Source organism: Aureimonas endophytica (assembly GCF_014642635.1).
Lineage (GTDB): Bacteria > Pseudomonadota > Alphaproteobacteria > Rhizobiales > Rhizobiaceae > Plantimonas > Plantimonas endophytica.
The window spans coordinates 1-55,720 of the sequence record NZ_BMIQ01000005.1; the positions used below are offsets into that span (position 1 = coordinate 1).

The following is a 55,720-nucleotide window of genomic DNA, read 5'->3' on the forward strand; positions in this document are numbered from 1 at the left end:
CCATGCGGATCGTGCCGACCGAGCCGACGACCGAACCGATCGTCGCTTCCAGCGCCGCGACGGAGGCGTTGAACTGCTGGCGGATCGGCTCGAATTCCGGCGCCACCTCGCGGTTCATCCGCACCGTGAGATCGCCGGCCGCGAGCGCGTCGAAGCCGGCCTCCACCGCATGGACGAAGGCCTTCAGGTCCTCCGCCTTGGCATTGTCGACGGCCGACTGGCGATCGCGCTGCGCTTCGGCGGCGCGTCGCATCTCCTCCTGGTCCTGGCGCGAGCGCTGGCCCTTGGCGAGCTCGCCGCGCACCCCTTCCAGCACCGCCGCGACCGCGCCGATCTCGTCCCGCTTGTCCGTGCCCTCGACGGCGCGCTGGTAGTCGCCCTGGCCGAGCGCCTCGACCGAGCGCGACAGGCGGGCGAGCGGGCGGACGATGAAGGCGCGGACCGAACCGAAGAGGCTGGCCAGCACGCCGAGGATGACGACGAGGCTGCCGACGACGAGGCCGGTCGCGAGGCTCCGCGCTGGGGCGGCGATCGTCGCGTCGGGCACGTCCATCACCACCGCCCAGGTGGCGCCCATGGTCTTCAGCGGAAAGGGCATGACGAAGCGGCGCAGGCCGACATCGCCGGGGCCGGAAACGGCGAGCTGCGTGTCCCTGCCGCTCGCCAGCGCGCCCTGCACCTCCGCCTTGCCGGCATCGTCGTAGAGCTGCATCCGCAGGCTCTCGTTCGGATGCGCCGCCCATTTGCCGTTGCCGGAAAGGAGCATGACCTGTCCGTCGCCGAAGGGCTTCAGCGCCCCGAGCCGCGCCGTCAGATTGTCGAGCGCGATGTCGAGGCCGGCCGTGCCGATCAGCTTGCCGCCGGACATCACGGGAAAGGCGACGGAGGTCATCAGCACCTTCTTCGTGCCGATGTCATAGGCATAGGGATCGATCATCGCCGGCTTTCCGGTCTCGGCCGGCGCGGTGTAGAAGGCTTCGGGATAGACTTGTCCGTCCTCGGCCGGCTCCATCGTCACCTTGCCGTCGAGCCGGCTCCAATAGGGCATGAAGCTGCCGGTGCTGTTGGAGCCGAGATCCTTGCGCCCGGCCATCTGCGCGTCCTTGCCGTCGAAGGCGTTGGGCGCCTCGAAATACCAGCTGCCGAGAATGTAGTCCGAGGATTCGACGTTCGAGCGCAGGATGTCGAGCGCCGTCTGCCGGTCCTTGACGCCGCGCGCATGAACCGCCGCGAGGGCCTCGGCCATCGACCGGCCGGTGGCCGCGACCTCTGTCAGCTCCGTCGCGATGCCCGTCGCCGTCGCCCGGGCCATCTCGGTGCCGTAGCGGTCGGACAGGCTCGCGACCGTGCCCTCGACCTGATGCAGCACGAGATAGGACCCCGCCAGCAGGAGGCACGCGATCGCGCCGCCGCCGATCCCGAGAAGCTTGGCGCTGATTGACTGACGAAACGACACGGGGTGACTGCCTTAACGGAACCGCTGCGAATGCCATGCTGGGAGCGAAGAGGTTAAGATCTTTGGAAAATGCCGCCGGATCAGTAGTTTCCCGCATGGAGATCCGAGCGACGGCGGCGGCAGCGCGGCATTCGGCGGCGACACGCCGCAGCCCGGCCTTTCGGCTCTGGCGCATCGGCGCGGCGGGGGCTAGACATTTCCGGGTGACGAGGCGGCCATGGGGGGTGGCGATGCCGGGATCGATCCGCATGCGGGCCATGGCCGTGTCGCTGGCGCTACTCGCCCTCGCGGGTGTCGCGGGGGCCGGCGAGCGCCGGATCGTGCCCTCGCCGGGCGCCGACTATACCGGCGGCGACTACGACATGATGCGCGGCGTCGACGCCAATCTCTGCGAGACCGCCTGTCTCGCCGACACGCGCTGCCAGGCCTTCACCTATAACAGCAAGGCGCGGGCCTGTTTCCTGAAGGACAGGCCGGGCGCGCTGAAGGCCGCCGCCAATGCCGATGCCGGCCGCGTCGTCGAGACCGCGCCGCCGGACGAGAACGCCGTCGCCGAGCGCTTCGCGACGCTCGCCTTCCTGCCGAAGCCGGCGCTCGACGCCGCGAAGGCGCTCCGCGCCGGGATCGGCGCCGAGACGCGGGACGATAAGCTCGACGCCGACCGGATCGTCACAGATGCCAAGACGGCGGTGAAGGAGAGCCGCTTCGCCGATGCGGCCGGCCTCTTCCGCGAGCGGCTGAAGCGCGAGCCCGGCGATGCGGAGGCCTGGAAGGGGCTGGCCGGCGCCGCCCTCGCCTTCCGGCCGCAGCCGAGCGAGGACGGCGCCCGCGACGAGGCGGCGGAGGCGCTCGTCGCGCTGCGCGGCCCGGCGGCGCTGAACACCTATGCCCTGGCCGAGGACACGGCCGGCGCGGCGCTGGCGCTCGATCTTCTGGCCGAAGGCTATGGCCTTGCCGAGAACTGGCGCGGCGCGATCCGGGTCTGGCGCGAGAGTCTGAAGCTCGCCGCCAATCCGGCCGTCGGCAAGCGTCTCGACGAGGCATTGGCGGCGCATGGCTTCCGCATCACCGGCAACAGCGTCGACAACAATGCCGCCGCGCCGCGCATCTGCTTCAGCTTTTCCGAGAACCTCGCGGCCTCGGTGCTGAACGGCGAGACGGCCGGCGATTTCCTGCGCGTCGAGGGCGCCGACACGCTGCCCGTCTCGGCGAGCGGCAGCCAGATCTGCGTCGACGGCGTCGAGCATGGCCGGCGCTACCATATCCTGGTGCGGGCGGGGGTGCCCTCCGAAAGCGGCGACGTCCTGGCGAAGCCGGTGGACACCAGCATCTATGTGCGCGACCGCGATCCTGCCGTGCGCTTCGCCTCCAATGCCTATGTGCTGCCGGCCGGCGGCGAGGCGACGATCCCCGTCACGACGATCAATACCGACAAGGTGAAGGCGCGGCTGCTGCGGCTCGGCGACCGCTCGCTGGCGACGACGATCGGCGCCGGCCGCTTCCTCGCGCAGATGGAGCGCTACGAGACCGAGGAGATCGCCGCCAATCAGGGCGAGGAGGTCTGGCAGGGCTCGGTCGAGGTCGCCCGCGAGACGAATGCCGAGGTGACGACCGCGATCCCGGTCTCGGCCCTCGTCCAGGATCTCAAGCCCGGCGTCTACATCCTCACCGCCCGCGCCGACAACCAGCCGCAGGAGGACTATTCGGCCGACGCGACGCAATGGTTCGTCCTCACCGATCTCGGCCTGACGAGCTTTGCCGGCGAGGACGGGCTGCATGTCTTCGTCCGCTCGCTCGGCACGGCCGAGCCGCTCGGCGGCATCGCCCTCCAGCTCGTCGCCCGCAACAACGAGGTGCTCGGCACGGCGACGAGCGACGACAAGGGCCATGCCCGCTTCGCGCCCGGCCTCCTGAAGGGCTTGAACGGCGAGGCGCCCGCCGTCCTGATGGCGGGCCGCGAGCGCGACTTCGCCTTTCTGGACATGACGGCGGCGCCCTTCGATCTCACCGATCGCGGCGTCGAGGGGCGGGCGAAGGCCGGGGCGCTCGACGTGTTCCTGACGAGCGACCGGGGCATCTATCGCACCGGCGACGTGGTGAATCTGACCGGCCTCCTGCGCGACGGGCGGGCGCTCGCCTCCGAGGGCCTGACGCTGACCGGCATCGCGACGCGGCCGGACGGCGTCGAGTTCCGGCGCGAGGTGCTGACCGACAAGGGCGCCGGCGGTCTCGTCTGGAGCCTGCCGCTTCCGAAGGCCGCGATGCGCGGCACCTGGCGCTTCGCGCTCCATACCGATCCGAAGCTGCCGGCGATCGCGTCGACCAGCGTCCGCGTCGAGGATTTCGAGCCGCAGCGCCTCGCCTTCGATCTGAAGCTGACCGGCCGGCTCGATCCGGCGGCGCCGCCGCCCTTGCCGCTCGACGCCAACTATCTCTTCGGCGCGCCGGCGCCCGATCTCGCCGTCGAGGGCGAGGCGGTGCTGCGCCCGGCGCCCGCCGTGCCGGGCTTCGAGGCCTATTCCTTCGGCCTCGCCGACGACCAGCCGACGCCGACCGTCCTGCCGATCGAAGCGGTGACGACCGACGAGGCCGGCCATGCCGAGGCGAGCCTCGCCCCCTTCGAGGCCCCGGCGACGACGCGGCCGCTCGAAGCCGCGATCCGGCTGCGTGTCACCGATTCCGGCGGCCGGCCGGTGGAGCGCGAGGCGGTGCTGCCGCTCGCCGGCACCAAGGCGCGGCTCGGCATCCGCCCGCTGTTCAGCGGCGCGGTCGGCGACGGCGACGCGGCGGGCTTCGCGGTGCTGGCGCTCGGGCCCGACGACCGGCCGATCGCCCTTCCCGGCGCGCATTGGGTGCTGAACCGCGTGATCCAGGACTATCAGTGGTATCGCTCGGGCGGGCGCTGGAACTACGAGCCGGTGGAGCGCACGGAGCGGGTCGCGAACGGCGACCTGAACCTCTCGGCCGGCGAGCCGGCGCGGCTCTCGCTGCCCGTGTCCTGGGGCGGCTATCGGCTGGAACTGACGGACGCCTCCGGCCGGGCACTGCCGGCGAGCGTCAATTTCGACGCCGGCTGGTATGTCGCCGCCCGCTCGGCCGAGACGCCGGACATCCTGAAGCTCTCGCTCGACAAGCCGCGCTACAAGGTGGGCGAGACGGCGCGCGTCCATATCGAGCCGCGCTTTTCCGGCAAGGCGGAAGTGCTCGTCATGGACGACCGGGTGGTGCAGACGGCCGAGGTCGAGATCCCGGCGACGGGCGGCGACGTCGCCCTTCCCGTCACCCGCGACTGGGGACCGGGGGCCTATGTCACGGCCGTTCTCTACCGGCCGATGAACATCGCCGAGAAGCGCATGCCGGGCCGGGCGATCGGCCTCGCCTATGCCGGCGTCGAGCCCGGCGAGCGGGCGCTGGACGTCGCGATCGAGGCGCCGGCCCTGGTGCGCCCGCGCGGCGTCGCCGAGGCCGTGGTGAAGGTCGGCGGCATCCAGCCGGGCGAGACCGCCTATTTGACGCTTGCCGCCGTCGACGAGGGCATCCTCAACATCACCGATTTCCGGCCGCCCGCGCCGAAGGACTGGTATTTCGGCCGCAAGCGGCTCGGCGTCGACATCCGCGACCTCTACAGCAAGCTGATCGACCGCATGCAGGGCGCGCCCGGCGCCGTGCGCTCCGGCGGCGATGCCGGCGCCTCGCTCGCCGCGCCGCCGCCGATGGACGAACTGGTCTCGCTGTTTTCCGGCCTCGTCAGGGTCGGTTCGGACGGCACGGCGCGCGTGCCGCTCGACCTGCCGGATTTCGAGGGCAAGCTGCGGCTGATGGCCGTCGCCTGGTCGCGAAGCGGCGTCGGCGAGGCGAATGCCGAGATGGTGGTGCGCGACCCGATCGTGATGCAGGTGAGCCAGCCGCGCTTCCTCGCGCCGGGCGACACGTCGCGCATCTCCGTCGACGTGACCCATGTCGAGGGTCCGGCCGGTCCCGTCGCGCTGGCGCTGACGGGCGGCGCCGGCATCGTCGCGATCGAAGATAAGGGGACGAGCGCGATCGACCTCGCCGAGAAGGGCCATGGCCGCGTGCTGGTGCCGATCCGGGCCGACCGGCCGGGCGAGGCCGCCTTCGATCTGGCGCTGACGGCGCCGGACGGCACGGTGCTGCGCAAGAGCTTCAGCATTTCCGTGCGCTCGCTGGCGCCGGAGGTCCTGAAGAAGAGCCGCTTTCCGCTCGCCGCCGCGACCGGCCGGCTGACGCTCGGCGCCGACGCGCTCGCCGATTTCGTGCCGGGCACCGGCCGCGTCGCCCTCACCGTCACCGGCAATGCCGGCTTCGACATCGCCGGGCTGGTGCGCGCCCTCGATCGCTATCCCTATGGCTGCACGGAACAGCTGACGAGCCGCGCCCTGCCGCTCGTCTATCTCGACCGGACGATCGTCGCGGCCGGGCTCGGCGAGGCGCGCGCGTCCGACGTGAGGGAGCGTGTCGAGAAGGCGGTGGCCGGCGTTCTCGCCAACCAGTCCGCCTCCGGCGGCTTCGGGCTCTGGGCGCCGGGCGACGGCGATCTCTGGCTGGATTCCTATGTCGCCGACTTCCTGACGCGGGCGCGCGAGGCAGGCTATCGCGTGCCGGAGGAAGGGCTGACGCTCGCCCTCGACAACTTGCGCAACTCGCTCGCCTATCTGCCGGAAAAGCCGGACTGGGGTCCGGTCGCCTATGCCTATTACGTCCTCGCCCGCAACGGCCGGGCGGCGATCGGCGACCTGCGCTACACGGCCGACAACCAGCTCGGCGAGTTCCCGACGCCGCTGGCGAAGGCCCAGCTCGGCGCGGCGCTGGCGCTCTATGGCGACCGGGTGCGGGCGGAGGCAGTGCTGCGCGCCGCCGTCGCCGGGGCCGCCAAGGGCGAGGGCGACGCGGCGACCCGCACCGATTACGGCACGGCGCTGCGCGACGGCGCCGCCGTGCTCACGCTGGCGCTCGAGACCCGCGTCGAGGGCGTCGACCTGGAGCCGCTCGTCGCCAAGGTCGGGGCGGAGCGCGCCGCCGCGCGTCCTTCCTCGACGCAGGAAGACGCCTGGTCGCTGCTCGCCGCCCATGCGCTGGTCGGCGGCAAGCCCTTGCGGCTCACCGTCAACGGCGCGCCGAAGAGCGGCAGCTATGTCGCGAGCTTCGACGCGGCCGCGCTGGCGACGCCGCTCGACATCGCCAATCGCGGCGACGCGCCCGCCTATGCCGAGCTGACCATCGCCGGCGTGCCGAGCGTGACGCCGCCCGGCGAAAGCGCCGGCTTCGAACTGTCGGTCACCTATTACACGCTCGACGGCAAGGAGGTGGATGTCGCGACGCTCGGCCAAGGCCAGCGGATCGTCGCCGTGGTCGAGGCGCAGCCCGGCGACGACAGGCCCGGCCGCCTGATGCTCGACGTGCCGCTCGCGGCCGGCTTCGAGATCGACAATCCGGCGATCCTGAAGGGCGGCGATGTCGGCTCGCTCGACTTCCTCGACCTGCCCGAGAGTTCGGCCCATGTCGAGTTCCGCGCCGACCGCTTCCTGGCGGCGGTGGACAAGCCGAGCGGCGACCAGTCCGCCTTGCGCTTCGCCTTCATCCTGCGCGCCGTCTCGCCCGGACGCTTCGCCGACCCCGCCGCCAGCATCGTCGACATGTACCGCCCCGAACGCCGCGCCCGCACCGAGGCGGGGACGGTGACGATCCTCGGCGCCAGGCAGTGAGGGAACGGCCGACATCTTCGGAGGGGATCGGAAGGGGCTCCCTTCCTCTCACCTGCGGGGAGAGGGGTCCGAAGGACGGGCGAGACGAGTGGCTCGCCCCGGACGACCGCGCAGCGGGCCGGGTGAGGGGCACGCGGCGATGGCGATTGGCGACTGCGGCAGATCGCTGCGCGATCCCCCTCATCCCGCTGCCGCGACCTTCTCCCCAAAGGGGAGAAGAAGGCGGTGGCGAAGGCGGATGCGTTCTGGATCACCGGAAGAGGCGTCGCGCTAAAACAGCCGTGCTCTGCGGCATAACAAGATGACGGACGAGCAAGTCCACCCCGCGAGTTCCGAGACTAGCCTGATCTCCCCCCTTGAGGGGGAGATGCCGGCAGGCAGAGGGGGGTGCGAAGGCGTCAGCCTTCGAACCGCGCGGCGGTTCCGATTCAGCTTCGCCGTCCTCGCGCTCCTTTTCTGCCTCGGGCTCACCGGCGCCGGGTGGCGGTGTTTCGAGCGGGCGGTGGCGGCGGCCGAGGAGCGGCTGCGCGAGCCCGATACCGGCACGCTGGTGGTCGATCGCGAGGGCGCGATCCTCAGGGCCTTCGCGGCGCCGGACGGGCGCTGGCGGCTGGAGGCCGGCGTCGAGGCTGTCGATCCGCGCTACCTCGCAATGCTGCTCGCCTGGGAGGACAAGCGCTTCTTCGCCCATGGCGGCATCGACGGCCGGGCCGTGCTGCGAGCGCTCTGGCAGTCGGCCCGGCATGGCCGGGTGGTCGCCGGCGGCTCGACGCTCACCATGCAGGTCGCCCGGCTTCTGGAGCGGCTGCCGACCGGCAGCCTCGCCGCCAAATGGGATCAGGCGGTCGGCGCGGCGGCGCTGGAGCGGGGGCGCACGAAGGAGGACATTCTCGGCCTCTATCTCCGCCTCGCCCCCTATGGCGGCAATCTGGAGGGCGTGCGCGCGGCGAGCCTCGCCTGGTTCGGCAAGGAGCCGCGCCGCCTGACCGCCGGCGAGGCGGCGCTGCTCGTCGCCCTGCCCCAGGCGCCGGAACGCGTCCGTCCCGATCTCTATCCGGGCGCCGCCAAGCGGGCGCGCGACCGGGTGCTCGCGCGGATGGCGGAGCTCGGCATCCTCGCGCCCGAAGAGGCGCGGCGCGCGGCGGCCGAGCCGCTGCCGGCGGGCCGCCGGGCGATGCCGAGGCTCGCGGCCCACGCGGCGGAGCGGGCGCGGCAGGCGCATCCCGAGGCCCGGCGCATCGCGCTGACGCTCGACGCCGCGCTCCAGGCGCGGGTCGAGACCTATGCGCGGGCGCGCGTCGCGGCCATGGACAAGCCGCTGAGCCTCGCCGTCCTCGTCAGCGATCACGCGACGGGCGAGGTGCTGGCGGCGCTCGGCTCGCCCGACCTCCTCGACGCCGGCCGCCAGGGCCATGTCGACCTGACGCGGGCGCCGCGCTCGCCCGGCTCGACGCTGAAGCCGCTGATCTACGGCCTCGCCTTCGAGCGCGGCGTCGCCCATCCCGAAAGCCTCGTCGACGACCGGCCGACCGGCTTCGCCGGCTATGCCCCGCAGAATTTCGATCACGCCTTCGAGGGCGTCATCACCGCGCGCCGCGCCCTGCAATTGTCGCGCAACCTGCCGGCGATCGCGCTGCTCCAGGCGGTGGGACCGTCGCGGCTGGTGCAGCGGCTGCGCCGGGCGGGCGCCGCGCCCGAGCTCGGCGACCGCAGCCTGCCGGGCCTCGCCATCGGTCTCGGCGGCCTCGGCCTGTCCTTGCGCGATCTCGTCGCGCTCTACGGCGCCATCGCCGATGGCGGCGTCGCGCGCCCGCTGCGCGAGGAGGCGGGGGCGGCCCCGGCGCTCGCGCAAGGCGCCGGCGCCCGCGTCCTGTCCCCGCAGGCGGCTTGGTACGTCACCTCGATTCTCGCCGGCGGCTCGGCGACGGTGAAGGCCTCGCCCGGCACGATCGCGCACAAGACCGGCACGTCCTTCGGCTATCGCGACGCCTGGAGCCTCGGCTATGACGGGCGCCATGTCGTGGGGGTCTGGATCGGCCGGCCGGACGGCGCGCCGGTGCCCGGCCTCGTCGGCCAGGACGCGGCGGTGCCGGTGATGCGCGACGTCTTCTCGCGCATCGGGCCGGAAACCCGCCTGCCCGGCCCGCCGCCGGGCATCCTCGCCGTGCCGAACGGCGCGCTGCCGCCGCCGCTGCGGATGTTCGGCCAGCCCGCCGGCATGGCCCTGGCCGAGACCGCCCCGCGCCCGGAAATCGTCTTCCCGCCGAACGCGACGCGGATCGATCTCGGCCTCGCCGAAAATGCGGGGGCCGAGCTCGCCCTGAAGCTGCGCAACGGCACGCCGCCCTTCACGTGGTATGTGGACGGCGCGCCGGTGGAGCGCGGACGCTACGACCGGCAGGCCGCCTATCGCCCGGCGGAGCCCGGCTTCCTCGACATCTCCGTAGTGGATGCCAAGGGTGCGGCCGCGAGCGCCCGCGTCTTCGTCGATTGAGGATGCGCCCCCAGCCTCAGACTCGAGCGTCTGAGTTCATCCTTGCTGCCTCCGTTTCAGCTTCGTCGTCCCGGGCTTGACCCGGGACCCATGCCTCTGCGGACCCGCATGGATGACGTCGGAGACGGGCACCCTTCCGTATCGCTCCTACCTGCCGTCACCGGCTTGGCATGGGTCCCGGCTCAAGGCCGGGACGACGAAGCGGTGCGGAGAGCGGATCTCGGCAAAGGCGCGGCCCGCCTCAGACCCGCGCCTCGCCCTCGGCGCCCTTGGGCGTTCCGGCGGGCGCGGTCAGGCCCGCGCCGGTGCCGGCGCCCGCCTCGTCGAGACCGCCGGACGAATGGAGGCGGCCGGACTCGGTCGCCTCGATCGTGCCGATCGCCGGGATGTGACAGGCGAAGCCGCGCGCGACCAGTTCCTCGGCGGCCTCCTGGTCGAAGACGGCGACGGAGGGATGCGCGCGCAGCTGGTCGAGCAGGGCGCCGGCGGCCGGGGACAGATCCAGATGGGACATGACGTTTCTCCCGTTCGTTATGGTTTCTTTCCCTCAACGCCGCGGATGCCGGCCCGGGTCCATGCCGCTACGGAAAACGGTTAACCATCGGTAGACCGCTCATAGTCCCGTCTCCCGATCTCGGCGCGATACGGAGACAGCGAAGCTCTTCGCGCGGACTCCTCGCGCCGGAGCGGGCATAGTCGGCGCGAGGGGGCCGTTCGGAGGATTCCGGATGCGGGACGGGGGAATGCAGGGGCCGAGCGCCGTCGAGTCCTCCGGCTCCGGCGGCCCGACGCCGCGCGTGCTGATCGTCGAGGACGACTATTTCGCCGCCAAGGACACGGCGCAGGCGTTGCGCGCCGCCGGCTACCGGGTCGTCGGGCCGGTGCCGGACACGGAGAACGCGCTGCGCATCCTCGCGGAGGGCGGCGTCGACGCGGCGCTGCTCGACATCCGCCTCGGCGAGGGCAATTCCTTCGGTCTCGCCAAGGCGCTGAAGCGGCAGGGCGTGCCGGTGGCCTTTCTCAGCGGCCTCGCCAAGCGCGCGCTGCCGCCGGATCTCGCCGACCTGCCGGTCTTCGACAAGCCGGCGGACCTCCAGGCGGTCGCCGGGATCGTCGCGGCGATCCTGCGCCGCGACACGCCCGCTCAGGCGATCATGTAGCCGCCGTCGACCGGCATCGACAGGCCGTTCACCATCGCCGACTCGTCGGAGAGGAGGAACAGGATCACCTCGGCCACGTCGTCCGGCTCGGCGAAGCGGCCGACCGGAATGCGCGTCATCATGCCCGCTGCCTTCACCGGGTCGCTCCAGGCCTTCACGGCCATCGGCGTCAGCGTCACGGTCGGATGCACGCCGTTGACGCGGATGCCCTGCGGCGCCAGCTCCTTGGCCATGACGCGCGTCACGCCGTCGAGCCCGGCCTTGGAGGCGCAATAGGCCGTGTGGTCGGGAATGCCGACGAAGGCCGCGACGCTGGAGACGTTGACCACGGCGCCCTTGGCGCCCTTGGCGATCCGGTCGCGCGCATATTCCTGGGCGACGATCATCGGCGCGCGGGTGTTGACCGCGTGCAGGAGGTCGAAGGCCTCGACCGTCGTGTCGAGAAAGGACTGGAGCTCGGTCGTCCCCGCGCAGTTGACGAGGAGATCGGCCGGCATCGCCCGCCGGGCAGCGGCGCGCGTCGCCTCGGCATCGGCGAGATCGACCGCGATCGATTCGCAGCCCGTCTCCTGTTCCAGCGTCTCCAGATCGGCGGCCGAGCGTGTCAGCGCCACCACCTTGGCGCCGCGCCGCGCCAGCATCAGGGCCGTCGCCCGGCCGATGCCCTTGCCCGCGCCGGTCACTACGACGCGCTTGCCGGTGAAATCCACGGCTTCCTCCCCTGTCTCTCCCGCCCGCTTCTCAGAGCCGGGCCGTGCTCTTGCCGTCGAAGATATGCGCCCGGCGCGGATCGATCCGGAACGGCACCTCCTCGCCGGGCCGCACCGATAGCCGATCCTTCACGACGGCGTCGATCGTGTCCTCGCCGATCTTGGCGAAGACCTGCGTTTCCGAGCCGGTCGGCTCCAGCACCGAGACGCGCACCGGAATGCCGCCCGGGCCGATGTCGATATGTTCCGGCCGGATGCCGTAGATCACCGGCTGGCCGTTCTCCGCCTTCACGTCGCCGACCGGGAACCTCGCGCCCGATTCCGAGACGAAGCTCGGCCGGCCCTCGGCCGCGTCCATCCGGCCCTTGATGAAGTTCATCGAGGGCGAGCCGATGAAGCCCGCGACGAACGTATTGCCGGGATTGTCGTAGAGATCGAGCGGCGCGCCGATCTGCTCCACCCGCCCGTCCTTCATCACCACGATCTTGTCGGCCATGGTCATGGCCTCGATCTGGTCGTGGGTGACGTAGACGATGGTGGTGCGCAGGCGCTGGTGCAGTTCCTTGATCTCCACCCGCATCGCGACGCGCAGCTTGGCGTCGAGATTGGACAAGGGCTCGTCGAACAGGAAGACCTGCGGATCGCGCACGATGGCGCGGCCCATGGCGACGCGCTGGCGCTGGCCGCCGGAGAGCTGCTTCGGAAAGCGGTCGAGCAGCTTGCCGAGGTCGAGAATGCCGGCGGCCTTGCCGACCTTCTCCTCGATCTCCGCCTTCGGCCGGCCCTTGATCTTCAGCGAGAAGCCCATGTTGTCGCGCACCGTCTTATGCGGATAGAGCGCGTAGGACTGGAACACCATGGCGATGTCGCGCTCCTTCGGCGGCACGTCGTTGACGACGCGCCCGCCGATGGAGATCGTGCCGCCGGAGATCGCCTCCAGCCCGGCGATCATGCGCAGCAGCGTGGACTTGCCGCAGCCGGACGGCCCGACGAGCACGACGAACTCGCCGTCCTTGATGTCGACATTCACGCCGTGGATGACCTCAGCGCCGCCATAGCGCTTGACGACGTTCTTGACGCTGACCTCAGCCATTGCGCGTCCTCCTCATTGCGGCAGCTCGATCTGCATCTTGACTTCCCCCGGCGGCGCCGAGGCGGCGATCTCGAAAGCGCGGACGCTGTCGGCGAAATCGAAGCGGCGCGTGATCAGCGGCTTCACGTCGATCGCGCCGGAGGACAGCATCGCGACGCAGCGCGCGAAGACATGGGCATAGCGAAAGACGTGCTCGACCCGCGCCTCGCGCACCATGGCCTTGCCGACATTATAGGCGACGTCGCCCTGCTGCGAGCCGATGAAGACGACGCGGCCGGACGGGGCGAGCGGATCGAAGACCCCGGCCGCCGCCCGCGCGTTGCCCGAGCATTCGAAGACGATCTCGACGCCCCAGCCCTCGGTTTCCTTGAGGATCGCGGCTGTCGCGTCCTCGCGCGACACGTTGATCGGCGTGATCGGGCCGAGCCCGGCGGCGAGCGCCAGCTTGGTGTCGTCGACATCGGCGACGAAGACGCGGGCGCAGCCGGCGGCGAGCGCGGCCAGCGCCGTCACGAGCCCGATCGGCCCCGCGCCGATGACGAGCGCGTTGTCGCCGGGCTTCACGTCGGCCTTGATCGCGGCATGGACGCCGACGGCGAGCGGCTCGACCATCGCCCCTTCCGCGAAGGAGACGTTGTCCGGCAGCTTGAAGGTGAAGGCGGCGGGATGGACGACGCTCGGCCGCAACACGCCATGGACCGGCGGCGTCGCCCAGAAGCGCACCGCCGGATCGACATTGTACTGCCCCATGCGCGTCGCCCGGCTCTGCGGATCGGGAATGCCCGGCTCCATGCAGACCCGGTCGCCGACCTTCAGCGTGGTGACGGCGCCGCCCGTCTCGATCACGGTGCCGGAGGCCTCGTGGCCGAGGATCATCGGCGCCTTGACCTGGAAGATCCCGGCCCCGCCATGGGTGTAGTAATGGACGTCCGAGCCGCAGATGCCGACCGTGTGCAACTTGATGCGCACGTCATGCGGCCCGACCGTCTCCTCGCGCTCGATCGGAAAATCGCGCAAGGAGAGCCTCAGCTTCTCCTCGAGAACCAGCGCCTGCATCGGCCGCCCTCCCCTTTCCTCAACCCTTCCAGATGATCAGGACGCCGAGCACCAGCGCCAGCACATGGGCGCCGGTGAGCGGGATCGCCTGTTCCAGGAAGCGCATCCATAGAAGCTCGATCGCGACGAAGAGGTAGATGCCGATGAACAGGCGGTCGAACCAGTTGGTGACGATGGGCAGGAAGCCCTGGCGCTTCGGCGCGGCCGCCACGCGGGCGGCCTCCTCGTCGGCCGCGTCGAGATCGATGAGCTGATCCATGGCTCTACTCCTTGACCGCGCCGAAGGTGAGGCCGGCCACGATATGCCGCTGCACGACCGCGAAGATGATGAGCGCCGGGATGAGCGTGATGATGGCGATGGAGGCCATCGTGCCCCATTCCGTGCCGGTGGAGGTGACGTATTCCGACAGGCCCGTGGTGATGGTGCGGGCGTTGAAGCTCGTCAGCGTCGCGGCCAGCAGGAACTCGTTCCAGGCGAAGACCCAGGTGAGGATCAGCGTGACGGCGAGGCCCGGCCGCGCCAGCGGGAAGATCACCTCCCGGATCACCTGCCAGGTGGAGGAGCCGTCGACCGTCGCCGCCTCGTCCAGCTCCTTCGGAATGCCCTCGATCGTCGGCCGCAGCGTCCAGATGGCGAAGGGCAGGTTGAAGGTGCAGTAGAGGAGGATCATCCCGATCCGCGTGTCGTAGAGCTTCCAGTCGCCGATGGTGAAGACCTGGGTGAAGAGCAGGAAGAACGGCAGGAGGAACACGGCGGCCGGCGCCATGCGGTTGGTGATCGTCCAGAAGAAGATGTTCTCCTTGCCGCCGAGATCGTAGCGCGACAGGGCGTAGCAGGCCATGAAGGCGAGCAGCGTCACCAGCACCGAATTGCCGGTCGAGATGATGATCGAATTGATCATGTAGCGCCGCAGGGTCTCGTTGGTCAGCACCTCGGCATAGTTGTTCCAGTAGATCGCATCGAGGATGACGTTCGGCGTCGTGAACAGATCCACCGCCGGCTTCACCGAGATGACGAAGAGCCAGTAGATCGGAAACAGCGTCGCGAGGCTGAGGAGCGTCCAGAGGACGATGGACAGGATCGGGCGATCGCGGCGCATCAGGCTTCTCCCTTCCGGGCGCGTGGCGCGACGAGGCCGACATAGAGCAGCCAGCACATCACGAGCGTGAGATAGAGGACGATGATCGAGATCGCCGAGCCGTAGCCGTAATCGGTCTTCGGGAAGACGACCTTCCAGATATGCAGGCCGATATAGCGGGTGGCGGCGCCCGGCCCGCCGCCGGTCAGCATCCAGACCTCGTCGACGGTGCGCAGCGCGTCCATCAGGCGGATGAAGACGGTGGCGAGGATCGCCGGCCGGATCATCGGCAGCGTGATGTGCCAGAAGATCTGCCAGCGGCTGGCCCCGTCGATCTCGGCCTGTTCGAAGGGCTCCTTCGGCAGGGAGACGAGGGCTGCGAGCAGCGTCAGCGTGACGAGCGGCGTCCAGTGCCAGACGTCCATGATCACGGTCAGCGCGAAGGCGGCGCCCGCGTCGCGGCCGATATTCATGTCGTAGCCGAACCAAGCGTTCAGATAATAGGGAATGATGCCGATCGAGGGCGTCGTCATCAGGCGCCAGACCGAGCCGACGACGATCGGCGCGACGATGAGGGGCAGCGTGTGGATGGTGCGGAAGAAGCCCTTGCCCGGAAAGTCGCGCATGAAGAGCTGCGCCAGGAGATAGCCGAGCACGACCTCGCTGAAGACGGCGAAGAAGGCGAATTTCAGCGTGAACCAGATGGAGTTCAGGAATTCCTGGTCGAAGACGAGGCGGCGGAAATTGCGCGCGCCGCGAAAGATCATGTCCGGGCTCGCGCCGAACGGGTTCCACTGATGGAACGCGACATAGAGCACGTAGATGAACGGCAGGATGCCGAAGACGCCGAGAATGAGGATCGTGGGCGCGAGCAGGAGCCAGCCCACCTTGTTGGAACGCATGGAGACCCCCCTCCCAGAAGGCGTCATCGCCGAAACGATCGTTTGAAACAGTCGAACTGGCCGAGAAACCGCCGCCTCGGACCGCCGTTCGACCCGCGAACCCGTCGGCCTCGCCGCCGAGGCTTCGGGCCGGAAGCGGGGCCTCGCCCCGAACCCTTCTCAAGCCCCGCCGGCGGGCCGTTCCGCCCCGCTCGCGCCCGGCCGATCCGGGCGGGCATCTGTCCCGGTCCGATCCCGGACAAGGCAGGCGGACGGATGATCGAGGGAACGAAGACGGCCGGCGCCGGTCCTCGGCCGCAGGGTTGGGAGCCGCCCGCCGGGGCAGGCGGCTCCCGATCGCCTATTACTGGCGATAGCCGAGATTGGTCAGTTCTTCCTCGGCGGTCGCCGCCATCTTGTCGAGGCCCTCGTCCGGGCCGATCTGGCCGGTGAGGATCTCGTAGAAGATCGGCGCGGTCGCCTCGCGGACCTGGGCGTGGAACGGATAGGGCGGCGCACCGGCGAAGAGCTTTCCGTCGTTCTTCAGCATGGTGTAGTAGCCGCCGAGCTCCTTATCCATCTTCATCACGCCCGGATCGTCGTAGGTCGCGGTGTTGGTGATGCGCGGCGCGGCCACGGCCCAGCCGCTCTGCACCGAATCCTGCCCGATATATTGCAGGAAGAGCAGCGAGGCCTCGCGGTTCTTGGAGGTGACGGGCAGGCCGAAGGCGCCGCCGTCGTAATAGCCGATATAGCCCTTGCCGGCCGCGGCTTCCTCCATCACGCCCGCTTCCGTCGGCGGCAGGGCGACGCCCACCTTGCCGACCACCTTCGACTTCTCCGCGTCGGAGGCAATCCAGGCGGCGTTCTCGCCATAGACGAGCCCTTGCGCGGCGCGGCCGGCGGCGAAGGTCGTCGCGACCTCGGTCCAGGTCGAGGAGGCCGATTCCGGCGGCGCGATGTCGCGCAGGTGCAGCCAGTATTTCAGCGCCGCCTTCGACTTGTCGCTGTTCATCGTGCCGCCATTGGCGACGGAGGCCGCGTAGTTCTTGTCGGCGTTGATGCCCCAGTTGTAGACGCCGAAGGTCGGCGCGACGGATTCGAAGAACTCGTACCAGGAGGCCGGATGGCCGGTATGGGCCTGGGCCGTGGTGCCCCAGAGGTCGCCGCCGTGATCCTTGCCCCATTTGGTGAAGAATTCGGCGATCTGCGTATAGTCCTCGTGGGTCTTGGCCGGCGCCAGATCCTTGCCCGTCTCCTTCTTGAAGGCCTCCTTCACCGCCGGATCGTCGAAGAGATCCTTACGGTAGAGATAGATCTTGATGAAGGCTTCCATCGGCACGCCGAAGAGATCGCCGTCCTTGCCCTTGAAGTAGTTGGCGAAGGTCGTGAAATGCGACTCGTCGTAGCCGGGCGCCTTCAGGGACGGGTCGTCCTTCAGCGACTTCGTGATGTCGACCAGGAAGTTGCGGGCGAGATAGGCGTAGATGATGTCCTGCTCGATATAGACCATGTCATAGATGCCGGTCTTGGCCTCCATGTCCTTGATGGCCTTGTCGTACATCTGGTCCCAGGACGTGGTCTCGATCTCGACCTTGATGCCGGTCTTCTTTTCGAATTCCGGCGCGAGCACGTCCTTGATGTAGTTGGAGGGCGGCGTGCTCTCGGTGACGCCGTGCAGGGTCACGCCCTTGAACTTGGCGCCCGCATCCGACCAGAAATCCGCCTTGGCGGGCGCCAGGCCCGCCATCAGGCCCACCACCAGGGCGGCCATGCTCACTCCCAATGCGCGTCTCATGCTGGTTCTCCCGTAAAGCCGCCGATCCGAAGCGGATCGAACCCTTCCCGTCCGGTGGCCGGCTCTTGCGAGCGCGGACCGCTCCTCCTCCAAGGATGCCGGACCGGCCTCCCCGCATGCGGCGGGGGCCTCGACCCAAGTCCTAGCCGATCTTTTCCGGCCGCACAACATTTGTTGCGACAAGATTCAAATTCGGGAATTCACCTGTGCAACGATGATGGGCATAGGGCGGCCACAGCCGACGGAGGATGGCCGTGCCCGGCGCGGACGATGATCGCGCGATCCGGCATAGACGCGCAGCGCGGGCTTGGCTCCGGACGTTTCTTTCCTGGCTAAACCTCTTTCGGCGCTGCAATATTTCTCTTCGCACCCGCCGCAAGACACGCCTTTCCAGCGCCGCTACCCAGGGGCGCGTACCGTCGCGGCTATGAATTCGTGCAGTCCAAGGCCATCCGTGCCGCCACGCTTGACAAGGGCGGCGATTCGATGATTGTTGCGACCATCAACAAACAAAATAACGGTTCGGGAGGACCATCGCGATGCGTCGACTGGGCATTCATTCCTTCGTCTGGACGGGCGGCGGCACGCAGGCCGAACTGGAAACGGCGATGGAGAAGTCCGCGGAATGCGGCTTCCGGCTGATCGAGTTCGCTTACTTGCGCCCGGAGAAGTTCGACCTCGACCGGCTGGCGCAGCGCGCGAAGTCGCTCGATCTCGACATCGCGGTGACGATGGGCCTGACGCCCGAGACGGACGTCTCCAGCGAGGACCCGGAAGCGGTGAAGCGCGGCGAGGCGCTGCTCGCCGACGCGGTGAAGGCGGTGCGCGACATCGGCGGCTCGAAGCTCGGCGGCATCCTTTATTCGATGCACGGCAAGTACCGGACCATGCCGACGAAGCGCGGCTGGGAGAACAGCGTCGGCGCCATCGCCAAGACCGCCGCGGTCGCCGACGAGGCCGGCGTCGACATCGTGCTCGAGGTCGTGAACCGCTTCGAGACCAATCTCCTCAACACCACCGCGCAGGGCCTCGCCTTCGTCGAGGCGACCGGCTCCTCGTCGGTGCGGCTGCATCTCGACACCTTCCACATGAATATCGAGGAGGCCAATCCCGCCGCCGCCATCCGGCTCGCCGGCGACAAGATCGGCTATTTCCACATCGGCGAGAGCAATCGCGGCTATCTCGGCGACGGCGTCATCGACTTCGACCTGATCTTCGACGCGCTGCTCGACATCGACTACCAGCGCGACATCACCTTCGAGTCCTTCTCGAGCGCGGTGGTGGACGAAGGCCTCTCGCTCGCCTGCGCCATCTGGCGCGACACCTGGACCGACAACCAGCCGCTCGCCCGGCACGCCAAGGCCTATATCGACCTGAAGCGCGACGAAGCCGCCCGCCGCCGGGCGACGAACGCGCGGCCCTGACGGGAAGAACGGACCTGTTCCGGGAAGCCTCCCCCGTCCGCGACTAGCCTGATCTCCCCCCCTGAGGGGGAGATGGGCGGCAGCCCAGAGGGGGTGGCGAGCGTCAGCGAGGTCCCCCATCTCCACCGCCGCGCCATTCGAAGGCTATCGCCTTCGCACTCCCCTCTGCCTGCCGGCATCTCCCCCTCAAAGGGGGAGATCAAGCTCATCTCGGACGGTGGCGCCGATCGGAAGCCACCTGTCGCAAGAGCCCGCCGCTCGGCAGCCGGGAGTTGCCGGCCCGTCGCCCGGGCGGTATCACGGGCCTCGTCCCTCGCTGCGGAACGGCGCGCGGCGGACATGGAGACGCAGACGTGCAGGATCTCGCCTCGATCGCCAGCTCGCCGCGCCGCGTGCGCCAGAGCAACGAGGTCGCGGCGCTGCGGGCGCTTCACCAGTTCGGCCCGCTCAGCCGGGCGGAGCTCGCCCGCAAGCTGAACCTCAACCGTTCCTCCTCCGGCCATATCATCGCCGGCCTCACCGAGGACGGGCTGGTGCGCGAGGCGGCGCAGGACGAGCCGGAACCCGCCGGATCGGCGCGCCGCGCCGGGCGGCCCGGCATCCTCGTCCAGCTCGTGCCGGAGGCGATCTTCTTTCTCGGCGTCGAGATCGGCGTCGAGCATATCAACGTCGTCGAGCTGGATCTCGCCGCGCGCATCGTCTCGACCAGCGTCGAGGCGCTGGACGGGCCGTCGCTCGGCGTCGAGACGGCGGTAGAACGGGCGGTGCGCCAGGCCTTTCAGGCCATCCCGCAGGAGCGCTGGTCGCGCTGCGAGGGCATCGGCGTTTCCGTGCCGGCGCAGATGGACAAGAGCGGCTTCGTGCGCGTCGCGCCGCTCCTCGGCTGGCGCGACCTCCATCCCGCCGAACTCGTGCGCGGCGCCCTGCCGATCGCCGTGCCGGTCCTGGCGGAGAACGATGCCAACGCCTTCGCCATCGGGGCGACCTATGGGCGCAAGTCGCCGCTTGCCGGGGTCACCCTGTTCATCGTCCTCGAAAGCGGCGTCGGCGGCGGCATCATCGTCGACGGGACGCTGCTGCGCGGCGCGCACGGGCTGGCCGGCGAGATCGGCCATCTCCAGGTCGTCGGCGCCGAGCCGGGGCGCACGCTGGAACGGATCGTCGGCCTCGAAGGGCTGATCGCCGCCCATCGCAAGGCCTCCGGCCAGGCGGAAGCCGGCTTCGCCGCCTTTCTGGCCGAGGTGCGGGACCGCGTGCCGGGCGCCGTCGCCATCGCCGAGGAATGGGCGAAGGCGCTGGCCTTCGGCCTCGTCCAGGCCTGCCGCGTCGTCGATCCCGACCGCGTCGTGCTCGGCGGCTCGGTCGCGGCGCTCTATCCGCTGGTCGCGGCCCGCGTCGCCGCCCATCTCCAGCGCTTCCAGGCCGCGACCTTTCCGACGCCCTCCATCGAGGTCTACGAGGACGCCGCCTTCGGCGCCGCCCACGGCGCCGCCTGCATGATGCACCAGCGCTACCTCTCCATGGAAAGCCAACGCTTCGCCGAAGACCCGCCGGCTTTGTCGGCGACGGGCTAGGCCGGGCGCCCGGCGAAGGGGGTCCTGCCTGATGCCGCGCACCCACATCCGCGCCTGAGCCCGATCTCCCCCCTTGAGGGGGAGATGCCGGCAGGCAGAGGGGGGTGCGAAGGCGTCAGCCTTCGATCGGCTCGGCGTTGGAGACGGGGGACCTCGCTGGCGCTCGCCACCCCCTCCGGGCTGCCGCCCATCTCCCCCTCGAGGGGGGAGATCACGCAGCTTTCAGGTCTCGCATGTCCTGCATCCGAAGCGACGTACGGCATCGCCGCCCCGCCTCATCCCCCGCCCCTCATCGCCCATAATATGTTGCGCCTTGATACAATTCCCGTTAGACAAAGCGAGTCGGACCTTCGCGCGTCCGCGTCGGACAGGGATCTTGCCGCCTCGTCCCCCACGGGGCCGGGCAAAGGCGTCCCGTCCGCCCCGGCGCCGCCTTCGGGAGGGGCGGTGCCGTCACGGGAACAGGGAGGAGAAGCTCATGTCGCTCGGTCAATTCCGGCTCGACGGCAAGGTCGCGCTGATCACCGGAGGCAATCGCGGCATCGGGCTGGCGGTCGCCGAGATCTTCGGCGAGGCCGGCGCGAAATCGGTGCTGACGGCCCGGCGCGACAATCCGGAGGCCGACGCGCTGCTGAAGGGCAAGGGCTACGACTACGATTTCGTGTCGGCCGACGCCACCGATCCCGCGACGCCGGAGCGGCTGGTGCGGCACACGCTCGAGAAATACGGCCGCATCGACATCCTCGTGAACAATGCCGGCGTCGCCTCGCATGGCGAGACGCCCGATTTCGACGACGAGCGGCTGGAGCTGATCCTGTCGACCAATGTCGCCCAGGTCTTCCGCTTCTCGCGCGCCGCCCTGCCGGCGATGCGGCGCCAGGGCGAGGGCGTCATCCTGAATGTCGGCTCGATGTCGGGCTTCGCCACCAACATTCCCCAGCATCAGGTCGCCTATAACGGCTCGAAGGCGGCGGTCCACATGATGACCAAGAGCCTCGCCAGCGAGGTGGCGGCGGAGAATATCCGCGTCAACGCCGTGGCGCCGGGCTATATCGACACCGAAATGTCGCGCGGCGGCTTCACCAATCCCGAATGGGACCCGGTCTGGCGCAACGCCACGCCGATGGGCCGCTACGGCAGCGCGGAGGAAGTCGCGAACTGCGTGCTCTTCCTCTGCTCGCCGGCGGCGAGCTACGTTACCGGCTCGGTGCTGCTGATCGACGGCGGCTACACGACGCGCTGAGCGCGAAGCGAACGACGGCCACCGGCGCCTTGAGGAGAGCGCCGGGCGGCCCGCATCTCGGCAAACGAAGGGAGGATGAACATGACGGAACATCTGGCGGACAAGGTCGTCGCCATCACGGGCGCGGCCTCCGGCATCGGCCTCGCCTGCGCCGAGGCCTGCTTGCGCGAGGGCGCGACGGTCTTCCTGGTGGATCGCGCCGCCGACAAGCTCGAAAGCCTCGCCGCCTCGCTCGGGCCGAAGGCGATCCCGCTAGAGGTCGATCTCCTGAACCCGGCGAGCGTCGCGACGATGATGCCGCGCATCCTGGAAAAGGCGGGCCGGCTCGACGTCTTCCACGCCAATGCCGGCTCCTATATCGGCGGCGAGCTGCTCGACAGCCATCCCGACGACTGGGACCGCATGCTGAGCCTCAACGTCAACGCCGTGTTCCGCACCGTCCACGCGGTCCTGCCGCATATGGTGGAGCGCAAGACCGGCGACGTGATCGTCACCAGCTCGGTCTCCGGCCACGAGCCGATCCATTGGGAGCCGATCTATACCGCGTCGAAGAACGCGGTCTATGCCTTCGTCCATACCGTGCGGCGCCAGTTCGCCAAGCATGGCGTGCGCGTCGGCGCCGTGTCGCCCGGCCCGGTGATGACGGCGCTGGTGCAGGACTGGCCGAAGGAGAATCTCGACCGCGCCATCGCCGCCGGCAACCTGATGGAGGCCAAGGAGATCGGCGAGGCGGTGATCTTCATGCTGACGCGGCCGCGCAATGTCACGGTGCGCGACATCGTGATCCTGCCGGCGGGCTTCGACGTCTGAGCGCGGCACAGGCAAGGGAGACGGATATCATGCAGTTGAAGCGGTTCCGCGTCGATGGCGAGCTCGCCGTCGTTACCGGCGGCGGGCGGGGCATCGGCCTCGCCTGCGCCGAGGCGCTCGGCGAGGCCGGCGCGCGGCTCGTCCTGATCGAGCCGGACGAGAAGTCGGGCGAGGCGGGGCGCGACGCGCTGCGCGCCAAGGGCTACGAGGCCGAGGCGCTGGTCGGCGACGTCACCTCCTCCGCCCGGATGAACGAGATCGCCGACATGCTGGCCGCGCGCGGCACGCCGGCGACCATCCTCATCAACAATGCCGGCATCGGCGAAAGCGGCGTTCCCTCCGAGAACGTCACGGACGATGCCTGGCTGCGCATGATGAACGTCAACGTCAACGGCGTCTTCTGGTGCTCGCGCGCCTTCGGCCGGCACATGATCGCGGGCAGGCGCGGCGCCATCGTCAATCTCGGCTCGATGTCCGGCACGATCTGCAACCGGCCGCAGCCGCAGACGCCCTACAACGTCTCGAAGGCCGCCGTGCATCACATGACCCATTCCATGGCGGCCGAATGGGCGCCGCATGGCGTGCGGGTGAACGCGGTGGCGCCGACCTATATCGAGACGCCGATGGTGAACGCCAATCCGGCCAATCGCGACCGCATCCCGATCTGGCTGAACGACACGCCGATGGGCCGCATGGGCCAGGCCGAGGAAGTGGCGAGCGCGGTGCTCTTCCTCGCTTCCGACGCCGCCAGCCTGATGACCGGCGCCGTGGTGCCGGTGGATGGCGGCTTCACCTGCTGGTGAGACGGGACGCGGGCGACGAACGGACATGCTGATCGGCATCGACTGGGGCGGCACCAAGATCGAGGGTGTCGCCATGGAGCCGGACGGGCGCGAGCTCCTGCGGCTGCGCCGCGACACGCCGCGCCACGACTACGACGCCTGCCTGCGGCTCGTGGCCGAGGTGGTGGCGGGCCTCGAGGCCGAGACCGGCCGGAAGGGCTCGCTCGGCATCGGCATTCCCGGCTCGCTGGAGCCGCGAAGCCGGCTCGGCAAGGGCGCGAGCTCGACCTGGATCCTCGGCAAGCCGGTGGAGGCGGATCTGCGCGCCGTGCTCGGCCGCGAGATCCGGGTCGAGAACGACGCCGACTGCTTCGCCGCCTCCGAGGCGGTGGACGGGGCGGGCCAGGGTCACAATGTCGTCTTCGCCGTGATCCTCGGCTCCGGCATCGGCGCCGGCATCGCGGTCGGCGGCCGGGCCCATCACGGGCCGAACAACAGCGGCGGCGAATGGGGCCACAATCCCCTGCCCTTCCCGGACATCACGGAACTACCCGGCCGGCCCTGCTATTGCGGCCGGCACGGCTGCCTGGAGACCTGGGCCTCGGGCCGCGCCTTCGAGGCGGAATACGAGCGCCATACCGGGCGCGAACTGAAGGCGGCCGAGATCATGGCGCAGAAGCGTGCCGGCGACCGCCTGTCGGGCCTCCTCTGGGACCGCTATGTCGATCGCGTGGCGCGGGGCCTCGCCACCGTCGTCAACACGCTCGATCCCGACATCCTGGTGATGGGCGGCGGCATGTCGAATGTCGACGAGCTCTATACGGACCTGCCGCCGGCGCTCGCCAAGCGCACCTTCTCCACCGTCTTCCATACGCCGATCCGCCGCGCGGCGCATGGCGATTCCAGCGGCGTGCGCGGCGCGGCCTGGCTGTGGCGCGAGACGTGAAACCGGAAGGAACCAGCATGGACCGCGACGCGATCGCCGCGCGCTACGAATTCGGCCTTAAGCTCGTCCGCGAGGCGGGCGATCTGGCGCTCGGCTATGCCCGTTCGCGCGGCGAACTGACGATCCGCGAGAAGGGCCTCCAGGACATGGCGAGCGAGGCCGATGTCGAGACCGAGACGCTGATCCGCGCCCGGCTCGCCGAGGCCTTCCCGGAGGACGCCTTTCTCGGCGAGGAGACGGGCCTCTCGGCCTACGAGCCCGGCCAGGGCATCTGGGTGGTCGATCCGATCGACGGCACGCAGCCCTTCGTCTCCGGTCTCGCCAGCTGGTGCGTCTCGATCGCCTTCGTGCAAGGGGACGAGCTGCGCTTCGGCATGGTGAACGCCCCGGCGCGCGGCGAGCTCTTCGCCGGCGGCATCGGCTTTCCGGCGACGCTCAACGGCGCCCCCGTCGAGCGCCATCCCGGCCGCTCGGTGCGGGAGGGCATCACCGCCACCGGCTATTCGATGCGCGTGCCGCCGGACCAGTTCCTGCCGCCCTTCGAGCGGCTGCTGAAGGCCGGCGGCGTCTTCTATCGCGACGGCTCGGGCGCGCTGATGCTCTGCGACGTCGCCTGCGGCCGGCTCCTCGGCTACATGGAACAGCACATCAATTCCTGGGACTGCCTCGGCGCCATCGCCGTCATCCGCGCCGCCGGCCTCGTCACCAACGACTTCCTGGCGAATGACGGGCTGCACAAGGGCAACCCGATCGTCGCCGGCAACGAGAGCGTCTATCGGGAACTCGACGCAATCATGCGGGGGTGAGGCGCCGCCTCTCCGTCCGCTTCGGGAGGAGAGGCCGGCGGCCGGCGGCGCAGTCCGCGCCGTGAGGGCGGTACGGTCTCAGCCGAGCGCCTGGTTGGTCAGCCCGAAGGTCCGGGCCGGGCCGGTCGCCGGCGGCGTGCCGCGCGTCATCTGGACGACCCGATCGACCTGCGCGAGGCCGCAGGCCTCCACGAAATCGACGAAGGCGCCCTCGCGCTCGGGCGTGTCGACGCGCAGGAACATGGCTTCATGCGCGCGCATGAAGAAGGCGGCGAGCGCGATGGCGTCCTCGGGCGCCCGCGCCACGATCGGGCCGATGACGCGGCCCCGGCCGAAGGGCCGGCAGATCGCGAAGCCATCCGGCGCCGCGCCGGGCGCGCCCAGCACCACGGCGCTGCCGACGCGCTTCAGCTCCGCCAGCATGCGCGCGCGGTCGCCGCCGATCGCCTCCGCGTCGAGCCGCGCGATCGCCGCCCAGTCCGCCTCCTCGGCCGGGCGGACGCGCGGATCCTCCGGCAGGGACGGCGGTTCGGCGAGACCCTGATATTGCGTGATCGTCTGGCTGGCGCGGAAGCCTTCCGATTCGTAGAGCCGCTGGCCGGCGGCCGTCGCGACGAGGCGGATGGTGCGCGTGCCCGCCGCCGCGAAGATCTCGCGCATCAGGCGCCGTCCGGTGCCGCGCCCCTGGAGGCGCGGCGAGACGATGACCATGCCGATCGTCGCCAGATCCTCGCCGAAGGGCCACCACATGGCCGAGCCCATCACCCGCCCGCCCTCGTCGGTGGCGACGAGACCGTGGCCGATCTCCAGGACGAAACGCCAGTCGTCCGGCCGGTGCGGCCAGCGCACCTCCACCGAAAGCGCGTGGACGGCATCGATATCGCCCGGCTCCATCGCCCGCAGCCGGTTCAGTTCGATGGTCGAACCTGCCATGTCATGTCTCTCCCCGGCCGCCCGGCTCAGAATTCGATGAGAACGCTCTTGTGGCGCTGGTTGGCCTCGAAGGCCGCCCGGCCGAGATCCTTGCCGATGCCGGAACGCTTGTAGCCGCCGGTCGGCAGGACGAAGTCGCCGGTGCGGCCGTAGCGGTTGATCCAGACCGTGCCGGCCTGGAGACGCCGCATCGCCCGCATCGCCTTGCCGATGTCGCCGGTATGGATGCCGGCCGCAAGCCCGTAGTCGGGATGATCGGCAAGGGCGATGCCCTCCTCCTCCGTCGTGAAGCTCTGGACGGTGAGGACGGGGCCGAAGATCTCCTCGCGCGCCGCCGGCATGTCGGGCGTGACGTCCACAAGGATGGTCGGCTGGTAGAAGGCGCCGGCATTCCGCGCCATCGGCGCCCCGCCGACCAGCACCCTCGCGCCCCTGGCGACGCTGCGCCGCACGATATCGTCGATCCGCTCCATCTGCCGGCGCGAGACGATCGGCGCGAATGTCGTCGCCGCGTCCCAGGTCTCGCCCGGCGCGACGGCCGCGAAGCGGGCCGCGAGCGCGTCGAGAAGCGGCGCCTCCACCCCCTTCTCGACCACGAGCCGCGAACCGGCGACGCAGACCTGGCCGGCATTGTAGAGGATCGAGCCGGCGACATGGCCGGCCGTCCGCTCGACATCGGGAATGTCGGCGAAGACGAGCTGCGGGCTCTTGCCGCCGAGCTCCAGCGTCACCGGCTTGATCCCTGAGGCGGCGCTTGCCGCCATGATCGCGGCGCCGGTCGCGGTCGAGCCGGTGAAGGAGATCTTGGCGACGAGCGGATGGCGGCAGAGCGCGTCGCCCGTCCGGCGCCCGTCGCCCTGGACGACGTTGAGAAGGCCTTCCGGCAGGCCCGCCTCCACGGCGAGTTCGGCGAGGCGGACGGTGGAGAAGGGCGTCAGCTCGGACGGCTTCACCACCACGGCATTGCCGGCGGCGAGCGCCGCCCCCGCCTTCCACGACACCATGGAGAGCGGGAAGTTCCAGGGCGTCACCGCCGCGCAGACGCCATAGGGCTCGGCGACGACGAGGCCGAGATGGTCGGCCCGCGTCGCCGCGACCTCGCCGCCCGCCTTGTCGGCATATTCGGCGAAGAAGCGGAAGGCCTCCGCCGTCGCCGGCACGTCATAGGCCATGGCGGCCGCGATCGGCCGGGTGGAGGCGACGGCCTCGACGCGGCCGAGCGCCTCGCCCTCCGCCTCGATGCGGTCGGCGAAGCGTTGGAGGAGGCGCGCCCGCTCGCGCGGCGCCATCCGGCCCCAGCCGCTCTCCGCCTGCGCCCGCGCCGCGTCCGCGACGGCGCGGTCCACCAGCGCGGCACCGGCGACGGGAAGCTCGGCGATCGCCGCCTCGTCGGAAGGGCGGCGGACGGTCAGCGTCGCCGCGCCCTCGGCGACGAGCCGGCCGCCGATGAAATGGCCGTTCGGCAGGCGGACGCCGGCGGGATCGAAGGATTGCGCCATGGTCAATATCCCGCCGCCCAGCGCGTCACGTCCGCCGCGTTCTCCTCGCCGGCGAAGAGGCCGGCGATGCGCTCGCCGAGAAGCGGTCCGAACTTGAACATCTGCCCGTCGCAATCGGTGACGACGAGGCCCTGCCCGGCCGCCTCCAGGCGGAAGCGGCGCTCCGGCGCCAGCACGTAATAGCCGAGTTGGAGGCGGAGCGGGCGGTAGGCCTCGGCCTGCCGGAAATAGGGCGCGAAGGGCGCGAGGATCGCCCGCGATTCCGCCGCGAAATCCGCCTCGAAGCCCTCGACATCCGGCCGCGCCCGGCGGCGATGGGCGCTGTAGCCGATCTTCAGGCCGGCGCCGCGCCGGTCGGGCAGCGAATAGCCGGTATGGTCGCCGAGCGTGACGATCGGCGGCGCGGCGCGCCAGGCCTCGGCATAGGCGGCGGGCGGATCGAGATAGAGCAGCGCCTGTCGATAGGCCGGGGCTTCGCCATAGGCCTCCGGCATCAGGCCGGGCAGCCAGGCGCCGGCCGCGACGAGGAGATGGTCGGCGGCGATCTCGCTGCCGTCGGCGCGCCAGGCGAGGCCGCGCGCCGGATCGACGCGGGCGACGCGGCAATTCTCCTCCAGCCGCGCGCCCTTGACGCGCAGCCAGTCGGCGAGCTCGGCGACGATCCGGTCGGCGAAGAGCGGCCCGGCCGGCTCGGCGAGGACGCCGAAAGCGCCGTCCGGCAGGTCGAGATGCGGCATCAGCCGCGCCAGCGCCGCGCCCTCCACCACCTCGTGCGGCAGGCCGGCGGCGCGAAAGCTCGCCAGGGTCCTGTCGGCATAGTCGCCCGGCTCCAGCGAGATGGCGACCGCGCCGGTATTCTCGAAATGCGCGGCGCCGAGATCGTCCCAGAGCCGGTCCCAGGCGGCGAAGGCGGGCGCCACCATGCGGGCATAGCCGGTGGCGTCGCCGTAATGCGGCCGGATCATGCGGTGCCGGTCGACCGAGGCGCCGCGCGGATTGGGGATCGGCCCCTGGTCGAGGACATGGACCTCGTGCCCGCGCTTCAGCATGGCGCGCGCGACGGACAGGCCGACGATGCCTCCCCCGACGATGGTGATGCGGCTCATGGATGGGTTCCGTTCGATGGCGATCCGCCGGTCAGGCCGGACGGTGGATGGCATAGACCTTGGCGACATGCTCCCGGCTTTCCCAGGAACAGGTGGCGCCGGCCTCGACCAGGAAGGTGTCGCCCGTCGCGAAACTCGCCTCGCGCCCCGCCTCGTCGACGAAGGTCACGGAGCCGGCGAGGAGATGCATCAGCTCCACATGGCGATAGAGCATCGGGCGGCGGTGATAGGGCGTCGAATCCCAGACCCCGCAGACGAATTCGCCGTCGGCGGAGCGGTAATCCGTATGGTTGCGGCAGGACGGGGTCTCGCCGACGAGAAGTTCGGCGAGCGGCGCGCCGGACGGGGCGAGTTCGGCTTCGAGGTCGATCGGCACGAGGGCCGCGCCGGACGCCCCCGGCGCCGCATAGGTCATGACGACGAGCCGCGCCGCGCCGTCCACCCGCCAGGCGAAGGACAGGCCCTTCGCAAGCACGAAGCTCTCGCCGGCGGCGAAGCGCCGCTCCGCGCCGTCCGGCCGGGTCACGGCGATCGCGCCGGACAGGACGAGGACGAATTCGTCGGCGGGCAGCGCCTCGACATGGCCGCCGTCGACGGCGAGCGACAGGGCGGCCACCGTCACCGGGCCGGGGGCCAGCGGCAGGAAGCGCCGCGAAAAGGTCCAGGCGCCCCCGGCGCCGGCGCCCTCCAGCGCGGCGGTCCCGGCCTCGGGATCGGCCGCGAAGGCGCTAAGATCGTGGAAGGTGCGGAGGGCGACGGCGCGCGGCAGCGCGCTCACAGGCCGACGAGCCCCGGCAGGCCGCCGAGATCGGCGATCTCATGCGTCGAATAGGTGGGATTGGAGGGCTCGTGGCGGCGGTTGACGAAGACGCGGGCGCCGAAATGCATGTCATGCGCCGTCATCAGGTCGTAGCGGAAGGAGGAGGAGCAGTGCATCACCTCCTCCGGCCGCGCGCCGAGCACGTCCAGCATATATTCGAAGCCCCGCATGCGCGGCTTGTAGGCGCCGGTCTCCTCCGCCGTGATCACCTTGTGGAACGGCGCCTCGAGCTTCTCGATCGAGGGCGGGATGAGATCGATCATCGAATTGGTGAGGCCGACGATCGGGATCTCCCGGGCGACGCGCGTCAGCGGCGCCACCACGTCGGGATGCGGCCCCCAGGTCGGCACGGCGGCATAGACCGCCTCGGCGTCGCTGTCGCGATAGTCGATGCCGTGCAGTTTGCAGCTGCGGATCAGCGCGTTGGCGACGACATCCTTGTAGGGCTGCCAGGCGCCCAGCACCTCGTCCAGGCGGAAGGACGAGAAGTCGGCGATGAAGGCGTCCATCCGCTCGGCCGGCACGCGCCCGGCATAGAGGCGGCGGGCGACGGGCGCCATCTCGAAATAGATCAGCGTGCCATAGCAGTCGAAGGTGATGAACTTCGGGCGGAAGGCGGCCATCGCAATCTCCGGGGCTCTCGCGGCGGGACGAACCCGCCCGCCGAAGAGAAGACTAGCCGGCGCGACGCGCGGTTGACGCCGGATCCAGCCCCTCCGGCAGGCCGATCCTGTCGTTCGCCGCGACCCTTTCGGCAGGATGTGCCGCCGGTCCCGGCTAGAGTCGCGGGCGACGCAACGGTGAGGCATCCGACGTGACGAGACCCCGTTTCCGCCGCCTGAAGGAGACCGGACGGCGCGCCATCGCGATCGAGGTGGACGGCCGCCCGGTCGCCGCGCTGGAGGGCGACACGCTGATGGTGGCGGTGCTTCTGTCGGGCGGCGCGCTGCGCCAGTCCGAGTTCGGCGACGGCCCGCGCGCCGGCTTCTGCCTGATGGGCGCCTGCCAGGACTGCTGGATGTGGACGCCGGAAGGCCAGCGGCTGCGCGCCTGCACCACGCGCGCCGAGAACGGCATGCGCGTTTCCACCACCCTTCCCTCGGAGGCGGCATGGCCGCTGCCGGCATGAGCGCGCCGAAGGTCGTCGTCGTCGGCGCCGGGCCGGCGGGCATCCGCGCCGCCGAGCGGCTGGCGGCGGCGGGGCTGCGTCCGACCGTCATCGACGAGGCGCCCCGCGCCGGCGGCCAAATCTATCGCCGCCCGCCGGAGGAGCACGCCCGCGATCACCGCGCGCTCTATGGCTTCGACGCCGGCCGCGCCGAGGCGCTGCATGCGAGCTTCGCGGCGCTTTCCGGCCGGATCGACCATCGCCCCGAGACGCTCGCCTGGAACCTCCGGGACAAGGTGCTGCATGTCGCGCGCGACGGCCTGTCCGAGGCGCTGCCCTTCGACGCGCTGGTGCTCGCCACCGGCGCGACCGACCGGCTCCTGCCCGTCGCCGGCTGGACGAAGCCCGGCTGCTACACGCTCGGCGGCGCGCAGATCGCGCTGAAGGCGCAGGGCTGCGCCATCGGCACCCGCACCGTCTTCCTCGGCACCGGACCGCTTCTCTATCTCGTCGCCTTCCAATATGCGGCGGCGGGCGCGGGCGTCGCGGCGGTGCTCGACACCGCCCCCTTCGCCGGGCAGATCCGGGCGCTGCCGAAGCTCGCCATCCGGCCGGAATTCCTGGCGCGCGGGCTCTATTTCCGCGCGGCGCTGGCGGCGAAGGGCATTCCCGTCGCCCATGGCGTGACGCCGCTCGCCATCGAGGGCGCGGAGGGCGTCGAGCGCCTGCGTTGGCGCGACAAAGCCGGGCGCGAACGGGTGACGGAGGCCGATGCCGTCGGGCTCGGCTTCCACCTGCGCTCCGAGACGCAGCTCGCCGATCTCGCCGGCTGCCCCTTCACCTTCGACGCGGCGACGCGGAGCTGGCGCCCGGAGGTGGACGAGGACGGGCGCAGCCCGCGGGAGGGCGTCTATCTCGCGGGCGACGGCATCCGCATTCTCGGCGCCGACGCGGCCGAAACGGCGGGGCGCCTCGCGGCGCTGGCGCTTCTCGCCGATCTCGGCCGCGCGCCGCCGGAGGCGGAGGTCCGGGCCGCCCGCCGCGTCATGCGGAAAATGGCGCGGTTCCGCGACGGGCTGGCGGAGGCCTTTCCCTGGCCGGCGCATCTGGCGCGCGGCATCGCCGACGACACGCTGCTCTGCCGCTGCGAGGCGATCACCGCCGGGGAGCTGCGGGAGGCGGCCCGCGCCAAGGGCGCGCCGGAGCTGAACCGGGCGAAGGCCCTGTCGCGCGTCGGCATGGGCCGCTGCCAGGGCCGCTTCTGCGGCCAGGCCGCCGCCGAGATCCTCGCCGAGGCGACGGGCGGCGCGCTGGACGCCGCCGGACGGCTGCGCGGCCAAGCGCCGGTGAAGCCCTTGTCCATCGCCACCGTCGCGGGAGACGCGCCATGAGCCGGGGTTTCGACGTCGTCGTGGTCGGCGGCGGCATCATGGGCTGCGCCTCCGCCTTCTTCCTGCGCCGTCGCGGCCTGTCCGTCGCGCTGCTCGAACGCGGCCTCACCGGCCAGCAGGCGAGCGGCACGAATTTCGGCAATGTCCGGCGCCAGGGCCGCTATCTGCACCAGCTGCCGCTGGCCAACCGGGCGCGGGCCATCTGGGGGCGCCTGCCGGAGCTGATCGGCGAGGACTGCGAATTCGTCCCTTCCGGCCATCTGCGCGTCGCCTATGCGGCGGCGCAGGCCGAGAAGCTGGAAGCCTATGCGCGGGACGCCGCGCCGCTCGGCCTGGAGCTGGAGATGATCAGTGCCAACGCGCTGCGCGACCGCTATCCCTATCTCGGACGCGAGGTGGTGGCGGGCTGCCTCGCGCCGGTCGACGGGCATGCCAATCCACGCCTCGCCGCGCCCGCCTTCGGCCGCGCCGCCGCGCGGGACGGCGCGCGGGTCGAGGAGGGCTGCGAGGTCCTCTCGATCGCGAAGACGGGCGAGGATTTCGAGGTGGAGACACGGGAGAAGGGCACGTTCCGCGCCCCGGTCGTCCTCGTCACGGCCGGCGCCTGGGGCGGCCGTCTCGCCGAAGCCTTCGGCGAGAGCGTGCCGCTTTCGGTCCACGGGCCGCAGATGGCGGTGACGGAGCCCCTGCCCTATCGCCTTGGCCCGACCTTCGGCGTCTCGACGCCGCATGTCTTCGAGACGGTCTATTTCCGGCAGGTCAAGCGCGGCAACATCGTCTATGGCGGCTCGACGCGCGGCCCGGCCTCGAACGAGACGAACCGCGCCGCCGTCCTGCCCGAGAACATTCTCGGCCAGTTCGCGCAGATGCGCCGGGTGATGCCGGGCCTTGCCGCCGTCAACATCATCCGCAGCTGGAGCGGCGTCGAGAGCTACCTGCCCGACGACGTGCCGATCATGGGGCCGAGCGGGCGGGTGCCGGGCCTCTTCTACGCCTTCGGCTTCTGCGGCGCCGGGTTCCAGATCGGCCCCGGCGTCGGCGAGGTGATGGCCGAGCTGATCGCGACCGGCGCCACCTCGACGCCGATCGCGCCCTATGCCATCTCCCGCTTCGCGCAAGGACAGGCCGCATGACGCGCCCGATCGTCGCCTACAAGTCCGATCCCCGGCGCGGCGCCGTCTGGCACGAGGTCTTCGCGCGCGAGGCGCCGGAGCTCGAACTTCTCGACTGGGCGGCCGGCGACGCCCGTGCGGCGGCGGCCTCCTATCTCGTCGCCTGGACGCCGCCGGACGAACTGCCCCGCGCCCTGCCGAGGCTGGAGGCGCTGTTCTGCATCGGCGCCGGCATCGACCACATGCCGCTCGCCGGCCTGCCGGACAGCGTCGCGCTGGTGCGGATGGTCGATCCGGCGCTGGCGCGCTCCATGGCCGAATATGTCGTCCTCGCCGTTCTCGCGCTGCATCGCGACTGGCCGGCCTACCGCACCGACCAGGCGGCGGGCCGCTGGCAGGCGCGGCCCCTCGCGCTCGCCGCGAACCGCAGGGTCGGAGTGATGGGGCTCGGCGAGATGGGACGCGCCGGCCTCGAGGCGCTGCGGCCCTTCGGCTTCCCCTTGCGGGGCTGGAGCGCCTCGCCGAAGGCCATTCCGGGCGTCGACTGCTTCGCCGGCCCGGCGGAGCTCGCCGCCTTCCTCGCCGAGACCGACATCCTCGTCTGCCTCCTGCCCCTGACGGAGGAGACGCGCGGCATCCTGAACGCTTCGACCTTCGCGGCGCTGCCGCGCGGCGCCGGTCTCGTCAACGCCGCCCGGGGCGGGCATCTCGTCGAGGCTGATCTCCTCGCGGCGCTGGCGGAGGGACGGATCGCGGCCGCCGTGCTCGACGTCCTCTCGCCCGAGCCGCCGCCGCCCGACCATCCGCTCCTCGCCCATCCCGCCGTGATCGCGACGCCGCATGTGGCAAGCGCCACCCATCCCGAAAGCGCGGCGCGGCAGGTGATCGCCGGTATCCGCGCCCATCGCGCCGGCCGGCCGATTCCGAACCGGGTCGATCGCCGCCAGGGCTATTGAGGCGGCGCGCCGTCAGGCCGGCTCCATCTCCTGCTTCTTGCGCAGGGCATTGGCCTTTTCCAGCGTGCGCACCGGATCGCCGAAATGGCGGTCCAGCTCGGCGAGCGCCGGCTCGGCCTCGCCCGCCGCGATCAGCCGGGCGAGAAGGTCGTGCTCGTCGAGGAGCGCCGCGTTCTCGCGATAGCCGCCCATCAGCATCTGGAGGCAGAGCCGCGTCTCGGCCTGGAGCGTGGCGAAGGAGCGCGACAGCCGCTCGCTGCCGGCCTCGTCGACGATCCGGCGGTGGAAGCGCATGTCGAGATCGGCGACGCTCGGCCAGTCCCCGCGCCCGGCCGCGAGCGTCATCTCCTTCACGATGGCGCCGAGATCCGCGACCACCGACGCGCGGTCCGGCTTGCCCATCACCCGGCGCATGGCCAGGAGCTCCAGGGACTTGCGCACGAAATAGATGTCGAGAAGATCGGCCGGCGAGAGTTCGGGCACGAAGACGCCGCGATGCGGCTCGGAGCGCAGCAGCCCTTCCTGGATCAGGCGTTGCAGGGCCTCGCGCACCGGTCCCCGGCTGACGCCGTAGCCATTCGCCAGCTCCATCTCGTTCAGCTGCGAGCCGAGGGGAAAGGTGCCGTCGAGAATGGCGCCGCGGATCTGCTGCGCGATCTGCCCGGACAGCGTCGTCCGCACGATGCGCTTCGGCGCGAGGCCCTTACCGGCCGTGTCTCTGTCGGGCATGGTGCGCTCGTTCCGTCCTGTCGTCGACAATCCTAATGCAGGACATCCTGAAGGCGATAGTAGGCGCCGATGAAGGGCAGGAACCAGGGCGGGCCGAAATGGCCGGGAATCGCCTTCCATTCGAGCCCAGCGAAGGGATTGCGCTCGGCCCGGCCGTCCAGCACCTCGGCCATCACCGTTCCCATATGCGTCGCCATCTGGGTGCCGTGGCCGCTATAGCCCATCGAATAGAACAGGCCATCGCGCTCGCCAGCGCGCGGCAGGCGGTCGGAGGTCATGTCGACGACGCCGCCCCAGCAATAGTCGATGCGCGCCCCGGCGAGTTCGGGAAAGACCTCGCCGAGCTTCTTTCGCAGGATGCGGCCGCTCTTCTGGTCGGACAGGGGGTTGGACACGGCGAAGCGCGCCCGGCCGCCGAAGAGCAGGCGGTCGTCCGGCGTGATGCGGAAATAGGTGCCGACATTCTTGGAATCGGTCGCCATGCGCCGGGTGGGCATCAGGCGGGCGATCACCTCCGGTGCGAGCGGTTCGGTGACGATGATGAAGGAGCCGATCGGCACGATGCGCCGGCGGATCCAGCCGAGCGGGCCGATGCCGGACGTGCCGGTCGCGAGCAGCACCTGCCCCGCCAGCAGCCGGCCGCGCGGCGTCGTCACCTCGTGGGCGCCGCCGACGATCCGCTTCAGCCCCGTCACCGGCGCGCGCTCGAAGATCGCCGCGCCGCGCTGCGCGGCCGCCGTGGCGAGGCCGCGCGCGAACCGGCCGACATGAAGGCCGGCGCTCTTCTTGTAGACGAGCCCGCCATGAAAGGCGTCCGAGCCGATCTCGGCGGAGAGATCCTGGCGCGTCACCAGCATCGTGTCGGGATCGGCGGCGGCCGAGACGGCCTCGAAGGTGCGCCGCAGCTTGTCGAAATGCTCGGGCTTGGCGGCGAGCTTCAGCTTGCCGGCGCGGCGGAAGTCGCAGTCGATTCCCTCCTCGGCGACGAGACGCTCCACCGTGTCGACCGCCGCGTCATAGGCGCGGTAGAGCGCGGTGGCGCGCTCAGGCCCCAGCGTCGCGGCCGCGCCGCGAAAGTCGAGCGCGAAGCCGTTGTTGCACTGGCCGCCATTGCGCCCGGAGGCGGCCCCGCCGATCTCGGCGGCTTCGAGAAGGGCGACGCGCGCGCCCTTGCGCGCCAGCGACAGGGCCGCCGACAGGCCGGTGAAGCCGCCGCCGACCACCGCCACGTCGAAACGGCCGTCGACCGGCCCCTCGGCGCCGAGCGTGAAGGGCGGCGCCGTGTCCAGCCAATAGGATGCGAGCTTCATGGGATCGGCCTGTGAGACGGGGCGCGCCGGGACGGGCCATGCCCGCCCGCGCCGCCTTTCCCCCGCATCATCGGGATGATCGTATAATTGTCAACAATAATAATGCCGACCTTGGTTTGGATCATGTCAGCCGGTCGAAGAGGCGCAGCAGCAGGGCGCGGCATTCGGCGAGCTCGGCCTCGGCGATCGATTCGTCCGGCCGATGCGCCTCGGCGATCGAGCCGGGACCGCAGATGATCGCGGGAATGCCAGCCGCTTGGAACAGGCCGGCCTCGGTGCCGTAGCTGACGGCGCCTTCCGGCGCGTGGCCGGCGAGATCGGCGACGAGCCGGGCGAGGTCCGATCCGCCCGGCAGGTCGAGCGCCGGATAGGCGGCGAGCGTCTCGCATTCGGCCGAGGCGAGGTCGCGCCCCGCGACGATGCCGGCGACCGCCGCCTCGACTTGGGCTTCGATCGCGGCCGGATCGACGCCCGGCACCGCCCGCGCCTCCCAGTCGAGGCGGCAGGCGTCCGGCACGATATTGACGCCGCTGCCGCCGGCGATGATCCCGACCTGGAGCGTCGAGACGGGCGGCGCGAAGTCGTGGTGGAACGGGCCGTCGGCCGCGAAACGCGCATGGAGGTCGCGGATGGCGAGCACCGCCTCGGCCGCGAGATGGATGGCGTTCTCGGCGAGATCGGGCCGCGAGGAATGGCCGGCGCGCCCCCGCAGCGTGATCTTCCCGGCGACCTTGCCCTTGTGGCGCAACACCGGACGCAGCTCCGACGGCTCGCCGATGATCGCGCCGAGCGGCGGAGCGCAGAGATCCGGCAGGCGGGCGAGAAGGTGCCGCACGCCGACGCAGCCGATCTCCTCGTCATAGGACAGCGCCACGTGGAGCGGCCGTTCGAGATCCGCCGGCAGGGCCGCCAGCGCCGACAGGACGGTGGCGACGAAGCCCTTCATGTCGCAGGCGCCGCGCCCGATCAGCCGGCCGTCCCGCCGGCGCAGCGTGAAGGGATCGCCGGTCCAGCCGTCCTGATCGGCGGGCACCACGTCGAGATGGCCGGACAGGACATAGCCCGGCCGGTCGCGAGGGCCGAAGCTCGCGAAGAGATTCGCCCGGTCGCCCTCGGGGCCCGGCAGCACCGTCACCGCCGCGCCGAGCGCTTCGAGCCGATCTTTCGCGAAAGCGACGATCTCGCCGTTCGGCCGGCGGCAGACCGAGGGAAAGGCGACGAGACGCGCCAGAAGGTCGGCCGGCGAGAGATCCATGGCAAGGGCTTCCAGTCACACGAGAAATGGCGGCGGCGCCGGGTCCGGCCCGAGGGCCGGTCGGCCGCGGGGCCGAGCAGAGGCCAAATTACCGTCGATTATGATTGTTGACAATCAGAACCGTTTGGTGCTGATTGTTTGTGCCGCCGCCAATCTGCCGAAGAATGCGGCGCCGCAGCATCCGCGACATGCCCGGCCGATCCCGCGATCCGGCCATCCCGCCGCCCCCCGTGGCCGACATCCCGCGAACCCGAAGGTCGAACGCATGCCGAAGCTCTCCGATTCCGCATTCGAGGCGCTGCCGTCCGGCGACCGCCATTTCGTCCTCGACGCCCTGCGGCGCGGCGCGCAGCGGCGCGACATCCTGAAGCTCCTCGGTCTCGCCGGCATGAGCGCGGCGCTCGGCGGCTCGGTCCTGTCCGGCGCGACGCGCGCCTTCGCCGCCGAGCCGAAGAAGGGCGGCTCGATCCGCGTCGCGAGCTACGCCGCCTCCAGCGCCGACATGCTGGACCCGGCCAAGAGCTCCAACGCCTCCGACTACGTGCGCTGCAACTTCCTCTATAACGGCCTCACCCGCATCGACGAGACCGGCGCGCCGGTGCCCGAGCTTGCCGAGACGGTCGAGACCAAGGACGCCAAGACCTGGATCTTCAAGCTGCGGAAGGGCGTCACCTTCCATGACGGCAAGGCGCTGACCGCCGAGGACGTCGTCTTCTCGCTGAAGCGCCATCTCGATCCGGCCGTCGGCTCCAAGGGCGCCAAGCTCGCCGCGCAGATGGCCGAGATCTCGGGCTCGGGCCAGGAGGTGACGATCGCGCTGACCGGCCCGAATGCCGACTTCCCCGCCATCCTCGGCACCAGCCAGTTCCTGATCGTGCCGAAGGGCACGGAGGACTTCTCGAAGGGCATCGGCACCGGCCCGTTCAAGCTGGCCGAGTTCCAGCCGGGCGTGCGCACGCTCGTCACGCGCAACGACAACTACTGGCGCAATGGCGGCCCGCATCTCGACCAGATCGAGTTCTTCGGCCTCGCCGACGAGCAGGCCCGCGTCAACGCGCTGATGTCGGGCGACGTGCAGCTCGCCTCCACCATCAATCCGCGCTCGCTGAACGTCCTGGAGGGCTCCGGCGGCTTCGAGGTGCTGCAGACCAGCGCCGGCAACTACACCAATCTCATCCTGCGGCTGGACGACGGCCCGGGCAAGAATCCGGATTTCGTGCTCGGCATGAAATATCTGATGAACCGCGATCTCATCCGCTCGGCGATCTATCGCGGCTATGCCGAGATCGCCAACGACCAGCCGATCCCGGCCTCGAACCGCTTCCATGCCGACCTGCCGCAGCGCCCCTTCGATCTCGACAAGGCGAAGTTCCACTTCGGCAAGGCCGGCGTCCTCGGCCAGACCATCCCGGTCGTCGCCTCGCCGGCGGCCGACAATTCGGTCGAGATCGCGACGCTGATGCAGCAGGAGGCCAAGAAGATCGGCCTCACGCTCGACATCCAGCGCGTGCCGTCCGACGGCTACTGGTCGAACTACTGGATGAAGGCGCCGGTCGGCTTCGGCAACATCAATCCGCGCCCGACCGCCGATCTGCTGCTCAGCCTGTTCTATCTCTCCAATGCCGACTGGAACGAGTCGCGCTGGAAGAACGAGCGCTTCGACCAGCTCGTCGTCGGCGCCCGCGCCGAGACGGACGAGGCGAAGCGCCGCCAGATGTATCACGACGCCCAGGCCCTCATCCAGGAGGAGTCCGGCGTGATCATCCCGACCTTCATCTCCAATATCGACGTCCACGCGAAGACGCTGAAGGGCCTGAAGCCGATGCCGACCGGGCCGCTGATGGGCTATGCCTTCGGCGAGCATGTCTGGCTCGACGCCTGATCGACCCTCGCCATCCGCCGGCCCCGGCGGGTGGCGCCCCTCGCGAGGAGCGACGCCATGCACAATCCGATGGTCCGGCTCGTCCTGCGGCGGCTCCTCGTCGCGCTCGGCACCCTGTTCTTCGTCGCGGTCGTGGTCTTCGCCGCGACGCAGCTCCTGCCGGGCGACGTCGCCCAGGCGATGCTCGGCCAGAGCGCCACGCCGGAGGCGGTGGCGGGCCTGCGCGCCGCGCTCGGCCTCGATGCGCCGGCCTGGAGCCGCTTCCTGTCCTGGCTCGGCGGCCTCCTCACCGGCGATGCCGGCATCTCGCTCGTCAGCCGCCAGCCGATCGGCAACCTCATCTGGACGCGCCTGTCCGCCTCGCTGACGCTGGCCGGCATCGTCGCGGCGGTCTCCGTGCCGCTGGCGCTCCTTCTCGGCATCACCTCGGCGGTCTGGCGTGGCAGCGCCTATGACCGGATCGTCGCGATCCTCACCGTCTCGGTCGTCTCGGTGCCGGAATTCCTGGTGGCGACGCTCGCCGTCCTCGTCTTCGCCGTGCATCTCCACTGGCTGCCGGCGCTCTCCTTCCTGCCGGCCTCGGCGACGCCGCTCCAGTTCCTGCGGGCCGTGGCGATGCCGGTGCTCAGCCTGTCCTTCGTCGTCGTGGCGCAGATGGCGCGCATGACGCGGGCGGCGATGATCGAGGCGCTGAAGAGCCCCTATGTCGAGATGGCGATGCTGAAGGGCGCCGGTCCGGCGCGCATCGTCCTTCGCCACGCGCTGCCGAACTCGGTCGGCGCCATCGCCAATGCCGTGGCGCTCAGCCTTTCCTATCTGCTCGGCGGCGTCGTCATCGTCGAGACGATCTTCAACTATCCCGGCATCGCCAAGCTGATGGTCGACAGCGTCGCGATGCGCGACATGCCGGTGGTGGAGGCCTGCGCCATCGTCTTCTGCGCCGTCTATCTCCTGCTCGTGACGCTCGCCGACATCGTCGCGATCCTCGCCAATCCGAGGCTGCGTCATCCATGAGCGATCTCGCCAAATCCCTGAGCCGCCCGATGCGCCAAGCCCTCCCGCGCCGCCGCCCGCCCGTCAACGCCATGGGCGCGCTCGGCCTCCTCATCGTCCTCGTCGCCGTCGCGGCGGCCGTTCTCGGCCCCTGGCTCGCCCCGCACGATGCCGGCGAGATCGTCGATTTCGACGTCTTCGGCGCCATGCGCGCCGATTTCCCGCTCGGCACCGACTATCTCGGCCGCGACATGCTGAGCCGCATCCTGCTCGGGGCGCGCTACACGGTGGGCATCGCCCTTCTCGCCACCCTCCTCGCCTGCCTCTCCGGCGCGCTGCTCGGCCTCTTCGCCGCCGTCGTCGGCGACTGGCCGGACGCCGTCCTGTCGCGCCTTCTCGACGCCCTCACCTCCATCCCGTCGAAGATGCTGGCCCTCGTCCTCGTCGCCGGGCTCGGCTCCTCGCTGCCGATCCTCGTCGCGGTGCTCGGCTTCATCTATCTGCCCGGCTGCTTCCGCATCACCCGCGCGCTCGCCGTCGGCATCGCCCGCGAGGATTTCGTCCTCGCCGCAAGGGCGCGCGGCGAGGGCCGCCTCTACATCATGACGCGCGAGGTGATGCCCAACATGCTGGGGCCGCTTCTCGCCGATTTCGGCCTGCGCTTCGTCTTCGTCGTCCTGCTCCTGTCGAGCCTGTCCTTTCTCGGGCTCGGCGTGCAGCCGCCGGAGGCCGACTGGGGCTCGCTGGTGCGCGAGAATATCGGCGGCCTGCCCTATGGCGCGCCGGCGCTCGTCATGCCGGCGCTCGCCATCGCGATCCTGACGATCGGCGTCAATCTCCTGATCGACAACCTGCCGAAACGCTTCCGGGCGAAGAACGGGGAGGGCTCGCGATGATGGCGCCGCGCGAGGACGACAAGGTGGACGTGCGCGGCCTGCGCGTCACCGTGCCCGGCGCGGACGGCACCGAGACGGCCATCGTCGAGAATATCGACTTCACCATCGCGCGCGGCGAGGTGCTGGCGCTGATCGGCGAATCGGGCTCCGGCAAGACCACGATCGCGCTTGCCACCATGGGCTATGCCCGCCCTGGCTGCCGGCTCCATTCCGGCTCGATCCGCGTCTTCGGCATGGAGATCGTCGGGCGCCCGGAAGGCGAGCTGCGGCGCCTGCGCGGCAATCGCATCGCCTATATCGCCCAGAGCGCGGCGGCCGCCTTCAATCCCGGCCGCACCATCATGGCGCAGGTCATCGAGAGCGCCGTGATCCACGGCTCGATGCGGGCCGAGGCGGCGCGGGACAAGGCCAAGGCGCTCTTCGCCGAGCTCGCCCTGCCCGATCCCGAGACGATCGGCGAGCGCTATCCGCATCAGGTCTCGGGAGGCCAGCTCCAGCGGCTTCTCGCCGCCATGGCGCTCCTCAACGACCCCGATCTCGTCATCTTCGACGAGCCGACGACGGCGCTCGACGTGACGACGCAGATCGAGGTGCTGATCGCCTTCAAGGCGGCGATCCGCGAGCGCGGCATCACCGGCATCTATGTCAGCCACGACCTCGCGGTCGTCGCGCAGATCGCCGACCGGATCGCCGTGCTGAAGGGCGGCAAGCTCCAGGAGGCCGGCGAGGTCGCGCGGATGATCGCGGCGCCGAGCCATCCCTATACGCGCCAGCTCCTCGCCGCCGCCGCGCCCGCCGACCGACGCGGCGGGACGGAGCCGCGCCCGGCCGGCGAGATCCTGCTCGAAGGCTCCGGCATCCTCGCCGGCTACGGCCGCTGCGACCGGGACGGCCTGCCGAAATATCGCGTGCTGGAAGAGGTCGGCTTCCGCCTGGCGCGCGGCCGGACGCTCGGCGTCATCGGCGAATCGGGCTCCGGCAAGTCGACGCTGGCGCGCGTCGTCGCCGGTATCCTGCCGCCGACGCGCGGCGAGGTGCGGCTCGCCGGCCGGGCGCTCGCCCCGGCGCTGGGCGCCCGCACCCGCGAGGACCTGCGCCGCGTCCAGATCGTCTTCCAGAACGCCGACACGGCGCTCAATCCCGGCCGGACGATCGGCGAGATCCTCGCCCGCCCGCTCGCCTTCTACGGCCGCGCCGCCTCGGCGCGGGAGCGCGAGCGGCGCGTCGCGATGCTGCTCGACCGGGTGCGGCTGCCGGCGAGCGTCGCCGGCCGGCTGCCGCGCGAACTGTCCGGCGGCCAGAAGCAGCGCGCCAATCTCGCCCGCGCCCTTGCCGCCGATCCCGAAGTCATCCTCTGCGACGAGGTGACCTCGGCGCTCGACACGGTGGTGGGCGAGGCGATCCTCGACCTTCTCGCCGAGCTCCAGCGCGAGCTCGCCGTCTCCTATCTGTTCATCAGCCACGATCTCGGCGTGGTGCGGGCCTTGTCGGACGAGATCCTGGTGCTGAAACAGGGCCGGATCGTCGAGACCGGGCCGACCGAGACGGTCCTCGCCGCGCCCCGGGCGGACTATACGCGGCAACTTCTCGCCTCCGTGCCGGAACTGCGCCCCGGCTGGCTGGAGGAGGTCGCCGCGCGGCGCGGCCTCGCCGCCTGAGCGATCGTCATTTTCTGCCGCGCCGACCCGTGAAAACGAGAGAGCCGGCTTCCGGCCGCCCCGCCGGCGGTCGATCCTGCCGCCGGCCCGGCCCTAGTCTCGGGGGCCTTTCCGCCGGAGCCGAGCCATGCGCGCCAACAATCTCGTCCAGCTCGATCGCGAGCATCTCATCCATCCGGTCGTGTCCTGGGCCGGGCATGAGGCGCGCGGCGCGACGATCCTCGAAAGCGCCAAGGGCGTCTTCCTGAAGGACACGGAAGGGCGCGAGCTGATCGACGGCTTTTCCGGGCTCTGGTGCGTCAATGTCGGCTATGGCCACGAGTCGATCGTCGAGGCCGCCGCCGAGCAGATGCGGCGCCTGCCCTACGCGACCGGCTATTTCCACTACTCTTCCGAGCCGGCGATCCGTCTGGCCGCCAAGCTCGCCGAGCTCAGCCCCGGCGACCTGAACCATGTCTACTTCACCCTCGGCGGTTCGGACGCCGTGGATTCCGCCGTCCGCTTCATCCGCTACTATTTCAACGTCACCGGCCGGCCGCAGAAGAAGCACATGATCGCGCTCCAGCGCGGCTATCACGGCTCCTCCACCATCGGCTCCGGCCTCACCGCCCTTCCCGTCTTCCACGACGGCTTCGACGCGCCGACGCCGATCCAGCACCACATCCCCTCGCCCTATCCCTATCGCAATCCGGCCGGCTCGGACGATGCCTCGGTGATCGCCGCCTCCGTCGCCGCGCTGACAGCCAAAGTCGAAGAACTGGGGCCGGACAACGTCGCCGCCTTCTTCGCCGAGCCGGTGCAGGGGTCGGGCGGCGTCATCGTGCCGCCGACCGGCTGGCTGAAGGCGATGGGCGAGGCCTGCCGCGCCCTCGGCATCCTCTTCGTCGCCGACGAGGTGATCACCGGCTTCGGCCGCACCGGGCCGATGTTCGGCTGCGAGCACGACGGCGTGGTGCCGGACCTGATGACCGTCGCCAAGGGCCTCACCGCCGGCTACGCGCCGATGGGCGCCGTCCTGATGTCGGAGGCGATCTACCGCGCCATCGCCGACCATGCCCCGGCCGGCAAGCCGATCGGCCACGGCTTCACCTATTCGGCCCATCCCGTCTCGGCGGCGGTCGGGCTGGAAGTCATGCGGCTCTATACCGAAGGCGGCATCCTGGCGAACGGCCAGCGCGCCGGCGCGCGCTTCGCCGCGAAGCTGAAGGCGCTGGAAGCCCATCCGCTGGTCGGCGAGGTGCGGGTGCGCGGCCTTCTCGCCGGCGTCGAGCTGGTGACGGACAAGGCGAAGCGGACGAAGCCGGCGCCGGAACTGAAGCTTTCCGAACATCTCGCCCGCGCCGGCACGGCCCGTGGCCTGATCTTCCGCGCCTTCGCCGACGACATCGTCGGCTTCGCGCCGCCGCTCGTCTGCACGGAGGCGGAGATCGACCTTCTCGTCGCGCGGTTCGAGGCGGTGCTGGACGACGTCCTCGCCATCGCCGACATTGCCCGCGCGGCGGCCTGAGGATCATGCGCATGAGCAGCGAGCGGCATTACAGGATCGCGGTGATCCCCGGCGACGGCATCGGCCGCGAGGTCGTGCCGGAAGGCGTCCGGCTTCTCGAGGCGGCGGCGGAGCGCTTCGGCTTCACGCTGGACCTCCGGCACCACGACTTCGCCTCCTGCGACTACTATCTCCAGCACGGCCGGATGCTGCCCGAGGACTGGCGCGACATCCTGAAGCCGATGGACGCGATCTTCTTCGGCGCGGTCGGCTGGCCGGACAAGGTGCCGGACCACATCTCGCTCTGGGGCTCGCTCCTCCAGTTCCGCCGCGAGTTCGACCAATATGTGAACCTGCGCCCGGTGCGGCTGATGCCGGGCGTGCCCTCGCCGCTCGCCGGGCGCCGGCCCGGCGACATCGACTTCCTCGTGGTGCGCGAGAACACGGAAGGCGAATATTCGGCGGTCGGCGGCACGATGTTTCCGGGCACCGAGCGCGAGATCGTCATCCAGGAAACGGTGATGAGCCGGCACGGCACCGACCGCATCCTGCGCTTCGCCTTCGATCTCGCCCGCTCGCGGCCGAAGAAACACCTCACCTCGGCGACGAAGTCCAACGGCATCGCCATCACCATGCCCTGGTGGGACAGCCGCGTCGAGGCGGTCGGCGCCGACTATCCGGACGTGCGGCGCGACAAGTATCACATCGACATCCTGACCGCGCATTTCGTGCTGAACCCGGACCGGTTCGACGTCGTCGTCGGCTCCAATCTCTTCGGCGACATCCTGTCGGATCTCGGCCCCGCCTGCACCGGCACGATCGGCATCGCGCCCTCCGCCAACATCAACCCGGAAGGCCGCTTCCCCTCGCTGTTCGAGCCGGTGCACGGCTCGGCGCCCGACATCGCGGGCCAGGGCATCGCCAATCCGATCGGCCAGATCTGGACGGCAGCGATGATGCTGGAGCATCTCGGCGAAACGGACGCCGCCGCCGCGATCCTCGCCGCGATCGAGGCGGCGCTCCAGACGGAGGAAGGCCGCACGCGCGATCTGAAGGGCCAGGCGACGACGCGGCAGGCCGGCGAGGCGGTGCTGGCGCGCTTCCTTGGCTGAGGCGCAGCCGGCGGCGCCGGCATGGAGAGGCAGGCAAGATTACCGCGGGGCGCGCGGCTGAACCATCGGCCGCAGGCTCCGTTGCCCCTTCGTCAGGGGTCGGAGTTCGCCATGTCACGCAGAGCCTATGTCGTCGCGGCCGCCGCGCTCGCCGCCAGTGCCGTGGCCGTCGCCCTGCGCACGCGTGAGGCCCGCAGCCAGCATCCGCCGCTCGGCCGCCTCATGGAGGTCGACGGCGTCCGGCTGCATTATCTCGAGGCCGGATCGGGCGAGCCGATCGTGCTCCTGCACGGCAATGGCAGCCTGATCCAGGATTTCGCCGCGAGCGATCTCGTCCGGCTCCTGGCGCAGACGCATCGCGTCATCGTGTTCGACCGGCCGGGCTACGGCTATAGCGACCGGCCGCGAGGCCGCAGCTGGTCGCCGGCCGCGCAGGCCGAGCTTCTCGCCAAGGCGGCGGCGCGGCTCGGCGCGGAGCGGGTCCATCTCCTCGGCCATTCCTGGGGCACGCTGGTGGCGCTGGAATGGGCGCTGCGGCGGGGCGACGGCGTTCGCAGCCTGACGCTCGCCTCCGGCTACTATTTCCCGACGCCGCGCCTCGACGTCGTTCTCGCCTCGGGACCCGCCGTGCCGCTTCTCGGCGATCTGATGCGCTTCACGCTGACGCCGCTCCTCGCGCGGCTCGCCTGGCCGGGCCTCCTGCGTAAGCTGTTCGGCCCGGCGCCCACCCCGAAACAGTTCCGCGAGGTGCCCCGCGCCCTCGTCCTCGCGCCGCTGGCGCTGCGCGCCTCGGCGGAGGAATCGGCGGCGATGATCCCGGCCGCGAGCGCCCTCACGGAGCGCTATCGGGATCTGGATGGTCCGGTCCTGATCGTCACCGGCGACGGGGACCGGATCGTCGACCACCGGCGGCAGTCGCGCCGTCTCCACGATCTCCTGCCGCAAAGCCGCCTCCTGGTACTGGAGGGGAGCGGCCATATGGTGCATCACCTGGAGCCGCGCCGCATCGCCGAGGCGGTTCTGGCGCAGACGAGGCCCGCGTCGGCATAGGCCGGATCCGCCGCCCCGAAGCCGGCGCGACGGACCCGCCGCCGTCACTTCTTGGCGTCGGCCTCGTCTTCCTCGTCCTCTTCGTCCTCGTCCTCGTCGTCCCCCGCATGGAGCGCGTCGAAATCGATCGTCTCTAGCATTTCCTCCGCCTCGTCCCGGATGTCGTCCAGGAAATCGACGGCCTCTTCCTTCGTCTCGCCGCCATGGGCGGCGACCATCGCGATGTGACCGGCAAGGATGCTGGCGACATCCTCGATATCCTGCCCTTCCAGGAGCTTGCCGATCTCGAGCGAGATCCGGTCCTTCTCGTCGTCCGTGAGCATCGGGCCGATCCTTTCCACTTCCACGCCGGAGAATCGGCGTCGACCCTATGTAGGCGAGTTTTGCGTCGGGCGAGCGAAGGATTTTGCCTAAGGCCGCGCGACCTCGCGCCGATCCCGACGCCGGGCGGCTTGATCGCTGCGGCAAATCGGGCGAAGCGGGTGGGTCTCCCGACCGGGAGCCCTGTTGCCGCCGCGAGGAGCCGAGCGATGAGCGCCGAGACCACCGCCTTTCCCTATCACGCCCCGGCGGGCGGCCTGCCGCGCCAGAGCGATCTCCATACCGGCCGCGCTGTCTTCACCGAGGCCTATGCGCTGATCCCGAAGGGGGTGATGCGCGACATCGTGACGAGCGCCCTGCCCTTCTGGGAGAAGACCCGCGCCTGGGTGATCGCCCGGCCGATGACCGGCTTTTCCGAGACCTTCTCGCAATATCTGATGGAGGTGCTGCCCGGCGGCGGTAGCGAGCGGCCGGAGCCGGATGCCGGGGCCGAGGGCGTGATCTTCGTCGTCGGCGGCGCCGTCACGATCGCTCTCGACGGCGGCGCCCATGCGCTGGAGGCCGGCGGCTATGCCTTCCTGCCGCCGGGCGCCCGCTGGACGCTGCGCGCCACCGGAACGGAGCCGGCGCGCTTCCACTGGATCCGCAAGGCCTATGAGCGCGTCGAGGGCATCGACGTGCCCGAGGCCTTCTTCCGCAACGAGCGCGAGCTTCCGCTCCACGCCATGCCGGACACGCGCGGCGCCTGGGCGACGACGCGCTTCGTCGAGCCGGACGACCTCCGCCACGACATGCATGTGAACATCGTGACGCTGGAGCCCGGCGGCGTGATTCCCTTCGAGGAGACGCATGTGATGGAGCACGGCCTCTTCGTGCTCCAAGGCAAAGCGGTCTACCGGCTGAACCGCGACTGGGTGGAGGTCGAGGCCGGCGACTTCATGTGGCTGCGCGCCTTCTGCCCGCAGGCCTGCTATGCCGGCGGGCCGGAGCGGTTCCGCTATCTCCTCTACAAGGACGTGAACCGCCACGCGAAGCTCGGCCGCTTCTGAGGCCGGCGCCCCGCCCCGTCTCAGCCGACGATGGCATGCGGCACGAAGCGGGACAGGTTGCGGGTGATGCGCGAGCGGTCCTCGCGCATGCCGAGGCCGCAGGCCCGGTCGCCGACCATCCAGGCGCCGAGAACGGCGAACTGGCCGGCCGCCTCGAAGAGCGGCGTCAGCGCCTGGACGACGGTCGGCCCCTCGCCATAATCGCCCGCCGTCGCCTCGCTCGGCCGCCCCTTCTCGGTGATCGCGACATTCTCGCCCTCGCGCGAATGGAAGGGCTTGCGCACGCTGTCCGCCAGCGTCGCGGCGCGCGGATCGTCGCCGAAGAAGGCGGGCAGCAGATTCGGATGGCCGGGATGGCGTTCCCAGAGCAGCGGCAGGATGCCCTTGTTCGAGAGGATCGCCTTCCAGGCCGGCTCGACCCATTCGGTGCCCGATCCCGGCAGGTGGCGCGCGAAGGGCTCGCGCATCATGTCCTCCCAGGGGTAGAGCTTGAAGCAGCGGTCGATGACCCGGTCCTCCGGATCGGTGAAGCGGCCTTGCGCGTCGATGCCGATGGCGCCCATGTCGATCAGCGCCGTCCGGTGCCCGGCCTGCACGGCGCAGTCCATCAGATAGGTGGTGGTGCCGCGATCCTCCTCGTTCTCCGTGATCGCCGCGAAATGGAAGATGCGGTCGGCGGGATAGGCGGCGAAGCCGGCGACGAGGCATTCCTGGAGGAGATTGAACTGGTCGGCCGCCTCGGGCAGCCGGCCGAGCGCGATCTGGTCGAGCAGCCATTCGTACTGGAAATAGGCCGTCTCGAAGACCGCCGTCGGCGTGTCGGCATTGTATTCGAGGAGCTTGGCCGGGCCGGTCCCGTCATAGGCGAGGTCGAAGCGGCCGTAGAGCGGCCGCTGGCCCGTGGTCCAGGCCTCGCGCACCGTGTCGAACTGCCCGGCCGGAATGGCGAGGCGAGTGAGGAGCTCCTCCGATTCGACCGCCTCGGCGACGAGATCCATGCAGAGTTCGTGCAGGACCTGGCTCGGCTCCTCCACCCGGCTCTCGATCTCCTCGAGCGTGAAGCGGTAATAGACGTCGTCCAGCCAGTAGGGCTCGCCATACATCTCGTGAAAGCCGAAGCCGACGGCCTCGGCTTTCGCCTGCCAGCCCTCGCGGGCGGGGATCGCGCAGCGCTCCATGGCTCAGCCGCCGAAGGACGAGGAGCCGCGGCTGGAGGACAGCCCGCCGAAGCCGCCGCGCGACACGGCGCGCGTGTTGACATTGGCCGGCCGGGGCCGGGAAATCTCGGTGCCGATCGCCGGATCGGAACGATAGGTCGCGCCGGACCGGTTGGTGAAGATCGGCGTCGGGCGCGAATAGGAGCCGCCGCGCACATAGGTGCCGTAGGAATTGTAGTTGCGCAGGTTCTGGACGGCCGAGGAGATCAGATAGCCGGTCATGAAGGGCAGGAAGAAACTGCCGGAGCCGGAGCCCGCCGTCTGGTCGCGCGGCTGCTCCATGCAGCGGCCGGCGCCGTATTCGGCCTCGCAGGCGGCCATGCCGTCGAATTTCGGCGCGTCGCGCAGGTGCTGGCCGAGCGCCGCCTGATATTCGGCATTGCAGATGCCGGCATCGATGCCGGCCTCGATACATTGGGCCGGCGAGGTATAGAGCGTGTCGTCGGCGCGCTGGTCGTCGCCGCAGGCCGACAGCGCGAGGCCGCCCGCCGCGATCGAGCCGAGCGCGAGAAGGGGCGGCCGGCGGGTGGTGAAGCGCTTCGTCATCGCTCGGCCTCAATAGGTCATGCAGGCGGCATTCAGCATGCCGACGGCGAGCGAGAGCCCGGCCGACCAGAGGCCGGCGGCGATCTCGCCCTCGGTGATCTTCCGCGGCAGGCCCTTCATGGTGGCGCTGGCGACGCCGAAGGCGACGGCCTGGACGATCGCGCCGACCAGCGCCCAGATCAGGAAATCGCCGAGCGAGACGGAATTGGCGGCGGCCGAGGCGAGCGGCAGCGAGAAGCCGAGGATCGCGCCGAGAAAGGCGACGACGGCCGCCGCGTTGCCGGTGCGGATCAGCGCCAGCTCGTGCTGGGGCGTCAGGGCCGAATAGGCGAGGGAAAAGGCGGCGAGCGCGCCGAGGCCGGTGGCGAAATAGGCGAGAAAGGCCGGGAGGCCCGCGACATAGCCGAACATTCTGCGTGGCGCCCTTCTTGCGAGCCGAGACTTCGATGCCGTCAGAGACGGCGCACATCCGCCGCCATCAGCCCGTAGCCGATGATGAACTCGACCGAGGCGCCCTGCTGCGCGGCGCCCGCCGCCAGATCGCGCTCGATATTGATCAGCAGCATCTCCTGCGCCTGGCCGAGCGGACGCGCATAGAGCATGCAGGACTGGTGGATGGCGCGGCGGCTCTCGCCGTCGTCGATATCCTCGACGAATTCGACGAGATCGGCGCGGCCCTCCCCCTCGCCCCAGTAGCGGTGGAAGAGGAGGCCGTCTGCGTCGTAGCGCGGCTGGCCGATGAGCCCGGCCGGGCCGCGCCAGCGCGCCCAGGCGGCGGCATTGGCGGGAATGACGCTGTCCCACGGCCGGTAGAGGCTGACATCGAGCAGGGGATCGCCCGGCGCGGCGCCGGGCGAGAGGATCTGAAGAATGGTGTCGTCGGCATCGTAATAGCGCGACAGGACCGTGTTCGCGTCGAGCCGCGCCTCGCCATAGGCCGCGACGATCATCATGCCGCCGGAGGGCACGGGGATCGCGGTGGCGGCGCCCGCCAGCGAGGCCTGGACGCTCAACGTGTCGATCTCGATGCCGCCGCCGATGGCGACGCCGAGCGGCCCGCGCGGCGCCGCCGGCACCTCCGTCCTTCCGCTCGAACCCCAGCCGAAGATGCCGCCGATCATCGCTTCCAGCCTTGTGCCGTTCGGTCCAAGCTTTAAGACATATCCGCCGCCGAACGGAAGAGCGGCGCCGGATCGAAACGGGAGTTCGCAAACGTGGCCATCTGGAACCTCGCATCGCTGACGGAGCTTTTCGCGGCCGATCCGCCGGCGCTCGGCGACGTCGACGTGACCGTCGACGGGGACGTCATCCGCGTCACGCTGAAAGAGAAGGGCCATCTCGACGTCTTCGTCGCGGCGGGCGGCGACCAGATCCTGGCGAGCGTCATGTTGGCGCCGGCCGCGGCCGTGCCGAGGCGCGAGGCCTTCGAGCGCCTCGTCCTCAAGACGCACAAGCTGGTGCCGCTGTCGACCTTCGGCATCTCGATCGTCAATGGCGAGGAATGGTACGAGCTCTTCGGCTCGCTCTCGGCGCGGTCCTCGGCCGAGGTCGTGGTGGAGGAGATCGCGGTGCTCGCCGCCAATGCGCAGGACGCCGCCACCCTCATCGAGGAATGGCGCAACGGGGAGATCGCGGCATGAGCGTCTGGGGCAAGCTCTTCTCGGCCGTGCGCGGCGGGATCAACGAGGCGGCGGAAAGCGCGGCGGACGCGCAGGCGCTGCGCATCCTCGACCAGGAGCTGCGCGACGCGGAAACGGCGCTCCAGAAGGCGCGTTCCGATCTCGCCGGCATCATGGCGACGGCCAAGACGCTCGGGCGCCGCGTCGAGGAGGCGCGCGCCAAGGACGCCAAGGACCTCGATTCGGCGCGCGCCGCCATGGCGGCCGGGCGCGAGGACCTCGCCCGCCAGCTCGCCGACCGCATGTCGCGCAACCGCGCCGACCTGACGCGCGACGAGGCGGAGCTGCAACGGCTCCAGGGCGCGCAGGCGCAGATGCTGCGCGCGGTGCAGGACACCGAGACGCGCATCCAGACCATGCGGCGCGAGGCGGAAAGCGTGAAGGCGAACGAATCGCTGCTCCGCGCCCAGACGGCGATCGCCTCCAGCCATGCCGGCGTCAATTCGCGGCTCGGCAGCGCGATGGAATCGCTGGAGCGGGTGAAGAAGCGGCAGGAGGCGCTGGCCGGCCGGCTGGAAGCCGGGGCCGAGCTCCAGGCGCTGGCGAGCGGCTCCTCGCTCGATCAGGCGCTCCTGGAGGCCGGGATCGGCGGCAGCCGCTCCTCGGCCGACGACATCTTCGCCGAGATCGCGCGCGGCGAGCCGGCGAAGGCCCTGCCGGGCCCGGGCGCCGGCACGCCCGCCCTCGGCCACGATCCGAAGGGCTGAGACCGGCAGACGCTGGACCAGGGGGCGGACGCCGCGCGGCGCCCGCCCGTCCCGCCCGGCGTCAGGACATGATCAGGCCGCCGTCGACATTGACGGTCTGGCCGGTGATATAGGCCGCGTCCTCCGAGGCGAGGAAGGTGACGAGCCCGGCGACGTCCTCGCCGCTGCCGGCCCGCGCCATTGGAATGTTGCGCACCCATTCGGCCATCAGTTCGCCCGGCGCGTAGGTGCCGAGCAGCTTGCCCCAGGCCTCGTCGTTATAGGCCCACATGTCGGTCTCGATGATGCCGGGGCAGAAGGCGTTCACCGTGATGCGCTCCTTCGCCACTTCCTTGGCGAGGCTCTGGGTGATGCCGACGACGCCGAATTTCGAGGCGGCGTAATGGGGCGTGAAGATGAAGCCCTGTCGCGCCTGGCCGGAGGCGGTGTTGATCAGCCGTCCGCCGCGCCCGTGGCGGCGCATGCGGGCGATCGCCTCCTGGCAGCAGAGGAAGACGCCGGTCGTGTTGACCTCCAGCACCTTGCGCCATTCCTCGATCGTCAGGTCCTCGACCTTGGCGATGGTGATGACGCCGGCATTCTGGATCGAGACGTCGACCCCGCCGAACTCCGCCTCGGCCGCGTCGTAGAGCGCGGCGACCTGCGCCTTATCCGTCACGTCGGCGGTGAACTGCGCCGCGCGGCCGCCGTCCTTGACGATGGCGTCGACGGTCGCGGAGGCGTCCTCGTTGGCGCTCACCATGACATTCGCGCCCTCGCGGGCGAAGCGCCGGGCGATGGCGGCGCCGATGCCGCGGCTGCCGCCGGTGATGACGACGGTCTTGGTCTCGAATCTTCTCATCGGTTCCTCCTGTGATCGAAGACGAGCGAAAGGGTGCCGCCACCACGCGCCGGACGGGCCGGCGGCGAGAGCGGACGGGTCAGTGGAAGCTTTCGGGAGACGGCCGGGCGCGGGGCTGCCCGCGCGCCGCTCAGGCCGGCGCGGCGACGAGCCGGGCGGCCGTGTGATTGTCGGTGACGAGGATCGACAGGAAGCCGCCCAGCATCGCGGCGCGGATCGCGTCGACCTTGCGCGGTCCCCCCGCCACGGCGACGATGCGCGGGATCCGCGCCAGTTCCGGCAGGTCGATGCCGATGATCCGGTCGTCGCAGGAGGAGCGCACCTGCCGGCCGGTGCGGTCGAAGAAGCGCAGGCCCATGTCGCCGACCGCCCCCATCTCGCCGAGCTCGCGCAGTTCGGCCGCCGTCAGGCGGTTGCCGCTGTCGGCCAGCATCTGCGAGGGCTCCAGCGCGCCGATGCCGACCAGCGCCAGGGTGATGTCCTTGAACTGGTCCAGCGTGTCGCGCACGAAGGGGTCCTCGACGAGAACCGCCCGCGCTTCCGGCGTCTGCGTCAGACCGGGCGCGGCGAGGAGCTGCGGCACCGCCTCGGTGATCTGCGCCATGCGCAGCGTCAGATGCGTCGCATGTTTCTCGACGCCCGGATTGCCGGTGCCGCCGAGAAGCTGGATCACCCGCGCCGCCGGGACGCGCGGCGAATGGAGCGCGTCGACCACCCGCAGCAGCGTCGCGCTCCAGGAGGAGAGGCCGATGACCTCCTTCTCCCTCAGCGAATTTTCGAGGAAATGCGCCGTCGCCGCGCCGATGGCGGTGAGGATCGAATCCTCGGTCTCCGCCCCGGCCTCCGCCACGATCGCCTCGTCCAGCCCGAAGCGCCGCCTGAGCTCGTCCTCGAGATCGGGAAAGGTGCCGCGCGGCGCGTTGATGGTGATGCGGACGATGTCCTCTTCCTGCGCCCGTCGCAGCAGGCGCGAGATGGTCGCCTGACTGATGTTCAGACGCCGCGAGATCGCCGACTGGGTTTCCTTCTCGACGAAATAGAGCTGCGCGATCCGTCCCATCAGCCGGAGATCGTGAATGCGGGACAAGGCTCGGACGTCCTCCCTTGCGAACGCGCGGCCGGGTGGCGGGGCTCATCCCCGCCGCACCGCGCCGGCCGACGACCCGCCATAGCATTTCGAGAGCCGGACAAACACTCGGGTGCCGGTGCCGCCGAACCGTCCGCATGCCCAGAGGGGCCGCATGCCTCATCCGCACGAGCCTCCCTGCACGCGCTGCACAATCGAATTGCGCTTGACACGTTAGAAAGCACCTCCTAGCCTGAATATCAATACATGATTGAATAATTATTCATGGTGAGGGCAATGGCGCAGGCAGAGGCGATCGCTCGCCGGACCGACGGGCCGCATTTCGCGAAACTGGACGCCGCCGCGCTGCGCGAGGAAGCCCGCGAGGTGCGCAAGCGCATCCTGGTGACCATCGGCGAGGCCGGGCTCGGCCATGTCGGCGGCGACCTGTCGGTGACCGACATCCTGACGACGCTGTTCTTCGGCGTACTCGACGTGGAGCCCGCCGCGCCGCAGGCGCCCGGCCGCGACCGCTTCATCCTGTCCAAGGGCCATTGCGCGGCGGCGCTCTACACGGTCCTCGCCCGGCGCGGCTTCTTCGAGGAGGCCGAGCTTTCCACCTTCATGAAGCCGCTGTCGCGCCTCAACGGCCATCCGAACCGGCGCAAGGTGCCGGGCGTCGAGGCCAATACCGGGCCGCTCGGCCACGGCCTGCCGATCGCGGCCGGCGCGGCGATGGGCGCGCGCCTGAAGGGCGAGACCTGGCGCACCTTCTGCGTGACGGGCGACGGCGAGCTTCAGGAAGGCTCGAACTGGGAGGCGATGATGTTCGCCGGCCATCAGCAGCTGTCGAACCTCACCCTCATCACCGATCGCAACGGCCTCCAGCAGGGCGCGCGCGTCGACGACACCAACGATCTCTCGCCGCTCGGCGAGAAGCTCGCCGCCTTCGGCTGGGAAGTGCGCGACATCGACGGCCACGACCATGCGGCGCTGCTCGACGCCCTCGGCCGTCCGGGCACGACGAAGCCCGTCTTCGTGCTCGCCCGCACGGTGAAGGGCAAGGGCGTCTCCTTCATGGAGAACGGCGTCGAGTGGCACCACAAGGTTCCGAGCGCCGAACAGATCGAAGCAGGTCTCAAGGAGCTTTCCCGATGAGCGAGAAGCCCGCCGTCGCCGGCCTTCACGACTGCCGCAAGGCCTTCGCGGAAGAGCTGATCGCGCTCGCCCGCCAGGACGCCCGCATCGTCGCCGTCTGCAACGATTCGGTCGGCTCCTCCAATCTCAAGGAATTCCAGAAGGAATTCGGCGACCGGCTCGTCAATGTCGGCATCGCCGAGCAGAACATGGTCGGCGTCGCGGCGGGCCTCGCCAATGCCGGCCTCGTGCCCTTCGTCTGCTGCGCCTCGCCCTTCCTCACCGGCCGCGCCACTGAGCAGGTGAAGGTCGACGCCGCCTATAACGGCTATCACATGGTGCTGTGCGGCATGAGCCCGGGCATGGCCTATGGCGAGCTCGGCCCGACGCATCACTCGATCGAGGACTTCGCCTGGATGCGGGCGATCCACGACCTGACGATCCTCGTGCCCGCCGATCCGTTCCAGACCCGCGAGGCGGTGCGCTGGGCGGCGGCGGCGAACGGCCCGGTCTTCATGCGCGTCGGCCGCTTCGGCGTGCCGGCGGTCTCGAAGGAGGAGGACGGCTTCGCGGTCGGCCGCGCCGACGAGCTGCGCTCGGGCGACGACGTGGCGATCGTCGCCACCGGCACGCTCGTCGCGCGCGCCGTCGAGGCGGCGGACAATCTGGCGAAGGCCGGCATCCGGGCACGCGTCCTCAACGTCTCCTCGCTCGCCCCGATCGACGCCGAGGCGCTGGTCAAGGCGGCGCGCGAGACGAAGGGCATCGTGACGGCGGAAGAGGGCGGCACCAGCGGCGGCCTCGGCGGCGCGGTGGCCGAGATCGT

At 70.5% G+C, this 55,720-nt stretch carries 50 protein-coding genes (1 of these 50 cut by a window edge); 26 read left to right on the forward strand and 24 right to left on the reverse strand.

Features of this window, described 5'->3' with window-relative positions; genetic code table 11:
• A partial coding sequence (locus IEY14_RS15705; protein WP_188910144.1) for a methyl-accepting chemotaxis protein occupies positions 1 to 1,456 on the reverse strand: 1,456 nt, incomplete at its 3' end.
• 248 nt (positions 1,457 to 1,704) lie between these two features.
• Here IEY14_RS15705 and IEY14_RS15710 point away from each other — a divergent pair.
• Entirely contained in the window at positions 1,705 to 7,179 is a 5,475-nt protein-coding gene (locus IEY14_RS15710) for an alpha-2-macroglobulin family protein (protein WP_244639516.1), read from the forward strand.
• A gap of 502 nt (positions 7,180 to 7,681) precedes the next feature.
• Positions 7,682 to 9,673 (forward strand): penicillin-binding protein 1C, encoded by a 1,992-nt coding sequence (gene pbpC / locus IEY14_RS15715; protein ID WP_244639517.1) that lies wholly within the window; start codon positions 7,682 to 7,684, stop codon positions 9,671 to 9,673.
• A gap of 241 nt (positions 9,674 to 9,914) precedes the next feature.
• Here pbpC and IEY14_RS15720 read toward each other — a convergent pair whose 3' ends face one another.
• The gene (locus IEY14_RS15720) at positions 9,915 to 10,187 is read right to left on the reverse strand and encodes a hypothetical protein (RefSeq protein WP_188910148.1); all 273 of its coding nucleotides are present in this window, start codon (positions 10,185 to 10,187) and stop codon (positions 9,915 to 9,917) included.
• Positions 10,188 to 10,401: 214 nt separating this feature from the next.
• Here IEY14_RS15720 and IEY14_RS15725 point away from each other — a divergent pair, with 214 nt between their 5' ends.
• Positions 10,402 to 10,833 (forward strand): response regulator, encoded by a 432-nt coding sequence (locus IEY14_RS15725; protein ID WP_188910150.1) that lies wholly within the window; start codon positions 10,402 to 10,404, stop codon positions 10,831 to 10,833.
• Here IEY14_RS15725 and IEY14_RS15730 read toward each other — a convergent pair.
• The 7 genes from IEY14_RS15730 to IEY14_RS15760 all read right to left on the reverse strand — a co-directional run bounded on the left by IEY14_RS15730 (position 10,818) and on the right by IEY14_RS15760 (position 17,450).
• Complete coding sequence (locus IEY14_RS15730) at positions 10,818 to 11,543, reverse strand: SDR family oxidoreductase (protein WP_188910152.1); 726 nt, start codon at positions 11,541 to 11,543, stop codon at positions 10,818 to 10,820. The genes IEY14_RS15725 and IEY14_RS15730 overlap by 16 nt on opposite strands.
• Positions 11,544 to 11,574: 31 nt before the next feature.
• The gene (locus tag IEY14_RS15735; protein ID WP_188910154.1) at positions 11,575 to 12,636 is read right to left on the reverse strand and encodes an ABC transporter ATP-binding protein; all 1,062 of its coding nucleotides are present in this window, start codon (positions 12,634 to 12,636) and stop codon (positions 11,575 to 11,577) included.
• A 12-nt stretch (positions 12,637 to 12,648) separates the two neighbouring features.
• Entirely contained in the window at positions 12,649 to 13,692 is a 1,044-nt protein-coding gene (locus IEY14_RS15740; RefSeq protein WP_188910156.1) for an NAD(P)-dependent alcohol dehydrogenase, read from the reverse strand.
• 19 nt (positions 13,693 to 13,711) lie between these two features.
• The gene (locus IEY14_RS15745) at positions 13,712 to 13,951 is read right to left on the reverse strand and encodes a DUF2160 family membrane protein (RefSeq protein WP_188910158.1); all 240 of its coding nucleotides are present in this window, start codon (positions 13,949 to 13,951) and stop codon (positions 13,712 to 13,714) included.
• 4 nt (positions 13,952 to 13,955) lie between these two features.
• Positions 13,956 to 14,792, reverse strand: coding sequence for a carbohydrate ABC transporter permease (locus IEY14_RS15750; RefSeq protein WP_188910159.1), 837 nt, complete (start codon positions 14,790 to 14,792; stop codon positions 13,956 to 13,958).
• Positions 14,792 to 15,673, reverse strand: a complete 882-nt coding sequence (locus tag IEY14_RS15755; RefSeq protein ID WP_188910161.1) for a carbohydrate ABC transporter permease — start codon at positions 15,671 to 15,673, stop codon at positions 14,792 to 14,794. The genes IEY14_RS15750 and IEY14_RS15755 overlap by 1 nt, the downstream gene beginning before the upstream one ends.
• A gap of 343 nt (positions 15,674 to 16,016) precedes the next feature.
• Positions 16,017 to 17,450, reverse strand: coding sequence for an extracellular solute-binding protein (locus tag IEY14_RS15760; RefSeq protein WP_188910163.1), 1,434 nt, complete (start codon positions 17,448 to 17,450; stop codon positions 16,017 to 16,019).
• Between the two features lie 539 nt (positions 17,451 to 17,989).
• On the opposite strand from IEY14_RS15760, the gene IEY14_RS15765 reads away from it, so the two are divergent.
• The 7 genes from IEY14_RS15765 to IEY14_RS15795 all read left to right on the forward strand — a co-directional run bounded on the left by IEY14_RS15765 (position 17,990) and on the right by IEY14_RS15795 (position 25,035).
• Complete coding sequence (locus tag IEY14_RS15765) at positions 17,990 to 18,874, forward strand: sugar phosphate isomerase/epimerase family protein (protein ID WP_188910164.1); 885 nt, start codon at positions 17,990 to 17,992, stop codon at positions 18,872 to 18,874.
• Between the two features lie 353 nt (positions 18,875 to 19,227).
• Positions 19,228 to 20,448: an ROK family transcriptional regulator gene (locus IEY14_RS15770; protein ID WP_188910165.1), complete on the forward strand. Its 1,221-nt coding sequence runs from the start codon at positions 19,228 to 19,230 to the stop codon at positions 20,446 to 20,448.
• Positions 20,449 to 20,926: 478 nt separating this feature from the next.
• Positions 20,927 to 21,691 carry an SDR family NAD(P)-dependent oxidoreductase gene (locus IEY14_RS15775; protein ID WP_188910166.1) on the forward strand — a complete coding sequence of 255 codons (765 nt, stop codon included), beginning with the start codon at positions 20,927 to 20,929 and terminating at the stop codon, positions 21,689 to 21,691.
• An 81-nt stretch (positions 21,692 to 21,772) separates the two neighbouring features.
• Positions 21,773 to 22,501, forward strand: a complete 729-nt coding sequence (locus tag IEY14_RS15780; RefSeq protein ID WP_188910167.1) for an SDR family oxidoreductase — start codon at positions 21,773 to 21,775, stop codon at positions 22,499 to 22,501.
• Positions 22,502 to 22,530: 29 nt separating this feature from the next.
• Positions 22,531 to 23,304: an SDR family NAD(P)-dependent oxidoreductase gene (locus IEY14_RS15785; RefSeq protein ID WP_188910168.1), complete on the forward strand. Its 774-nt coding sequence runs from the start codon at positions 22,531 to 22,533 to the stop codon at positions 23,302 to 23,304.
• A 25-nt stretch (positions 23,305 to 23,329) separates the two neighbouring features.
• Positions 23,330 to 24,229, forward strand: coding sequence for an ROK family protein (locus IEY14_RS15790; protein WP_188910169.1), 900 nt, complete (start codon positions 23,330 to 23,332; stop codon positions 24,227 to 24,229).
• Positions 24,230 to 24,246: 17 nt separating this feature from the next.
• On the forward strand, positions 24,247 to 25,035 hold the full coding sequence (locus IEY14_RS15795; RefSeq protein ID WP_188910171.1) for an inositol monophosphatase family protein: 789 nt from the start codon (positions 24,247 to 24,249) through the stop codon (positions 25,033 to 25,035).
• Positions 25,036 to 25,113: 78 nt separating this feature from the next.
• On the opposite strand, the gene IEY14_RS15800 is transcribed toward IEY14_RS15795, so the two are convergent.
• Genes IEY14_RS15800 through IEY14_RS15820 form a run of 5 tightly spaced genes read right to left on the reverse strand, consistent with a single transcriptional unit; the run spans position 25,114 to position 30,016 of the window.
• Positions 25,114 to 25,968, reverse strand: a complete 855-nt coding sequence (locus tag IEY14_RS15800) for a GNAT family N-acetyltransferase (RefSeq protein ID WP_188910173.1) — start codon at positions 25,966 to 25,968, stop codon at positions 25,114 to 25,116.
• 26 nt (positions 25,969 to 25,994) lie between these two features.
• Positions 25,995 to 27,467 carry an aldehyde dehydrogenase family protein gene (locus IEY14_RS15805; protein WP_188910176.1) on the reverse strand — a complete coding sequence of 491 codons (1,473 nt, stop codon included), beginning with the start codon at positions 27,465 to 27,467 and terminating at the stop codon, positions 25,995 to 25,997.
• A 2-nt stretch (positions 27,468 to 27,469) separates the two neighbouring features.
• Positions 27,470 to 28,642: an NAD(P)/FAD-dependent oxidoreductase gene (locus tag IEY14_RS15810; protein WP_373288987.1), complete on the reverse strand. Its 1,173-nt coding sequence runs from the start codon at positions 28,640 to 28,642 to the stop codon at positions 27,470 to 27,472.
• Positions 28,605 to 29,351, reverse strand: a complete 747-nt coding sequence (locus tag IEY14_RS15815) for a cupin domain-containing protein (RefSeq protein ID WP_188910180.1) — start codon at positions 29,349 to 29,351, stop codon at positions 28,605 to 28,607. Before IEY14_RS15815 ends, IEY14_RS15810 begins: the two co-directional genes overlap by 38 nt.
• Positions 29,348 to 30,016 (reverse strand): haloacid dehalogenase type II, encoded by a 669-nt coding sequence (locus tag IEY14_RS15820; protein WP_188910182.1) that lies wholly within the window; start codon positions 30,014 to 30,016, stop codon positions 29,348 to 29,350. Before IEY14_RS15820 ends, IEY14_RS15815 begins: the two co-directional genes overlap by 4 nt.
• A gap of 191 nt (positions 30,017 to 30,207) precedes the next feature.
• Between IEY14_RS15820 and IEY14_RS15825 the strand changes: the two genes are divergently transcribed.
• From IEY14_RS15825 to IEY14_RS15840, 4 genes are read left to right on the forward strand one after another with little or no spacing between them, the layout of a single operon-like run.
• Positions 30,208 to 30,522 (forward strand): (2Fe-2S)-binding protein, encoded by a 315-nt coding sequence (locus tag IEY14_RS15825; RefSeq protein WP_188910184.1) that lies wholly within the window; start codon positions 30,208 to 30,210, stop codon positions 30,520 to 30,522.
• Entirely contained in the window at positions 30,519 to 31,892 is a 1,374-nt protein-coding gene (locus IEY14_RS15830) for an FAD/NAD(P)-dependent oxidoreductase (RefSeq protein ID WP_188910772.1), read from the forward strand. Before IEY14_RS15825 ends, IEY14_RS15830 begins: the two co-directional genes overlap by 4 nt.
• Positions 31,889 to 33,025: an NAD(P)/FAD-dependent oxidoreductase gene (locus IEY14_RS15835; RefSeq protein ID WP_188910186.1), complete on the forward strand. Its 1,137-nt coding sequence runs from the start codon at positions 31,889 to 31,891 to the stop codon at positions 33,023 to 33,025. Before IEY14_RS15830 ends, IEY14_RS15835 begins: the two co-directional genes overlap by 4 nt.
• The gene (locus IEY14_RS15840) at positions 33,022 to 33,960 is read left to right on the forward strand and encodes a 2-hydroxyacid dehydrogenase (RefSeq protein ID WP_188910188.1); all 939 of its coding nucleotides are present in this window, start codon (positions 33,022 to 33,024) and stop codon (positions 33,958 to 33,960) included. Before IEY14_RS15835 ends, IEY14_RS15840 begins: the two co-directional genes overlap by 4 nt.
• A gap of 12 nt (positions 33,961 to 33,972) precedes the next feature.
• Here the strand turns inward: IEY14_RS15840 and IEY14_RS15845 are convergent, their stop codons facing one another.
• The 3 genes from IEY14_RS15845 to argE form a co-directional block, all read right to left on the reverse strand.
• Complete coding sequence (locus tag IEY14_RS15845; protein ID WP_188910190.1) at positions 33,973 to 34,689, reverse strand: GntR family transcriptional regulator; 717 nt, start codon at positions 34,687 to 34,689, stop codon at positions 33,973 to 33,975.
• A 32-nt stretch (positions 34,690 to 34,721) separates the two neighbouring features.
• Positions 34,722 to 35,999 (reverse strand): NAD(P)/FAD-dependent oxidoreductase, encoded by a 1,278-nt coding sequence (locus IEY14_RS15850; protein ID WP_188910191.1) that lies wholly within the window; start codon positions 35,997 to 35,999, stop codon positions 34,722 to 34,724.
• A 121-nt stretch (positions 36,000 to 36,120) separates the two neighbouring features.
• Positions 36,121 to 37,254 (reverse strand): acetylornithine deacetylase, encoded by a 1,134-nt coding sequence (gene argE, locus IEY14_RS15855; protein WP_188910193.1) that lies wholly within the window; start codon positions 37,252 to 37,254, stop codon positions 36,121 to 36,123.
• A gap of 265 nt (positions 37,255 to 37,519) precedes the next feature.
• Between argE and IEY14_RS15860 the strand changes: the two genes are divergently transcribed.
• The 7 genes from IEY14_RS15860 to IEY14_RS15890 all read left to right on the forward strand — a co-directional run bounded on the left by IEY14_RS15860 (position 37,520) and on the right by IEY14_RS15890 (position 46,331).
• A complete protein-coding gene (locus IEY14_RS15860; RefSeq protein WP_188910195.1) occupies positions 37,520 to 39,136 on the forward strand; it encodes an ABC transporter substrate-binding protein in 1,617 nt (538 codons plus the stop codon).
• Between the two features lie 57 nt (positions 39,137 to 39,193).
• Complete coding sequence (locus tag IEY14_RS15865; RefSeq protein ID WP_188910197.1) at positions 39,194 to 40,150, forward strand: ABC transporter permease; 957 nt, start codon at positions 39,194 to 39,196, stop codon at positions 40,148 to 40,150.
• 29 nt (positions 40,151 to 40,179) lie between these two features.
• On the forward strand, positions 40,180 to 41,025 hold the full coding sequence (locus tag IEY14_RS15870) for an ABC transporter permease (protein WP_188910199.1): 846 nt from the start codon (positions 40,180 to 40,182) through the stop codon (positions 41,023 to 41,025).
• Entirely contained in the window at positions 41,022 to 42,683 is a 1,662-nt protein-coding gene (locus tag IEY14_RS15875) for an ATP-binding cassette domain-containing protein (RefSeq protein WP_244639519.1), read from the forward strand. The genes IEY14_RS15870 and IEY14_RS15875 overlap by 4 nt, the downstream gene beginning before the upstream one ends.
• Positions 42,684 to 42,810: 127 nt before the next feature.
• Complete coding sequence (locus IEY14_RS15880; RefSeq protein ID WP_188910201.1) at positions 42,811 to 44,190, forward strand: aminotransferase class III-fold pyridoxal phosphate-dependent enzyme; 1,380 nt, start codon at positions 42,811 to 42,813, stop codon at positions 44,188 to 44,190.
• Between the two features lie 11 nt (positions 44,191 to 44,201).
• Positions 44,202 to 45,281: a tartrate dehydrogenase gene (locus IEY14_RS15885; protein WP_188910203.1), complete on the forward strand. Its 1,080-nt coding sequence runs from the start codon at positions 44,202 to 44,204 to the stop codon at positions 45,279 to 45,281.
• A gap of 111 nt (positions 45,282 to 45,392) precedes the next feature.
• Positions 45,393 to 46,331, forward strand: coding sequence for an alpha/beta fold hydrolase (locus IEY14_RS15890; protein WP_188910205.1), 939 nt, complete (start codon positions 45,393 to 45,395; stop codon positions 46,329 to 46,331).
• Positions 46,332 to 46,375: 44 nt separating this feature from the next.
• On the opposite strand, the gene IEY14_RS15895 is transcribed toward IEY14_RS15890, so the two are convergent.
• A complete protein-coding gene (locus IEY14_RS15895) occupies positions 46,376 to 46,654 on the reverse strand; it encodes a hypothetical protein (RefSeq protein WP_188910207.1) in 279 nt (92 codons plus the stop codon).
• Positions 46,655 to 46,861: 207 nt separating this feature from the next.
• Here IEY14_RS15895 and IEY14_RS15900 point away from each other — a divergent pair, with 207 nt between their 5' ends.
• Entirely contained in the window at positions 46,862 to 47,701 is an 840-nt protein-coding gene (locus IEY14_RS15900; protein ID WP_188910209.1) for a bifunctional allantoicase/(S)-ureidoglycine aminohydrolase, read from the forward strand.
• Positions 47,702 to 47,721: 20 nt separating this feature from the next.
• On the opposite strand, the gene IEY14_RS15905 is transcribed toward IEY14_RS15900, so the two are convergent.
• From IEY14_RS15905 to IEY14_RS15920, 4 genes are read right to left on the reverse strand one after another with little or no spacing between them, the layout of a single operon-like run.
• Entirely contained in the window at positions 47,722 to 48,879 is a 1,158-nt protein-coding gene (locus IEY14_RS15905) for a glutathionylspermidine synthase family protein (protein ID WP_188910211.1), read from the reverse strand.
• Between the two features lie 3 nt (positions 48,880 to 48,882).
• Positions 48,883 to 49,464: a DUF1190 domain-containing protein gene (locus tag IEY14_RS15910; RefSeq protein ID WP_188910213.1), complete on the reverse strand. Its 582-nt coding sequence runs from the start codon at positions 49,462 to 49,464 to the stop codon at positions 48,883 to 48,885.
• Between the two features lie 9 nt (positions 49,465 to 49,473).
• Positions 49,474 to 49,875, reverse strand: coding sequence for a DUF350 domain-containing protein (locus tag IEY14_RS15915; RefSeq protein WP_188910215.1), 402 nt, complete (start codon positions 49,873 to 49,875; stop codon positions 49,474 to 49,476).
• Between the two features lie 41 nt (positions 49,876 to 49,916).
• Positions 49,917 to 50,573, reverse strand: coding sequence for a DUF2491 family protein (locus tag IEY14_RS15920; RefSeq protein WP_373288995.1), 657 nt, complete (start codon positions 50,571 to 50,573; stop codon positions 49,917 to 49,919).
• Between the two features lie 105 nt (positions 50,574 to 50,678).
• Between IEY14_RS15920 and IEY14_RS15925 the strand changes: the two genes are divergently transcribed.
• The gene (locus IEY14_RS15925) at positions 50,679 to 51,104 is read left to right on the forward strand and encodes a YjfI family protein (RefSeq protein ID WP_188910219.1); all 426 of its coding nucleotides are present in this window, start codon (positions 50,679 to 50,681) and stop codon (positions 51,102 to 51,104) included.
• Positions 51,101 to 51,850 carry a PspA/IM30 family protein gene (locus IEY14_RS15930; RefSeq protein ID WP_188910221.1) on the forward strand — a complete coding sequence of 250 codons (750 nt, stop codon included), beginning with the start codon at positions 51,101 to 51,103 and terminating at the stop codon, positions 51,848 to 51,850. The genes IEY14_RS15925 and IEY14_RS15930 overlap by 4 nt, the downstream gene beginning before the upstream one ends.
• A gap of 61 nt (positions 51,851 to 51,911) precedes the next feature.
• Here IEY14_RS15930 and IEY14_RS15935 read toward each other — a convergent pair whose 3' ends face one another.
• Positions 51,912 to 52,691 (reverse strand): SDR family oxidoreductase, encoded by a 780-nt coding sequence (locus IEY14_RS15935; RefSeq protein WP_188910223.1) that lies wholly within the window; start codon positions 52,689 to 52,691, stop codon positions 51,912 to 51,914.
• A gap of 130 nt (positions 52,692 to 52,821) precedes the next feature.
• Complete coding sequence (locus tag IEY14_RS15940; RefSeq protein ID WP_210318446.1) at positions 52,822 to 53,778, reverse strand: sugar-binding transcriptional regulator; 957 nt, start codon at positions 53,776 to 53,778, stop codon at positions 52,822 to 52,824.
• Positions 53,779 to 54,108: 330 nt separating this feature from the next.
• Here IEY14_RS15940 and IEY14_RS15945 point away from each other — a divergent pair, with 330 nt between their 5' ends.
• Positions 54,109 to 54,915 (forward strand): transketolase, encoded by an 807-nt coding sequence (locus IEY14_RS15945; protein ID WP_373288996.1) that lies wholly within the window; start codon positions 54,109 to 54,111, stop codon positions 54,913 to 54,915.
• Positions 54,912 to 55,720 carry the 5' portion of a transketolase family protein gene (locus IEY14_RS15950; protein ID WP_188910227.1) on the forward strand. It continues 142 nt past the right edge of the window, so the window shows 809 of its 951 coding nt (coding positions 1-809); the start codon lies at positions 54,912 to 54,914; the stop codon falls past the right edge of the window. Before IEY14_RS15945 ends, IEY14_RS15950 begins: the two co-directional genes overlap by 4 nt.

What these genes read in the sequence shown, in the direction of transcription:
- IEY14_RS15710 (WP_244639516.1), top strand. Translation starts at nt 1,705, where the DNA reads ATGCGGGCCATGGCCGTGTCGCTGGCGCTACTCGCCCTCGCGGGTGTC.
- IEY14_RS15720 (WP_188910148.1), bottom strand. Translation starts at nt 10,187, where the DNA reads ATGTCCCATCTGGATCTGTCCCCGGCCGCCGGCGCCCTGCTCGACCAG.
- IEY14_RS15725 (WP_188910150.1), top strand. Translation starts at nt 10,402, where the DNA reads ATGCGGGACGGGGGAATGCAGGGGCCGAGCGCCGTCGAGTCCTCCGGC.
- IEY14_RS15735 (WP_188910154.1), bottom strand. Translation starts at nt 12,636, where the DNA reads ATGGCTGAGGTCAGCGTCAAGAACGTCGTCAAGCGCTATGGCGGCGCT.
- IEY14_RS15740 (WP_188910156.1), bottom strand. Translation starts at nt 13,692, where the DNA reads ATGCAGGCGCTGGTTCTCGAGGAGAAGCTGAGGCTCTCCTTGCGCGAT.
- IEY14_RS15745 (WP_188910158.1), bottom strand. Translation starts at nt 13,951, where the DNA reads ATGGATCAGCTCATCGATCTCGACGCGGCCGACGAGGAGGCCGCCCGC.
- IEY14_RS15750 (WP_188910159.1), bottom strand. Translation starts at nt 14,792, where the DNA reads ATGCGCCGCGATCGCCCGATCCTGTCCATCGTCCTCTGGACGCTCCTC.
- IEY14_RS15755 (WP_188910161.1), bottom strand. Translation starts at nt 15,673, where the DNA reads ATGCGTTCCAACAAGGTGGGCTGGCTCCTGCTCGCGCCCACGATCCTC.
- IEY14_RS15760 (WP_188910163.1), bottom strand. Translation starts at nt 17,450, where the DNA reads ATGAGACGCGCATTGGGAGTGAGCATGGCCGCCCTGGTGGTGGGCCTG.
- IEY14_RS15765 (WP_188910164.1), top strand. Translation starts at nt 17,990, where the DNA reads ATGCGTCGACTGGGCATTCATTCCTTCGTCTGGACGGGCGGCGGCACG.
- IEY14_RS15775 (WP_188910166.1), top strand. Translation starts at nt 20,927, where the DNA reads ATGTCGCTCGGTCAATTCCGGCTCGACGGCAAGGTCGCGCTGATCACC.
- IEY14_RS15780 (WP_188910167.1), top strand. Translation starts at nt 21,773, where the DNA reads ATGACGGAACATCTGGCGGACAAGGTCGTCGCCATCACGGGCGCGGCC.
- IEY14_RS15785 (WP_188910168.1), top strand. Translation starts at nt 22,531, where the DNA reads ATGCAGTTGAAGCGGTTCCGCGTCGATGGCGAGCTCGCCGTCGTTACC.
- IEY14_RS15790 (WP_188910169.1), top strand. Translation starts at nt 23,330, where the DNA reads ATGCTGATCGGCATCGACTGGGGCGGCACCAAGATCGAGGGTGTCGCC.
- IEY14_RS15795 (WP_188910171.1), top strand. Translation starts at nt 24,247, where the DNA reads ATGGACCGCGACGCGATCGCCGCGCGCTACGAATTCGGCCTTAAGCTC.
- IEY14_RS15800 (WP_188910173.1), bottom strand. Translation starts at nt 25,968, where the DNA reads ATGGCAGGTTCGACCATCGAACTGAACCGGCTGCGGGCGATGGAGCCG.
- IEY14_RS15805 (WP_188910176.1), bottom strand. Translation starts at nt 27,467, where the DNA reads ATGGCGCAATCCTTCGATCCCGCCGGCGTCCGCCTGCCGAACGGCCAT.
- IEY14_RS15810 (WP_373288987.1), bottom strand. Translation starts at nt 28,642, where the DNA reads ATGTCGCCAAGGTCTATGCCATCCACCGTCCGGCCTGACCGGCGGATC.
- IEY14_RS15820 (WP_188910182.1), bottom strand. Translation starts at nt 30,016, where the DNA reads ATGGCCGCCTTCCGCCCGAAGTTCATCACCTTCGACTGCTATGGCACG.
- IEY14_RS15830 (WP_188910772.1), top strand. Translation starts at nt 30,519, where the DNA reads ATGAGCGCGCCGAAGGTCGTCGTCGTCGGCGCCGGGCCGGCGGGCATC.
- IEY14_RS15835 (WP_188910186.1), top strand. Translation starts at nt 31,889, where the DNA reads ATGAGCCGGGGTTTCGACGTCGTCGTGGTCGGCGGCGGCATCATGGGC.
- IEY14_RS15840 (WP_188910188.1), top strand. Translation starts at nt 33,022, where the DNA reads ATGACGCGCCCGATCGTCGCCTACAAGTCCGATCCCCGGCGCGGCGCC.
- IEY14_RS15845 (WP_188910190.1), bottom strand. Translation starts at nt 34,689, where the DNA reads ATGCCCGACAGAGACACGGCCGGTAAGGGCCTCGCGCCGAAGCGCATC.
- IEY14_RS15850 (WP_188910191.1), bottom strand. Translation starts at nt 35,999, where the DNA reads ATGAAGCTCGCATCCTATTGGCTGGACACGGCGCCGCCCTTCACGCTC.
- argE (WP_188910193.1), bottom strand. Translation starts at nt 37,254, where the DNA reads ATGGATCTCTCGCCGGCCGACCTTCTGGCGCGTCTCGTCGCCTTTCCC.
- IEY14_RS15860 (WP_188910195.1), top strand. Translation starts at nt 37,520, where the DNA reads ATGCCGAAGCTCTCCGATTCCGCATTCGAGGCGCTGCCGTCCGGCGAC.
- IEY14_RS15865 (WP_188910197.1), top strand. Translation starts at nt 39,194, where the DNA reads ATGCACAATCCGATGGTCCGGCTCGTCCTGCGGCGGCTCCTCGTCGCG.
- IEY14_RS15870 (WP_188910199.1), top strand. Translation starts at nt 40,180, where the DNA reads ATGCGCCAAGCCCTCCCGCGCCGCCGCCCGCCCGTCAACGCCATGGGC.
- IEY14_RS15875 (WP_244639519.1), top strand. Translation starts at nt 41,022, where the DNA reads ATGATGGCGCCGCGCGAGGACGACAAGGTGGACGTGCGCGGCCTGCGC.
- IEY14_RS15880 (WP_188910201.1), top strand. Translation starts at nt 42,811, where the DNA reads ATGCGCGCCAACAATCTCGTCCAGCTCGATCGCGAGCATCTCATCCAT.
- IEY14_RS15885 (WP_188910203.1), top strand. Translation starts at nt 44,202, where the DNA reads ATGAGCAGCGAGCGGCATTACAGGATCGCGGTGATCCCCGGCGACGGC.
- IEY14_RS15890 (WP_188910205.1), top strand. Translation starts at nt 45,393, where the DNA reads ATGTCACGCAGAGCCTATGTCGTCGCGGCCGCCGCGCTCGCCGCCAGT.
- IEY14_RS15895 (WP_188910207.1), bottom strand. Translation starts at nt 46,654, where the DNA reads ATGCTCACGGACGACGAGAAGGACCGGATCTCGCTCGAGATCGGCAAG.
- IEY14_RS15900 (WP_188910209.1), top strand. Translation starts at nt 46,862, where the DNA reads ATGAGCGCCGAGACCACCGCCTTTCCCTATCACGCCCCGGCGGGCGGC.
- IEY14_RS15905 (WP_188910211.1), bottom strand. Translation starts at nt 48,879, where the DNA reads ATGGAGCGCTGCGCGATCCCCGCCCGCGAGGGCTGGCAGGCGAAAGCC.
- IEY14_RS15910 (WP_188910213.1), bottom strand. Translation starts at nt 49,464, where the DNA reads ATGACGAAGCGCTTCACCACCCGCCGGCCGCCCCTTCTCGCGCTCGGC.
- IEY14_RS15915 (WP_188910215.1), bottom strand. Translation starts at nt 49,875, where the DNA reads ATGTTCGGCTATGTCGCGGGCCTCCCGGCCTTTCTCGCCTATTTCGCC.
- IEY14_RS15930 (WP_188910221.1), top strand. Translation starts at nt 51,101, where the DNA reads ATGAGCGTCTGGGGCAAGCTCTTCTCGGCCGTGCGCGGCGGGATCAAC.
- IEY14_RS15935 (WP_188910223.1), bottom strand. Translation starts at nt 52,691, where the DNA reads ATGAGAAGATTCGAGACCAAGACCGTCGTCATCACCGGCGGCAGCCGC.